Raw genomic sequence first — 55,771 nt, 5'->3', positions numbered from 1 at the left:
AGCATGCCGGCCATCAGGCCAACGAAGCTTCCCAGGGCCAGATAGGCCAGCCACCACAGGGGATCCACGGGCGTCTCCTCGATCGTCATGGGTTGTCGTGAAGAGGGCATTCTAGTGGAAAACCCGTGCCGACAGGCAATTGCCGGGTCGTGGGACGGTCGGCATGTGCTATGAAGAAGGACAGGCGGTGCCACTCCGGTACGCCTGGCGACGGGAGGCAGGACCATGATGGAGCGCAAGCAGCGACTCGAGACCCTGCGTGACGAGCTGGTCGAGCGAATCGATCGCTATCGTGACCACAAGGAGCAGCGTGCAGGCCCGCTGGACAAGGACATGGAGGAGCAGGCCATCGAGTTGCAGAACGACGAGGTGGTCGATGCCCTGGAGCGGGAGGCCGAGGATGAGCTGCGTCAGGTGATGCATGCCCTGGCGCGCATCGACGGCGGCGAAGGGGAGCTCTGCGAGGTGTGCGAGGAGCCGATCGCGGGCGAGCGTCTCGAGGCCCTGCCGTTCGCTACCCTCTGCCGAGACTGCGCCGAGCCACGTTGAGTGGTTCACGGGACGGGCAGCCCGAGCCGATGATAGCCTTGGCCTGGGAGTCATCGCTTGGGAGGTCATGCATGAAGCTGTGGTATCGAGGATGCAGCCTGGGGCTGCTGCTGCTGCTGGCGGGCTGCGGCGGCGCCGATAATGGTGACGCGGCGCCCGAGGCGCCGGCAGAGGAGCCGGAAGCGGAGGTGGTCGTCGAGGCGCCGGCGCCCGAACCGGAACCCGAGGTGGCACCCTTCGACGAGCCGGTCGCCATCGAGTTCGCGGCCAGCCTGCGCACCGACCGGCGGCTGATGGTCGAGGGGGAGAGCAATCTGCCCGAGGGGGCGCGGCTGCAGATCGTGGTGGAGCGGGAACTGAGCGGCGTGCGCTGGCAGCAACGTACCACCCTGCAGGAAGGGCGCTTCCATGCCGGTCCCTTCGGCCCGGGCAGTGGCCTGCCGGACGGCGGCTACACCATTACCGTGAACCTGCCCGAGGCCAGCGTGCAGCCGCTGGAGGTGCGGCGGAAGATCGGCCAGCAGGGCGAGCACCTGAGCGGTCCGCTGGTGAGTACCTCACGACACGGCCTGGGGCAGGTGGCCAGTGTCTCCCGGCGTTTCCTGGTGGGCAGCGAGCCGCGCCGGACCGATGATCGGGTCGAGGTCGAGGTGCTGGGCGTCGAGTAGAGCGAGGAAGCGGGCCGCCTCAGAGTGGGGCGGTCTGCCAGCGGGCCACCAGCTTGCCCAGCAGCCGGGTGTCCGGGGTATAGCCTTCGACCCGGTCGCTCTCCTCGGCGCTGAACAGCAGCTTGCCGTCATCGTCCTGGCTGACGCGACGGATGCAGTGACGCCCCTCTCGCTCGACCAGGTAGAGCCCGGTCTGATGGAAGATGTCGGTGGGGGCCACGGCGACCAGGTCACCTTCGCTCAGGAAGTCGAAATGCTCGCCAGGGGCCGGGGTCAGCAGGAAGCACTCTCCCTCCCACTGCTGGGCGGGCACCAGCTCGAAGGGCAGCTCGATGCGTCCGGCGGCGGGGTCCTGCCAGGGGGCGGGGGGCTGGCTGCGCAGGTAGAGAGGGGCGGCCCGGCCGCCGTTCTCGCCCTCCAGCAGCCGCGACAGGGGGCAGCCCAGGGCCTGGGACAGCGCCACCAGCCGCTCGTGGCCGATCTGGCGGATGGCGCCCGACTCCCAGTAGGAGATGGTCACGTCCGAAACGCCTACCCGTCGAGCCAGGGCCGCCTTGTTGAGGTTGGCCTCCAGACGGAGCTCCTTGATGCGCGGGCCTAGTGAATCCATCTCTTCATCCTGTCGTTGCATGTCTTGTGTTATCGGAACGTTAGGAAAAGCCGGCGACGATCATCCGGGATCCTGTGCGGCTGTGCAATAACGCGCATCAACGTTGATTAACCGCTTATGGCGCCATGGGTGGTGATCACCAGGCCACCGGATCCCCGGCCCAGTCGAAAAAGCTGGCGGCGCCGCCCAGCGCGCGCTCCCCCAGCACCGCGAGAAGCCGCTCGGCCACGAATGCCGGTGTGAACAGCTTGCCTTCCGGCACCCGGGCCTGGAAGGGGCGTGAGAGTCCGGTATCCGTGGTGCCAGGATGCAGGCAGACCACGGCGAGGGTTTTGTTGAGCCCTCGCAGCTCCACCGCGGCCGTCCTCATCAGCATGTTATGGGCCGCCTTGCTGGCGCGATAGGCGTACCAGCCGCCCAGACGATTGTCATCGATGGAGCCGACCCGGGCCGAGAGACTGGCCACCAGGGCCGGGTGCCCTCCCTTCAGGCTGGGCTGCAGCGCCTGGAGCAGCAGGGCCGGGGTCGTGGCATTGACGTGGAACAGGTGTGCCATGGCCTCGGCGTCGAGGTCGTCGAGCTTCTTCTCTGGGTGAATGCCGAGAGCCTCGTCATGCAGCATGCCGAGGGTGTTGAAGGTCAGGTGAAGCGGTGTGCCGTCCAGGTGGGCGGCCAGTCGCTCTCGGCCCTCGGGCGTGGTGAGGTCGGCTTCCAGCGGCTCCAGGCGGGGATCTGCATGGGGCATCGGGCGCCGGCTGGCGGCGATCACCCGGCCCGGCCTGGGGCTGGCCAGCAGGGTCTCCACCACCGCCCGGCCGATGCCGCCGCCGGCGCCGGTCACCAGCGTGGTGAAGCCCTCGGGAAGTTGCGCAAGCATGACGTGTCTCCTGGTCGGCCGGCGGGCCAGGTCGGGTAGCCTGACATTGACCGCGATCCACGCGGATGATTCCCGGTGACGGCTGCCGAGCGGGCGGCAGGTGCGTATAATGCGGCCATTCTTCCACCAGCACCGGGACACCGCAACGACATGACCGTACGCACGCGTATCGCGCCGTCACCGACCGGCGATCCCCACGTCGGCACCGCCTACATCGCCCTGTTCAACCTCTGCTTCGCCCGCCAGCACGGCGGCCAGTTCATCCTGCGCATCGAGGACACCGACCGGGTGCGCTCGACGGCCGAGTCCGAGCAGATGATCCTCGACTCCCTGCGCTGGCTGGGCCTGGAGTGGGGCGAGGGCCCCGACGTGGGTGGCCCTCATGGGCCCTATCGCCAGAGCGAGCGCGGCGACATCTACGCCGAGTACGCCCGCCAGCTGATCGAGGCGGGGCACGCCTTCAAGTGCTACCGCACCAGCGAGGAGCTCGATGAGCTGCGCGAGGCGCGCAAGGCTGCCGGCATGCACCTGGCGCTCAAGCCCGCGGACCTCGCCCTGCCCGCCGAGGAGCAGGCGCGCCGCGAGAAGGAGGGCTGGCCCTACGTGGTGCGCATGGCGGTGCCTGCCAGCGGCACCTGCGTGATCCAGGACATGCTGCGCGGCACCATCGAGGTGGACTGGGCCCAGGTGGATGCCCAGATCCTGCTCAAGTCCGACGGCATGCCCACCTATCACCTGGCCAACGTGGTCGATGACCACCTGATGGGGATTACCCATGTGCTGCGCGGTGAGGAGTGGATCAACTCGGCGCCCAAGCACCAGCTGCTCTACGAGTACTTCGGCTGGGAGATGCCCGAGCTCTGCCATATGCCGCTGCTGCGCAATCCCGACAAGTCGAAGCTCTCCAAGCGCAAGAACCCGACCTCGATCAACTACTACCGGCGCATGGGCTACCTGCCCCAGGCGGTGATCAACTACCTGGGCCGGATGGGGTGGTCGATGCCCGACGAGCGCGAGAAGTTCAGCCTCGACGAGATGATGGCCCATTTCGATATCCAGCGGGTCTCGCTGGGCGGCCCGGTCTTCGACCTCGAGAAGCTGACCTGGCTCAACGGCCTCTATATCCGCGAGGAGCTCGACGACGACGCCTTCCTCAGGGCGCTGATGGAGTGGGCCTTCAACGAGCGCTACGTGAAGGAGATCCTGCCCCAGGTGCGCCCGCGGGTGGAGACCCTCTCCGAGGTGGTGCCCCTGGCCGGCCACTTCTTCTCGGGGCTGCCGCGGATCGGCGAGGAGAGCTTCGACGGCGTCAAGCTGGGTCGCGAGGACCTGCTCAGGCTGCTGCAGTTCCTGGTGTGGCGCCTGGAGACGCTGCCCGCCTGGCACAAGGAGGCGCTGCTTAGCGAGGTGAAGGCTCTGGCCGCCCACTTCGACCTCAAGATGAAGGAGTTCCTGGCGCCGGTCTTCATCGCCATCACCGGCTCCGCCGCCAGCACCTCGGTGATGGACGCCATGGCGATCCTCGGCTCCGACATGACCCGGGCGCGCCTGCGCCACGCCATCGAGGTGCTCGGCGGCGTCTCCAAGAAGCAGGCCAAGCGCTTCGAGAAGGAATTCCGCGAACTCGCGTGATTTCCTGTTGACGAAGGCGAGTCGAATCAGTACTATACGACTCGTCTTCAGGGCACGGGGCCTTAGCTCAGCTGGGAGAGCGCAACACTGGCAGTGTTGAGGTCAGCGGTTCGATCCCGCTAGGCTCCACCAACCCCTCGAACGACACCTGCGTCCCATTCGTCTAGTGGCCTAGGACACCGCCCTTTCACGGCGGGAACAGGGGTTCGAACCCCCTATGGGACGCCACTCTTCCTGAAAAGGGCACTCTCTCTGAGTGCCCTTTTTTCATCGCCCGGTGGCGGTCGCCAGCGTTGATGCCTCTCACGTTATCTCCCTCTTGGGGCCCCTCTTGCGGGGCGATTTCTGCTTGACTTGTCCACCAGGCGGGGTTCCGTCGGTACGCCTGTGCACAGCAGGTCTGCAATCGCCCGTGTCTACAGGCTTTTTCATAAAGCCTTTCAAAATCAATGGTTTATACAAGATCAAAAATTGATCAATCTGAGCTCAGCCCCCAGTTCATGGCGATCTGACGGCCTTTTCTTGCGGTTGTGAACAGGTTTATCCACAGAATGTGTGGACAACGGCGAGTAAGCCTCTGGCGCTGTGCAGTATGGCTTTTGTCAACCTGAAAAGAGGGGGAGGCTAATACTGGCGGGGGAGGGGGGGGGGCGGGGCGGCGCCGGGGCGCCGCCCTGAAGCTCAGCGGTGGCCCACGGCGCGCAGTCGGCGCAGCAGCGAGGAGGTGTCCCAGCGGCCGCCGCCCATCACCTGGACATCGGCATAGAACTGGTCGACCAGAGCGGTGACCGGCAGTCGCGCCTGCAGCTGGCGGGCCTGCGCCAGGCAGATGCCGAGATCCTTGCGCATCCAGTCCACCGCGAAGCCGTGTTCGTACTCGTCGGCGATCATAGTGGCGTGGCGGTTCTCCATCTGCCAGGAGCCGGCCGCGCCCTTGGCGATGACGTCCACCACGCGCTGGCGATCGAGCCCCGCCTGCTCGGCGAAGTGCAGCCCCTCGGCCAGCCCCTGGACCAGGCCGGCGATACAGATCTGGTTGACCATCTTGGTGAGCTGGCCGCTGCCGGCGGCACCCATCAGGGTCACCGCACGGCCATAGTGGGCGAGCACGGCTTCGGCGCGTGCGAAGTCGTCGTCCTCGCCGCCGCACATGATGGTCAGAGCGCCGTTCTGGGCACCCTGCTGGCCGCCGGAGACCGGCGCGTCAAGAAAGCCGATGCCCTGCTCGCGGCAGGCGGCGTCGAGCTCCAGGGCGAGCTCCGCCGAGGCGGTGGTGTGGTCCACCAGCAGGCTGCCCTCTGCCATGCCGGAGAGCGCGCCCTGCTCGCCCGTGGTGACCTGGCGCACGTCATCATCGTTGCCCACGCAGACCAGCACCAGGTCGGCGCCTCTCGCCTCTCGCTCGCGGCCTCCTGGGGAGTGGGGTGGTGGCTGCCGCCATGTTCGGTGGCCCAGGCGGCGGCGCGGGCCTCGGTGCGGTTGTAGACGCGGACCTCGAGCCCGGCGCGGGCCAGGTGGCCGGCCATGGGATAGCCCATCACGCCCAGGCCGATGAAGGCGACTCTAGAGATGCTCTTGCTCATCCTGACTGCTCACTCTGGTTGGGAAGGTTGGGGGTCACGACGCAGAAAGCCGCCCGAAGGCGGCTTTCTGTAGAGTAGCGCATGCGGGCGTGGCCGCACCTGCCGTTGGCTTACTTGGCAGGATAGTCGCGCTGGGTGTGGCCGGTGTAGAGCTGACGCGGACGGCCGATCTTGTAGCTGTCGCTCAGCATCTCGTGCCAGTGGGAGATCCAGCCGATGGTGCGGGACACCGCGAAGATCACGGTGAACATGTTGGTCGGGATGCCCATGGCCTTGAGGATGATGCCGGAGTAGAAGTCGACGTTGGGGTAGAGCTGACGCTCGACGAAGTACTCGTCTTCCAGGGCGATCTGCTCCAGGCGCTTGGCGATCTTCAGCTGGGGATCGTCGATACCGAGCTCGGCCAGCACCTCGTCGCAGGTCTCCTTCATGACTTTGGCGCGCGGGTCGAAGTTGCGATAGACGCGGTGCCCGAAGCCCATCAGCTTGAAGGGGTCATCCTTGTCCTTGGCCTTGTCGATGAAGCGCTGGATGTTCTCCTCGGAGTCGTCGCCGATCTCGTCGAGCATCTTCAGCACCGCCTCGTTGGCGCCGCCGTGGGCCGGGCCCCACAGGGCGGCGATGCCGGCGCTGATGCAGGCGAAGGGGTTGGCGCCGGTGGAGCCTGCCAGGCGCACCGTGGAGGTGGAGGCATTCTGCTCGTGATCGGCGTGCAGCATGAAGATGCGGTCCATGGCCCTGGCGTAGACCGGGTTGACCTTGTACTCCTCGCACGGGGTGCTGAACATCATGTAGAGGAAGTTCTCTGCATAGCTCAGGTCGTTGCGCGGATAGTTGAAGGGCTGGCCCACGTTGTACTTGTAGGACATCGCGGCGATGGTCGGCATCTTGGCGATCAGGCGGATCGCGCTGATGATGCGGTCCTCTTCCACGGTGATGTCCATATGGTCGTGGTAGAAGGCAGCCAGGCCGCCCACGACGCCACACATGATCGACATCGGGTGGGCGTCGCGGCGGAAGCCCTTGAAGAAGTTGTTGATCTGGTCGTGGACCATGGTGTGGTTACGGACCCGCGACTCGAAGTCGGCGTACTGCTCGTCGCTCGGCAGCTCGCCGAACAGCAGCAGGTAGCACATCTCGACGAAGTCGGACTGCTTGGCGAGCTGGTCGATGGGGAAGCCGCGATGCAGCAGGGTGCCCTTGCCGCCGTCGATGTAGGTGATGGCCGACTGGCAGGAAGAGGTGGCCATGAAGCCGGGATCGTAGGTGAACAGGCCTTCGGCGCCCAGCCCGCGGACGTCGATCACGTCGGGGCCCAGGGTGCCCGAATAGACAGGCAGTTCGATCGTCTTGTCCAGACCGTCTACCGTCAGCGTCGCTTTCCTGTCAGCCATGAAAGGCCTCCTCTCGAGTTCGTGATAGGGCGATAAGTCGTTATTTCACTAGCGAGTTCGCAGCGAATGCCGGCGAAAAGGTTCGCCCACTATAGAAGCGTTCCAGCGATTGTCAATTAGCCCATGGCGACTGTTGTCTTGTGCATCCTCTTGACGCGGGTGAAGCTGTTGTACAATAAATGGTGCTGTGCACCACGCCCGCGCGGGCAGGGGTGTCTCCGGCGTGGGATGGGCCGGCGCGGGGGTGTCGACAACCTTTGCACCATGGTCTAGTAGGCCGCCGCTTCGTTTGTCATGGAGGGGCCATGTCCCTATAATCCACCCCGCGCGACTGGCAGGAATAGCGCTCTTGTCCGTCACCACGGGGCAAGTTCGCTCCTTCCCGAAACCACCGCCCGCTCGGGCCATGCCCGTCCTGTCGAGAGTGGGCCATAGAGAGTGTGTAGAGAGCCGTGAATAGCAAACGACCCGTAAATCTGGATCTGTCCACGATACAGTTTCCATTGCCCGCCCTGACGTCCATCGCCCACCGCATCACCGGCGTGATCCTCTTCGTCGGCCTGATCTTCGCCTTCTGGGCACTGAGCAAGTCGCTCTCCTCCCCGGCCGGCTTCCAGGCCGTGAGTGATGCCCTGGCCGGCAACTTCCTGGCCAAGCTGATCGCCTGGGGCCTGCTCTCGGCGCTGGCCTTTCATTTCGTGGCCGGCATCAAGCACCTGCTGATGGACGCAGATATCGGCGTGACCCTCGAGGGTGGCGTCAAGAAGGCGCAGATCACCGTGGTGGTGAGTGCGGTCCTGATCATTCTGGCGGGAGTCTGGGTATGGTAACCAACATCACGAATTTCGGCCGCAGTGGCCTCTCCGACTGGCTGATTCAGCGCGTGTCGGCGGTCATTCTGGCGCTCTACACCGTCTTCATCGTTCTCTATCTGCTGTTCAATCCCGGTCTCGACTACGTCACCTGGAGCGGCCTGTTCGCCCAGACCTGGATGCGCATCTTCTCGCTGCTGGCCTTCGTGTCGCTGGCCGCCCACGCCTGGGTCGGGCTGTGGACCGTGACCACCGACTACCTCAAGCCGACCGGCCTTCGCGTCGGCGCCCAGACCGCCATCATCCTGGCCATCTTCGTGTTCCTGGTCTGGGGCATTCAGATTCTGTGGGGAGCCTGATACATGTCCAACCTGCGTAGCCTTTCCTTCGACGCCATCATCATCGGTGGTGGCGGTGCCGGCCTGCGTGCCGCCCTCGAGCTGGCCAAGTCCGGCAAGAAGACCGCCGTGCTGTCCAAGGTCTTCCCGACCCGCTCCCATACCGTTTCCGCCCAGGGCGGCATCACCTGCGCCATCGCGTCTGCCGACCCCAACGACGACTGGCGCTGGCACATGTATGACACCGTCAAGGGCGGCGACTACATCGCCGACCAGGACGCGGCCGAGTACATGTGTTCCGAGGGCCCCAAGGCGGTCTTCGAGCTCGAGCACATGGGCCTGCCGTTCTCCCGCTTCGACAACGGCCGCATCTATCAGCGTCCGTTCGGTGGCCAGTCCAAGGAGTTCGGCGCCGGCGGCCAGGCGGCGCGTACCTGTGCCGCGGCCGACCGTACCGGCCATGCCCTGCTGCACACCCTTTATCAGAACAACCTGAAAAACAATACCACCTTCCTCAACGAGTGGTATGCGGTTGACCTGGTCAAGAACGCCAACGGCGACGTGGTAGGCTGCATCGCCATGGACATCGAGACCGGTGAAGTGGTCCACGTCAAGTCCAAGGCCACCGTGCTGGCCACCGGCGGCGCCGGTCGCATCTACGCCTCCACCACCAACGCCCTGATCAACACCGGCGACGGCATCGGCATGGCGCTGCGCGCCGGCTTCCCGATGCAGGACATGGAGATGTGGCAGTTCCACCCGACCGGCATCTACGGTGCGGGTACCCTGGTGACCGAAGGCTGCCGCGGTGAGGGTGGCTACCTGGTCAACAAGGATGGCGAGCGCTTCATGGAGCGTTACGCCCCCAACGCCAAGGACCTGGCCGGCCGCGACGTGGTCGCCCGCTCCATGGTGATGGAGATCCTCGAGGGCCGCGGCTGCGGCGAGCACGGCGACCACGTCTTCCTGAAGCTCGACCACCTGGGCGAGGAAGTGCTCGGCAAGCGTCTGCCCGGCATCGTCGAACTCTCCAAGACCTTCGCCCACGTGGACCCGGCCAAGGAGCCGATCCCGGTGGTGCCGACCTGCCACTACATGATGGGCGGCGTGCCGACCAACATCCACGGCCAGGCGATCATGCAGGACGCCGACGGCAACGACCAGATCATCAACGGTCTGTTCGCCTGCGGCGAGGCGGCCTGTGTGTCGGTGCACGGCGCCAACCGCCTGGGCGGCAACTCGCTGCTGGACCTGGTGGTCTTCGGCCGCGCGGCCGGCATGTTCATCGAGGGGGCGCTCAACGAGGGTATCGACTACCTCGACGCCTCCGAGTCCGACATCGAGTCGGCCATGAAGCGCATGAACCGCTGGAACGAGTCCACTGGCGGCGAGACCGTCCCGGAGCTCAAGCGCGAGCTGCAGAACATCATGCAGAACTCCTTCGGCGTGTTCCGCGAGGAGAAGAACATGGTCGAGGGCGTCAAGCAGCTGGCCGCACTGCGCGAGCGCATCGCCAATGCCTACCTGCCGGACAAGTCCAACGCCTTCAACACCGCGCGCGTCGAGGCCCTGGAGCTGGACAACCTGATGGAAGTCGCCGAGGCGACCGCCATCGCCGCTCTCGAGCGCAAGGAGAGCCGTGGCGCCCATTCCCGCTACGACTATCCGGATCGCGACGACGTCAACTGGCTGAAGCACTCGCTCTACTTCCCGGCAGAGAAGAAGCTCGGCAAGCGTGACGTCAACTTCACGCCGAAGACCGTCGATACGTTCGAGCCGAAAGTCCGCACCTACTGAGGGGAGTCACGATGCTTCAGGTATCCATCTACCGCTACAACCCGGAAACCGACTCCGCGCCCTACATGCAGGAGTTTCAGGTCGACACCCAGGGCCGTGACATCATGGTGCTGGACGTCCTGCACCTGGTGAAGGAGCAGGACAACGGCATGGCCTACCGTCGCAGCTGCCGCGAGGGCGTCTGCGGCTCCGACGGCATGAACATGAACGGCAAGAACGGCCTGGCCTGCATCACCCCGCTCTCCGAGGTGGTGAAGAACGGCAAGCTGGTGCTGCGCCCGCTGCCCGGCCTGCCGGTCATCCGCGACCTGGTGGTCGACATGGGGCTGTTCTACAAGCAGTACGAGCGCATCCAGCCGTACCTGCAGAACGACACCCCGGCCCCGGCCATCGAGCGCCTGCAGTCGCCGGAGGATCGCGACAAGCTGGACGGCCTCTACGAGTGCATCCTGTGTGCCTGCTGCTCGACCTCCTGCCCGTCGTTCTGGTGGAACCCGGACAAGTTCGTGGGTCCGGCCGGCCTGCTGCAGTCCTACCGCTTCCTGGCCGACTCCCGCGACACCGCCACTCGCGAACGCCTGGCCGAGCTCGAGGACCCGTTCAGCGTGTTCCGCTGCCGCGGCATCATGAACTGCGTGGCGGTCTGTCCGAAGGGGCTCAACCCCACTCGCGCGATCGGCAAGATCCGCGAGATGCTGCTGGCCAACGCCACTTAAATCGTGGCCGCGAGCTTGCTATCATGGCCCCCATGCATTGGCTGCGACCCGGTGTCGCAGCCGATGGCCGGCGGGTCAGCAGCATCAGGAGCCGGTGCCTTGGGCACCGGCTCCTGAGCATGAAAAACCAGGCTGACGGTCCAGCGCCGGCAGCGCCGGAACAACACAGGCCCTACCGGCAGGGCATCACCGATGTCGCAGCACCAGCGGTGCCGCGGCGCCGATACCACCCCATCAGTGCAGGGTGACCGAGAGATGCAACAAGGCATAATGGAGTTGATGTGGCGCTCCTCACACGTCAGTGGCAGCAACGTCCATTACGTGGAAGCGCTCTACGAGCAGTACCTCGATGATCCCTCCGCCGTTCCCGACGAGTGGCGCCAGTATTTTGACCAGCTGCCGCGCCCCGACGACGGCCCCTCCCACGATGTTCCCCTGGCCCCGGTCCGCGAACAGTTCCACCAGCTCGCCAAGCAGCGCCGAACGGCACTGGCTCCCGCCGCAGCCGATGGCGAGGAGAGCCGCAAGCAGGTCAAGGTCCTCCAGCTGATCAACGCCTACCGCTTCCGCGGTCACCAGAAGGCCAACATCGATCCGCTGGGCCTGCGCAGCCAGCTTCCCGTTCCCGACCTCGACCTCTCCTTCCACCAGCTGTCGAAGAGCGACCTGGACACCGAGTTCCAGACCGGCTCCTTCTTCCTGGGGCTGGACAAGGCGCCGCTGCGCGATATCGTCGAGGCGCTGGAGCAGACCTACTGCCGCTCCATCGGCTGCGAGATCATGCATATCGTCGATACCGAGGAGAAGCGCTGGCTGCAGCAGCGCTTCGAGTCGGTGCGCAGCGCGCCGAAGTTCAGCAACGAGGTGCGCAAGCACGTGCTGGAGCGGCTGACCGCCGCCGAGGGCCTGGAGAACTACCTGGCCTCCAAGTACCCGGGCACCAAGCGCTTCGGCCTCGAGGGCGGCGAGTCCTTCATTCCGATGATGGACGAGCTGATCCAGCGCGGCGGCGGCTACGGCATCAAGGAGATCGTGATCGGCATGGCCCACCGGGGCCGCCTCAACCTGCTGGTCAACATCCTAGGCAAGAACCCCGGCGACCTGATCGACGAGTTCGATGGCAAGAAGGTCATCGAGCGCGGCTCCGGCGACGTCAAGTACCACCAGGGCTTCAGCTCCAATGTGATGAGCCCGGGAGGCGAGGTGCACCTGGCGCTGGCCTTCAACCCCTCCCACCTGGAGATCGTCTCCCCGGTGGTCGAGGGCTCGGTGCGCGCCCGCCAGGACCGCCGCGACGACAGCGACGGCAGCAAGGTGCTGCCGATCAACGTCCACGGCGATGCGGCCTTCGCCGGTCAGGGCGTGGTCATGGAGACATTCCAGATGTCCCAGACCCGCGCCTACAAGACCGGCGGCACGGTGCACATCGTGATCAACAACCAGGTCGGCTTCACCACCTCGAACCCGCTGGACACCCGCTCCACCGAGTACTGCACCGACATCGCCAAGATGGTCCAGGCGCCGATCTTCCACGTCAACGGCGACGACCCCGACGCGGTGCTGCACGCCACCCAGGTGGCGCTCGACTTCCGTCAGCAGTTCAAGAAGGACGTGGTGATCGACCTCGTCTGCTATCGTCGCCGCGGTCACAACGAGGCCGACGAGCCGAGTGGCACCCAGCCGCTGATGTACAAGAAGATCAAGGACCATCCCTCTTCCCGTGAGATCTACGCCAAGCGCCTGGTGGCAGAAGGCGTGCTCTCCGAGGAGGACGCCAAGGCGATGATCGAGACCTACCGCGAGGACCTGCTGGCCGGCAACCACGTGGCCAACGCCCTGGTGCAGGAGCCCAACACCTCGCTGTTTGTCGACTGGAAGCCCTACCTCGGCCACGAGTGGAGCGGCTATGCCGACACCGCCGTGGAGATGAAGCGTCTGCAGCGGCTGGCCGCCCGGATGTGCGAGATCCCGGACGGGATCGAGGTGCAGCGTCAGGTGGCCAAGATCTACGACGACCGGCGCAAGATGCAGGCCGGTGGCATGGCGCTGAACTGGGGCTTCGCTGAGACCCTGGCCTACGCCACGCTGCTCGACGAGGGGCATCCGGTGCGTATCACCGGGCAGGACGTGGGCCGCGGTACCTTCTCCCACCGCCATGCGGTGGTGCACAACCAGAAGGACGGCAGCACCTACGTGCCGCTGCAGCATCTGGCCGACGGCCAGCCGCGCTTCACTATCCACGACTCCTTCCTCTCCGAGGAGGCGGTGCTGGCGTTCGAGTACGGCTATGCCACCACGGCGCCCAACGACCTGGTGATCTGGGAAGCGCAGTTCGGCGACTTCGTCAACGGTGCTCAGGTGGTGGTGGACCAGTTCATCTCCTCCGGCGAGACCAAGTGGGGACGGCTGTGCGGCCTGACCATGCTGCTGCCCCATGGCTATGAGGGTCAGGGCCCCGAGCACTCCTCGGCGCGCTTGGAGCGTTTCCTGCAGCTGTGCGCCGAGCACAACATGCAGGTCTGCGTGCCCACCACCCCGGCGCAGATCTTCCATCTGCTGCGCCGCCAGGTGATCCGCCCGCTGCGCAAGCCGCTGGTGGTGATGTCGCCCAAGAGCCTGCTGCGCCACAAGGACGCCACCTCGAGCCTGGACCAGCTGGCCGAGGGCCGCTTCGAGATGGTGCTGCCCGATCAGGGTGAGCGCGATCCCCAGCAGGTCGAGCGCATCATCCTGTGCGCCGGCAAGGTCTACTACGACCTGGCCACCTGGCGCGAGGAGAATGACCGCCAGGATGTCGCCATCGTGCGGGTCGAGCAGCTCTACCCCTTCCCCAAGGAGGAGCTCTTCGAGGCGCTCAAGGCCTACGTCAACGTCAGGGACGTGGTGTGGTGTCAGGAGGAGCCGCTCAACCAGGGCGCCTGGTACTCGAGCCAGCACCATATGCGGGCCGTGGCCGACATGCTCAAGAGCGACCTGGGCGGTGCGCTCAAGTTCGCCGGGCGCCCGGCCTCTGCCGCACCCGCCGCGGGCTACATGTCCGTCCATATCGAACAGCAGCGCCAGCTGGTGGAAGACGCCTTCAATCTGTAAGGCACGCCACCGGGACGAGAGAACAGACAAGGGAAACGACATGGCTACCGATATCAAGGCCCCAACCTTTCCGGAATCCGTTGCCGAAGGCAGCGTGGCTGCCTGGCACAAGAAGGCCGGTGACAGCGTCGAGCGCGATGAGCTGATCGTCGAGATCGAGACCGACAAGGTGGTGCTCGAGGTGCTGGCTCCCGAGGCCGGCACCCTCATCGAGGTGCTCGCCGAGGAGGGCGACACCGTCGAGTCCGAGCAGGTGCTGGGCCGCATCGGCGAGGGCAAGGCCAAGCCGGCGGCGGCCAAGGCCGAGCCGAAGAGCGACGCCAAGGCTGACACGCCTGCCGCCAGCGGTGGCAAGCAGCACGAGGTGAAGGCACCGACCTTCCCCGAGTCCATCCAGGAAGGCACCGTCGCCCGCTGGAACAAGCAGGTCGGCGAGAGCGTCAAGCGTGACGAGGTGCTGGCCGAGATCGAGACCGACAAGGTAGTACTCGAGGTGGTGGCGCCCGCCGACGGCGCACTGACCGAGATCAAGGCCGAGGAGGGCAGCCAGGTCGAGTCCGAGGCCGTGCTGGCGATCTTCACCGAGGGCGCCGGCGGTGCCGCGACCGCCGCCGACGAGACCCCGGCGGCCTCCGCCGATGACGGCGCCAGCGACGAGAAGGTGGGCGACATGATCCTCGCCCCCGCCGCGCGCAAGCTCGTCGCCGAGCATGACCTCGACGTCAGCAAGATCGAGGGCACCGGCAAGGGTGGCCGGATCCTCAAGGAGGACGTGCAGAAGGCCGTGAAGGAGGGCACCGCCAAGAAGGCCGCCAAGCCGGCCGGCGGCGCTGCCAAGGCCGCCGCCGCGGCCCCCGCCTTCGAGGGCGAGCGCCCCGAGAAGCGCGTGCCGATGAGCCGTCTGCGTCAGACCATCGCCAAGCGCCTGGTCCAGGCCCAGCAGACCGCCGCCATGCTCACCACCTACAACGAGGTGGACATGAGTGCGGTGATGGCGCTGCGTGCCCAGTACAAGGACAGCTTCGCCAAGACCCACGACGTCAAGCTCGGCTTCATGGGTTTCTTCGTCAAAGCGGCCTCCGAGGCGCTCAAGCGCTTCCCGGACGTCAACGCCTCCATCGACGGCACCGATATCGTCTACCACGGCTACCAGGACATCGGCGTGGCGGTCTCCACCGACCGCGGGCTGGTGGTGCCGGTGCTGCGCGATACCGACAGCATGAAGATCGCCGACGTCGAGAAGGGCATCGTCGACTTCGGCAAGCGCGCCCGTGACGGCAAGCTGGGCATCGACGAGATGCAGGGCGGCACCTTCACCATCACCAACGGCGGCATCTTCGGCTCGCTGATGTCCACGCCGATCCTCAACCCGCCGCAGACCGCCATCCTGGGCATGCACAAGATCCAGGAGCGGCCCATGGCGGTGAACGGCAAGGTGGAGATCCGCCCGATGATGTACCTGGCGCTCTCCTACGACCACCGCATGATCGACGGCAAGGACGCGGTGCAGTTCCTGGTCACCATCAAGGAGCTGCTGGAAGATCCGGCGCGCCTGCTGCTGGACATCTGAGCGGAATGTGGCGCCGGGTGATCCCCGGCGGCACTCCATCCCAAGACACGCAAGGGGAGCCAACATGGCTGACAAGTTTGATGTGATCGTGATCGTGATCGGTGCGGGCCCCGGCGGCTACGTGGCCGCCATCCGCGCTGCCCAGATGGGCCTGAAGACCGCCTGCGTCGAGAAGTGGATCGGCAAGGAAGGCAAGGTGGTGTTCGGTGGTACCTGTCTCAACGTGGGCTGCATCCCCTCCAAGGCGCTGCTCGAGGCCTCCCACAAGTTCGTCGAGGCCAAGCACGACTTCGCCGGCATGGGGATCCAGACCGGTGACGTCCAGATGGACGTCAAGAAGATGATCGCCCGCAAGGACACCATCGTGAAGAACCTCACCGGTGGCATCGCGGGCCTGTTCAAGGCCAACGGCGTGACCGGCATCGAGGGCACCGGCAAGGTGGTGGGCGCGAAGAAGGTCGAGGTCACCGACCTCGACGGCAAGGCGACCACCTATGAGGCGGACAACATCGTGATCGCCGCGGGCTCCGTGCCGGTGGAGATCCCGCCGACCCCGCTGACGGAGGGCCTGATCGTCGACTCCACCGGCGCGCTCTAGTTCACCGAGACGCCCAAGCGCCTGGGCGTGATCGGCGCCGGCGTCATCGGCCTGGAGCTCGGCAGCGTGTGGAACCGCCTGGGCTCCGAGGTCACCGTGCTCGAGGCCATGGACAGCTTCCTGCCGATGGTGGACGCCGCCATCGCCAAGGAGACCCAGAAGCTGCTCAAGAAGCAGGGCCTGGACATCAAGCTGGGCGCGCGGGTCACCGGCTCCGAGGTCAAGGGCCAGGAAGTCATCGTCAAGTACACCGACGGCGATGGCGACCAGGAGATGACCTTCGACAAGCTGATTGTCTGCGTTGGCCGCAAGCCCTACACCCAGGGTGTCGTGGCCGATGGTGTCGGCGTCGACCTCGACGAGCGTGGCTTCATCCACGTCGACGACCAGTGCCGCACCAGCGTGCCGGGCGTCTACGCCATCGGCGACTGCGTGCGCGGCCCGATGCTGGCCCACAAGGCCTCCGAAGAGGGCGTGATGGTCGCGGACATCATCGCCGGCCACACGGCCGAGATGAACTACGATGCCATCCCCAACGTTATCTACACCTTCCCCGAGGTGGCCTGGGTCGGCCTGACCGAGCAGGAGGCCAAGGCCAAGGGCATCGAGGTCAAGGTCGGCAGCTTCCCGTTTGCCGCCAGCGGCCGCGCCATGGCCAACAATGCCACCGAAGGGCAGGCCAAGATCGTCGCCGACGCCGAGACCGACCGCGTGCTGGGCATGCACATCGTCGGCCAGCACGCCGGCGAGATGATCGCCCAGGGCGTCATCGCCCTGGAGTTCGGCTCCAGCGCCGAGGACCTGGCACTGACCTGCTACGCGCACCCGACCATGTCGGAAGCCGTGCACGAGGCCGCCCTGGCGGTGGATGGCCATGCCATCCACATGGCCAACCGCAAGAAGCGCAAGTAAGCCGCACAACGAGCGCCGCCCATCGGGCGGCGCGCCCCTTCCGACCATGTATCGGCAGGGACGGTGGTGGTCCGAGACGTCCGCCCGAGGCGAAGCCGGACCACCGTTCGAGTCACATGCAACCAATGGCATGAATCGATGAACCTTCACGAGTATCAGGGCAAACAGCTGTTTGCCGACTACGGTCTGCCGGTGTCCAAGGGCTTCGCCGTCGACACCCCCGAAGAAGCCGCAGAAGCCTGCAAGAAGATCGGTGGCGACATGTGGGTCGTCAAGGCCCAGGTCCACGCCGGTGGCCGCGGCAAGGCCGGCGGCGTCAAGCTGATCAAGAGCCCGGAGGAGGCCAAGGCCTTCGCCGAGCAGTGGCTGGGCAAGAACCTGGTGACCTACCAGACCGACGCCAACGGTCAGCCGGTCGCCAAGATCCTGGTCGAGAACTGCACCGACATCGCCGAGGAGCTCTACCTGGGCGCCGTCGTTGACCGTGCCACCCGCCGCGTGGTCTTCATGGCCTCCACCGAGGGCGGCGTGGAGATCGAGAAGGTTGCCGAGGAGACTCCCGAGAAGATCCTCAAGGCCGAGATCGATCCGCTGGTGGGCGCGCAGCCCTACCAGGCGCGCGAGCTGGCCTTCGCCCTGGGCCTCAAGGGTGACCAGGTGAAGCAGTTCACCAAGATCTTCCTGGGCCTCTCCAAGCTGTTCCACGACAAGGATCTGGCGTTGCTGGAGATCAACCCGCTGGTGATCACCGACGAAGGCAACCTCCACTGCCTCGACGCCAAGCTCAATCTGGACAGCAACGCCCTCTACCGTCATCCGGACCTGCAGGCGATGCGCGACCCCTCCCAGGAGGATGCTCGCGAGGCCGAGGCGGCCGCATGGGAACTCAACTATGTGGCGCTGGATGGCAACATCGGCTGCATGGTGAACGGCGCCGGCCTGGCCATGGGCACCATGGACATCGTCAATCTGCACGGCGGCTCCCCGGCCAACTTCCTGGACGTGGGCGGCGGTGCCACCAAGGAGCGCGTGGCCGAAGCGTTCAAGCTGATCCTCTCCGACGATAATGTGAAGGCCGTGCTGGTCAACATCTTCGGCGGTATCGTGCGCTGCGACATGATCGCCGAGGGCATCATCGGTGCCGTCGAGCAGGTCGGCGTCAACGTGCCGGTCGTGGTGCGCCTGGAAGGCACCAACGCCGAGCTGGGCGCCGAGAAGCTGGCCTCCAGTGGTCTGAACATCATCGCTGCTACCAGCCTGACCGATGCGGCAGAGCAGGTTGTCAAGGCAGCGGAGGGCAAGTAATGAGTATCCTGATCGACAAGAACACCAAGGTCATCTGCCAGGGCTTCACCGGCGGCCAGGGCACCTTCCACTCCGAGCAGGCGATCGCCTACGGTACCCAGATGGTCGGCGGCGTGACCCCGGGCAAGGGTGGCCAGGAGCACCTGGGCCTGCCGGTGTTCAACACCGTCAAGGAAGCCGTGGAGAAGACCGGCGCCGAGGCCAGCGTGATCTACGTGCCGGCCCCGTTCTGCAAGGACTCCATCCTCGAGGCCGCCAACGCCGGCATCAAGCTGATCGTCTGCATCACCGAGGGCATCCCCACCCTCGACATGCTCGACGTCAAGGTGAAGTGCGACGAGCTGGGCGTGCGCCTGATCGGCCCGAACTGCCCGGGCGTGATCACTCCCGGCGAGTGCAAGATCGGCATCATGCCGGGTCACATCCACAAGCCGGGCAAGGTCGGTATCGTGTCGCGCTCCGGCACCCTGACCTATGAGGCGGTCAAGCAGACCACCGACCACGGCTTCGGCCAGTCCACCTGCGTGGGCATCGGCGGCGACCCGATCCCGGGCTCCAACTTCATCGACATCCTCGAGATGTTCGAGAAGGATCCGGCCACCGAGGCGATCGTGATGATCGGCGAGATCGGCGGCACCGCCGAGGAAGAGGCGGCGGCCTACATCAAGGCCAACGTCACCAAGCCGGTGGTCTCCTACATCGCCGGTGTGACCGCCCCTCCGGGCAAGCGCATGGGCCACGCCGGTGCGATCATCTCCGGCGGCAAGGGCACCGCGGACGAGAAGTTCGCCGCCCTCGAGGACGCCGGTGTCAAGACCGTGCGCTCCCTGGCGCAGATCGGCGATGCCCTGAAGGAAGTGACCGGCTGGTAAGCCGCTCCCTCCCTCTCGGGACATGCCAAAAGGGCGCCTTCGGGCGCCCTTTCTCGTGGGGCGGTGTGGGCTATCGGGGCCTGACAGCAGCACGGCGGCCAGTTGGCCGCCGTGCTGCTTGCTGCTGCCGGGCCGCGAGGGCCCGGGTCTCAGTCGGCGGGACGCGCCACCAGCGAGCGGGTCTCCTCGCGGGCCTCCAGCAGGGCCACGCGGATGTGGTCGCCCAGCTTGAAGCGCTCCTCGCTCTCCACCTGGATACGCCCCTCCTTGTCGTCGATGGCCACCTTGTCGCGATCGCTGTGGATCATCGGTGCCGGCACGAAGGCAGTGGCCCCGTTGGCGGTGAGACGCACGCGCATGCCGCCGCGGTTGATGGCGATGATCTCGGCGTCGAAGCTCTCCTGGGCCTCGGCGGCCGGGGTCAGGTAGCGTACGTAGAGCCAGTCCTTGACGTCGCGCTCCGCCATGCGGTTGAGCCGGCGGCGCTCGGTGAGCTGCTCGGTGAGCGCGAGGCTCGCCTCGGCCGGGGCCTGCTCGCCCTTGAGCACCCGCTTGATCAGGCGGTGGTTGACCATGTCGCCATACTTGCGGATCGGTGAGGTCCAGGTGGCGTAGGCGGCAAGCCCCAGGCCGAAGTGCGGGCCGGGCTTCGCCGACATGCTGGTGAAGCCCTGGAAGCGGCGCAGGCGCGCGTCGAGCCAGGCGTCGTCGCGGCCCTCCAGTTCGCGCTTGAGCTCCCGGTAGCGGGGCAGTTCGGTGAGGGCCTCGAGCGCCACCTCGATCTCCTGGCTGGCCAGGAAGTCGCGGGCCGCCTCGGCCTTGTCGTCCTCGAAGGCGCGGTGGACGTTGAAGATGCCGTGGCCCACGTGCTCGGCCAGCAGGCGCGCGCAGCAGGCGTTGGCCGCGATCATCGACTCCTCGATCATGCGGTTGGCGATGCGGCGCTCCTCGGTGCGCACGTCCAGCACGTTGCCGGCCTCGTCCAGGTCGAAGACGTAGTCGGGACGATCCTTGAACACCAGGGCATGGGCGGCGCGCCAGGCGCTGCGGGCCTCGGTGAGGTCGCGCAGGGCCTTGAGCTGCTCGGCGATCTCGTCTGCCGGGGCCCAGTCCCCCTGGCCCTCCAGCCAGTCGGAGACGCGGTCATAGACCAGCTTGGCTCGCGAGGTGGCGGTGGCGGCGAAGAAGCGATAGTCGCCCAGGCTGCCGTCGGCCTCCACGTTCAGGGTGCAGGCCAGTACCGGGCGCTCCTTGCCCTCCCACAGCGAGCAGAGGTCGTCGGCCAGCTGCTCGGGCAGCATGGTGACGTTCTGGCCCGGCAGGTAGACGGTGAAGGCACGGGTGCGCGCCTCCAGGTCCGCCGCGTGGCCTTCCTCCACGTAGGCGGTGGGGTCGGCGATGGCCACGGTCAACTCCCAGCCGCCGCCCTCCCGGGGCACCACGCGCAGGGCGTCGTCCATGTCCCGGGTCTTCTCGCCGTCGATGGTGAAGAAGGGCGCGGCGGTGAGGTCCTCGCGCTCGAGGCCCTCGTCGCGCAGCGGCCAGTCGTCACCGGCGTCGGGGCACTCCTGCTCCAGGGCGTGGCGGGCCAGGGTGACGCGCCAGGGCACTGCGGGGTCGTCGGCCTTGGCGACCAGCTCGTCGATCTGGGTGAAGAAGCCGCGATCGTCGGCCTTGAGCGGATGGCGCACCAGGCGAGCGACGACCCAGTCGGCGTCGCCGATGGTGGCCTCGTCCAGGCTGCGCTTGATGCGCGCCTTGAGGACGTTGCTGATGGAGGGGTGGTCGGGGACCACGGCCAGGCGACCTTCGCGCAGCTGCACCCGGGCGATGAAGCGGTCGAGCCCCTGTTCGATCAGGGTGTCGGGCTCGACGCGCTTCTTGTCGCCCTCCTCGTGGAGGATGGCCCCGACGCGATCGCCATGCAGCACCTGCTTCATGGCGGGGGGCGGCACGAAGTAGGAGTCGCCCTCGTCGGTCTCGAGGAAGCCGAATCCCTTCTGGGTGGCCTTGATCACCCCCTCGACCCGGGGAGTGCTTGAGCGAATCTGTTGCTTGAGCTGAGCAAGCAGGGCGTTGTTCTGCAGCATGATCACGAACGTGTGGCGGGGGTAGGGGGCCACTATACGGACTCCCGGGGCGCGCGCCAAACGCGGGACAGGCCGGACGAGGGGAATCAGTCACTTGAGCCGGCGCCCGCATCCCGACCGGAACGCAGACGGCGCCCGCAGGCGCCGTCGTTGCTGGGGTTCGCCGCGGGCTCAGCGCACGGTGATGACGGTGCAGTCGGCGGCATGGGCCACCTTGTGGGAGACGCTGCCGACCACGAAGCCTTGCAGGTTGCTCAGGCCGCGGCTGCCCATGACGATGGCGTCGACGCCGCGACGGCGCGCTTCGCTGAGGATGGTGCGGGCCGGGTCGCCCTGGCCGATCACGGTCTCGATGTTGGTGGCGCCCTGCTCGCGGGCGGCCTCGGCGGCGCGGTCCATTACCTGCTTGCCGGCCTCCTGGCGCTCCTCGCGGCTGGCCTCGATGGCGATGGCGCCGATGCCCCACACCAGGGTGGTCTCGTGGGCAAGCTCTTCCGGGATATGCACCAGGTGCAGGGTGCAGCCCTCTTCCTGGCGGGCGAGCTGGCAGGCCACGGAGAGGGCCTTCTTGGCGTGCTTGGAACCGTCGACGGGCACCAGGATGGACTTGAACATGGCGGACTTCCTTGCTCGGTTGGATGGACGATGCCTTGATCGTAGCGCTTCGGGGCCACGCTGTCATGATCCCGGTCAAGGTGGCCGAGGCTCAGCGCCGCTCGTCCGGTGACTCGCGGCTCTCCAGCCGGCGCAGCTGCTGCCACAGCTCGCGGCGCAGATCGCCCAGGCGAGGGGTCGCGTTCTCCGCGAAGGGCAGCGGTCGCGTGAGCCGCTGGGTGCGCAGCCCCAGCCGGGCGCCGAGCAGCCCCACGCCCATGCCCTGGGCGGCCCGGGTGGAGAGTCGCCCGGCCAGGTTCATCGACAGCAGTTCCATGCCGGCGTCGCTGGCCATCTCGGTGGCGCCGGCGAAGGCCATCTGGTGGAGCACCGCGCGCAGCAGCCGGATCCGCCCCGCATAGCTAAGCTCCAGGCCATAGAGACGGCACAGGCGGTCGATCATCGCCAGGCTGCGCCAGGCCACCAGCGCCATGTCCACCAGGGTCAAGGGGCTGACCGCCACCATGATCGCCGTCTCGCCGGACATCCGTGATACGAGCCGGCTCGCCTCGCGGTCGCGGGGGGCGAGCAGATGGTGGTCGAGCAGCAGCTGGATGTCCCGGCCGTCGTGGTGGGCCTGGCGGGCCGCCAGGAAGCCCTGCCAGTGGGGGTGGTCGTCCTCCAGGGCCAGGGCATGACGCAGCGCCTCGGCGGTGGCCAGGGCCTCGCGGGGCGTCGACTCGGGCAGGGCGGTGAGACGGTCGCGCAGCCGGTCATGGCGGCGCAGCCGGCGCAGCCGCCACAGCTCGCGCCCCAGCGCAGAGCCTCCCAGGGCCAGGGCCAGCAGCAGCAGCCCGCTCCAGGCGCCGGCCAGCCAGTTGCCGCCGAGGCCGGCGGCGTAGAGGGTCGTGCCGGCCTCCACGGCGCCGAGCCCAAGCGTGCCGCCGAGCAGGGCGAGCAGGCCCCAGCGTCGCCTGCGTGGCCGGGCCAGGCTCGTCTCCAGGGCGCGCTCGCCGGCGTCCGCTGGCGCCTCGGCCAGCGGGCGGCTCTCCAGGTCGGTGGCGAAGGCCGTGGCGGGGCGCGGGTCGCGGGCCGTGGGGGCCTCGGCGGGGTCGTTGGGTTCGGGGGAGAAGCGCTGGCCCGGTCGCGGGTCGCGGGGTTCGTTCATGTCGGCTCGCTCATGACAGCTTGTCTCCGATCAGCCAGTCCAGGACGGCATCCATGCGGATATGGGGCAGGGCACCGCCCTCCAGGGGCAGCGGCCGAAAGGCCGGATAGGCGAACCCCTGGCGCGCCCAGAAGGCGTCATCGGGCAGGCGTTCCGGCACCTCGCCGGGATAGAGCAGCAGCGCTTCGCCGTCGAGCCCGGTGCCGCGCAGGGCGGGGGTGCGCTGGCCGCGATGCTCCACCTCGCGCGCCTCGCTGGCGCGGATGGCGGCAAGGGACAGGGCACGGACCGGCACGCTGGCGAAACGCAGGTCCTTCAGGGGCTCGGCCAGCAGCGCCTCGAGCAGCGCCACCAGGCGGGGGTGCTGCTCCGGGGTGACGTGGTCGGCCTTGGTGGCGGCGATGGCCAGGCGGTCGATGCGCGGCGCGAAGAGCCGCGAGAGCAGGCTGCGCTTGCCGTAATCGAAGCTCTGCATCAGGTTGGCGAGTGCCCGGGAGAGGTCCTGGAAGCGCTCCGGGCCGGCATTCAGCGCACCGAGCAGGTCCACCAGCACGATCTGGCGATCGAAGCGGCGAAAGTGGTCGCGGTAGAAGGGCTTCACGATGTGCTGCTGGTAGTACGCGAAGCGCCGCGCCAGGGTGGCGTAGTTGCTCTCGGGCGGCAGGGTGGCGAGCGCGGCGGGGTCCGCCTCGGCCACGCCGGGCAGCGGGAAGAACTGCAGCACCGGGGCGCCGGCGAGATCCCCCGGCAGCAGGAAGCGCCCCGGCTGCAGGTCGGCGAACCCCGCCTCCCGGGCGGCGCGCAGCCCCTCGGCATAGTGCTCGGCGATCTCGGCCAGGCGCGCCTCGTCGGCCTCGGCGGTGGGGTCGAGCGACTCCACGGCCGCGTGCCAGGCGGCGAAGTGGGCGCGGCGCTGCTCCCCCGCGAGGGCCTGCTGGCGGCGGCACCAACTGGGGTAGTCATGGGCCAGCAGCGGCAGGTCGAGCAGCCATTCGCCGGGGTAGTCGAAGAGGTCCAGGGTGAGCTGGCGGGATTCGCCGCCGAGCCAGCCACGCTTCGCCGGGCGATAGCGCAGCACCAGGCGCAGCTCGCTGATGCCGCGGGTGGGCTCCGGCCAGCGCGGCGGCGTCTCGGCCAGTGCCGCCATGGCCTGGTCGTAGGGGAAGCGCGGGACGCCCAGGTCCTGCTGGTTGACCCGCCGGGCCCCCAGCAGCCGCCCCTGGCGGGCCGCCGGCAGCAGGTCGAGCCTGGCCTCCAGGCCGACATGGCGAAGCTGGTTGACCAGTGAGGTGAGGAAGGCGGTCTTGCCGGAGCGGGAGAGGCCGGTCACCGCCAGGCGCAGCTGGCGGTCGCGGCCGCGCTCGATCAGGTCATGGAGCTCGCGAGCCAGGGGCTGGCGCATGGGCAGGGCCTCCTCGGGGCTCAGCGGGGGCCGGCAAACATGGTGTAGAGCAGTGGGCTCGCGGCGATCACGAAGCCCGCGCCGGCCAGCAGGTAGCCGGGCACTCGATGTCGGGTGCGGTGGGCCAGGGTCAGGCCGCCGCCGAGGACCAGCATGCCCACCAGGTTGAGGGTGAAGGAGGCCATCTCCATGAAATGCTGGGGCGACATGCGTGTTCCTCGGGTTGCCGTGCAGTGTGGGGAATGGTATCAGGTGTCGGGGTATCTCCGCAGGACCGACCAGGAGGACGCGCATGGCCAGGTTACCGGATACCGAGGCGGTGATTCGCTTCTGGTTCGACGAACTCACGCCGGCCCCGTGGTTTCGCAAGGTTCTCGAGCTGGATGGCGAGATCGCGGCGCGCTTCGGCGAGCTGCTGGCGGCCCTGGCCAGCGGCATCGGTCACCGCCTGGAGGTGCCCTGGCGCGCCTTCCTCTAACGCGATACTGGGTCGCCCCTCCACGCCGGAGGAGCTGGCCTTCCTCGACCAGCCCGGCTCGTCATTCTGAGCGCCGCTCGGGCTGTCCTGGATTCAACACGACACACTGCAAGGAGAGCGATATGGGACTGATTGCCTGGTTGATCATCGGCGGGCTGGCGGGGTGGATCGCCGGTCACATCATGCGCGGAGGCGGCTTCGGCATCCTCGGCAATATCGGCGTCGGCGTGGTGGGCGCGGTGATCGGCGGCTTCCTGTTCAGCCTGCTGGGGCTGCAGGCCGGGGGCTTCGTCGGCTCGCTGGTCACCGCCATCGTCGGGGCCGTGGTGCTGCTGTGGGTGATCTCGAAGGTCAGGAAGGCCTGACCCCCGCTGCCATGATGCCTGCCTGGCGCCCGGCTCCGGCCGGGCGTCGTCGTCTCTGGCGGCGGCTCAGCGTCCTGCGGGGCGGGGCAGGATGCGCCGATAGCGGTCCAGGGTGCGGTCGAGCCAGGCGCCGTTCAGCACCACCTCCTCGCGCCGGGCCGGCACGCTCAGCGCCAGCAGGAAGACCCCGTCGGCGGCGGGCTCCCCCGAGTCCAGGCGCCGGGCCAGGGCCGGGGGCAGGGCCTCCGGTCGCCGCCAGGCGAGGCGCAGGGCACGCTGCTGGAGAAGGTACTGCAGGCGGGCGGCATCGGTGAGCACCGAGGCGGCGCCCTCGGCCAGCCCCCGGGAGAGGCTCTCCAGGGTGCGATAGGCGGGGGCGCCCGCGGCCCGACAGGCGTGGGCCCCCTCCACGAAGCAGCGCTCGCGCTCCTCGGGAGTCTCGGGCCAGCGGCCGCCGGCCAGGCGCGCCCGGGTGGCAGGGTAGGCCAGGGTGATGGTGACCCCGGGGGTGCCGTCGGCCAGGGCGGTGGACGGCTCGGTGATGGCGCCGTGGTGAAGCTCCCCGCGCAGCCAGCGGTAGTCGCAGGCCTGCTGCACGGTGGCCTGGGCCTCCTGGGCGGTGTGGCTGGCACCCTGCAGGGAGCGTAGCAGGGAGAGGGTTCGCAGTATCACGGGATGGCCTCGCGGTGGACGCCGTCATCTTCCCGGCTGCGCCCGGCGATGACAAGGCCCCCCAACGCAAGCCCCCCAACACAAGCCCCCCAAGACAAGCCGCCCGGCGCAGAGCCGGGCGGTGAGCCGCTGGACGCGAGGCGGCGGGTCAGGCGGTGGTGGGCTGGCCCACCAGCTCCTTGAGGGAGGCCTCGACGATGGCCAGGCCCTCCTCCAGCACCTCGTCCTCGATGGTGACGGGCATCAGGAAGCGGATGGTATTGCCGTAGAGGCCGCAGGAGAGCAGCACCAGCCCCTTCTCGCGGGCGCGCTTGCACAGCGCCGCGGCCAGGTCGGCGTCCGGGGTGTGGTTGGCCCTGTCGGAAACGAGGTCGATGGCCGCCATGGCGCCCAGGTGGCGGCCGTTGTCCACGCAGTCGAAGGCCTGCTGCCACTTGGCGAAGCGCTTGCCCAGCTTCTCGCCCAAGGCCTGGCTCCTGGCGAGGATGTTCTCCTCCTCGAACACCTCGAGCACCGCCAGCACGGCCGCACAGGAGACCGGGCTGCCGGTGTAGGTGCCGCCCAGGGAGTTGGGGCCGGAGGCGTCCATGTGCACGTCGGTGCCTACCACGGCGGAGATCGGCATGCCGGCCGCCATGCTCTTGGCCATGGTGATCAGATCCGGCTCGACGCCGCTGTGCTCGATGGCGAACATCTTGCCGGTGCGGCCGAAGCCTGACTGCACCTCGTCGACGATCATCAGCATGCCGTGCTCGTCGCAGATCTCGCGCACCGCCTTGAGGAAGCTGGCCGGGGCGGGGTAGAAGCCGCCTTCGCCGAGCACCGGCTCCAGCACGATGGCTGCGGTATCGCGGGGGTTGGCGTCGGTCTTCAGCGCCATCTTGAGGCCGCGCAGGGCCTCGTCCTCGCTGACGCCGTGGTAGGGCACCGGGTAGGGGGCGCGGAAGACGTTGCCCGGCATGCTGCCGAAGTCGGCGGCGTAGGGGGCGACCTTGCCGTTCATGGCCATGGTCATGAAGGTGCGGCCGTGGTAGCCGCCGTCGAAGCAGATCACGTTGTTCTTGCCGGTGGCGGCGCGGGCGATCTTGACGGCGTTCTCGAGGGCCTCGGCCCCGGAGTTGGCCAGCATCACCTTGGCGTGGCCGCGCACCGGGGTGATCTGGCTGAGTTTCTCGGCCACCTTCACGTAGCCCTCGTAGGGCATCACGGTCTGGCAGGTGTGCATCACGCGGTCGAGCTGCGCCTTGACGGCCTCGACCACCTTGGGGTGGCGGTGACCGATGTTGAGTACGCCGATGCCGCCGGCGAAGTCGATGATGCGGTTGCCATCGGCATCCCAGATCACGGCGTTCTCGGCGCGATCGGCGAACTGGGTGGCGGGGCTGGCCGCGCCGTTGGCGACATAGCGCTTCTTCAGGTCGTTGAGTTCCGCGTTGGTCATGATGCCTCCGGTGGCAGAATAAGGGGGGCGAGAGCGGTCCGCGCTCCCACAGTCTAGTTCACTCTGCCAGGTTTGCCGGGGCGCGCAAGGGCAGGGCGCTCGGGGGCAGCAGCGGAACCGGAACCGGCAGAAGGCGCGCGTCGACCCATCGGCGCCGGCGGCGCTTTCCGCTACACTATGGCGCCGCAATACGCTGGCGGCCGCTGCCGTCCTTCTGACTGATGCCGAGGTGAGCCTTGATCGATCCGCTGAATGCCTGGTGGGCCCAGCAGCTGGTGCTGTGTGACTGGGCCTTCGACCCCGACCCGCTGAGCGTGGAACCTCAGGCCGCCCTGATGCGCCTGCACGGGCTGGGCGTGGCGGACCGCGGCGAGCTCGGCTGGCGCCTGGTGGAGTCCTTCGGCGTGGGCGGCAGCATGGCCGACCCGGCTCGCCTGCTGGCGGCCCTGGAGCTGGTCGCCCTGGCCGGTGCCGCGGGCTGGCTGGACGAGCGGGCCGGGCGCGCCTGGGCCCATCGTCTGGCCGCCGAGATCAGCGCCCATCACCGGGACCTGGATGCCTGGCTTTCTGCACTGCGTCGGGCGCGCAGCGCCGAGGGATGGGTGCGCGGCGATGACGGCTTCTTCGAGGCCTGCGAGGCGCTGGCTGCCCTCGAGCACGATGGCGATGGCATCACCTGGGAGCGTCTCGGCGAGTGGCTGGCGATCCACGATACGCTGCCGCCGCTGTGGCCCGTCGAGGAGGAGGCACAGGTGTGGCGCCTGCGCGCCGGCTTCGCGCCGGTGATAAGCGTGCCCGCCATCGAGGGGGACTGGTCGGGCCTGGCCGGCTGGCTGGGCGAGGCGTGGCAGATCCACCACCGTGACGACCTGATCCGTTCCCTGCTGTGGCTGGGCGGGCAGGGCGATCGTCAGGGCTGGGACCTGGACGCCACGCGGCTGCTGGAGAGCGATCCGGCGAGCCGCTATGCCTGGCTTCACAAGCTCGAGGGGGAGGATCAGCGCTATGGCCGGGTGCTGCTCGAGTTCATCGAGCACGGCGAGCCCCTGGAGTGGGCGGCCTGGGACTGGCTGCGGCTGATCGACCTGGCCTGGGCCGGGGCCTGCATGGGCTGGCTCAGCGGCCGGGAGGCCGCCGACTTCGCGCTTCACGGCGCCGACCTGGTGATGCACCGCTACAGCGATTGGGCGGCCCTGGCCCGGGCCTATCAGCGCGGCAGGAGCCTCTTCGAGGGGCGCAACCTGCTGAGCACCTTCGAGGCCGACTGGCGGCTGCTGCTGCAGTCGCCGGTCAGTCCCTGGCGCCCGGCCCTGCAGGGGCTGGTGGGGCACGAGCCGCTGGAGCGCTCCCGGCAGGCCATTCGGGCTTGGCGAGCCGATCCCCGACACTGGGTGCTGGCCCTGGCCGCGGTGCGTGAGCCCGAGCTGGCGGCTCGCCAGGGGCCCGCCGGGCCGGTAGCGGTAGCGCGCCGCGAGGACGCCCTCCAGTACCTGGCCGAGACCCTCGACCTGCACCCCGACGAGGGCATCTCGGCGCTCTCCCGCTACTGGCTGCCGGCCCAGGCGCACCACCTCAACCAGCTGGCCGCCGATGCGGCCCATGGCGCCCTGCCGCCGGCGGAGACCTCCTTTGGCCACGCCGACCCGGCGGGGCTGGCAAGCCGCGATGCGCTGCGCCGCGGCAGCCGTCATGCGGCCACCATCCACATGGCCGAGAAGTACGCCTTCTATCTGCAGATGGCCATGGACTGCGAGGCCTTCGACGCCGAGGGGCTGGCGGCGCTGGCCGATGCCCTGCGCGCCTCGCTGTGCCGCTTCTATCCGGACCCCCGCCGCCTGCTGGAGGCCTGGGCGACCTGGGAGGGACTGCTGCCGGAGGAGGAGCAGCCTTCGTTGGTGGTCGAGATCCGCTGGCATGAGGAGGACCCCGGCAGCCTGTTTCACTGGCTCGACTGGCGTGCCGGCGAATGGCAGGAGCCGGGGCCGCGTCCCAGCCTGAACCTGTTCACCGCCATGGCACTGGTGGGGCCGCTCAACAGCCCGGCCTGGAGCCTGCCCCATCCGGAAAGCGAGCGTGAGCGCGTATCGATCCGCGAGTGGATCGATGGCCACTACGGGCTCCAGGGGGCCGAGGAGCTGGGCGAGTTCCTGGAGTTCCTGCTCGAGTCCGGCGACCGTCCGGAGTATCTGATCAACTACGCGCCCTACACCCTGAACGCCGCCCGGCTCGGCTCCGAGATCGCTACCCTGGAGTCCGGCGAGTGCAGCGACGAGGAGCGCACCCACCTGCTGCGCCTGCAGCGGGTGCGGGACAACGAGGACGGCTGCAACGAGACCGACATGGCCGCCTGGGACGTGGCTCAGGCGGTGGATCTGGCCATCGCCGCACGCCAGCTGGGCTGGCTGGAGGAGCGCGCCTTCGTGGCGGTGCTGGAGCGTGCCCATGGCCTGGCGGCAGCCCACTACTCGGGGTGGGAGGCCTATGCTCGCGGGCTCTACGCCGGCTTCTCCTTCTTCATGGGCGAGACCCCGGAGCGGGAGAGCTTCGTTGCCGGCTTTCGGCAGGCCCTGGTGGCCTGGCTGTCCGCGGCCCCGCCCCTGGCCGGGCCCTGGGCAAGCCTGGAGTTTCCCGGGGCACGCCCGCGCCACTGGGCGCCGATGCATATCGACACCCTGCCGGGTGATTCGCGCACCCTGCACTGAGAGCGCTTTCAGGGCTCGCCACCCGCTCGGGGCTGGTTTATAGTCGGCGAGTCTAAACAAGGCTCCACCTGTCGGGAGCCGTGTTCCACAGTGAGCCGCCGACAGGCCGCTCTGGCAGTGATACCGGTTGCCGGCACCACTGCCACAGCGATGACTCCCCCGAAGGCTGGCGCCCGCCGGCGCTGCCGGGGCGCGGCTCCGGTCAGAGGTCACCGCTGGAATGGACGTCACCTCGTCGTGCCGAGCCCTGTGTGTTGTCGTGTCGCTGGCCCTGCTGGCCGGCTGTGCCTCCGCTCCTCGCGATGTCGCCTCCCGCGACGCCGAGGAGCCCTACTTCGCCCGTCAGCTGCCCGGGATATCCGGCGACTGGGGGCTGGCCATGTCGCCGGTGGACAATCCGATTCTGGAGGCGCGCGCCCTCGGCAATCCCCCGCCCGCCCTGATTCAGCAGGCGCTGCTGGCCCAGCATGAACGCTGGGTCGGTACGCCTTACCGCATTGGCGGCACCTCCTCCAGCGGGATCGACTGCTCGGCGCTGGTGCAGAGCGTCTTCGAGGAGACCTTCCGCGTCTCCCTGCCGCGCACCACCGGCGAGCAGGTCCACCAGGGGGCGCCGGTCGAACGCAGCGAACTGGTACCCGGCGACCTAGTCTTCTTCCGCCCGCCGGGCCGCTATGACCACGTCGGCATCTACCTGGGCGAGGGGCGCTTTCTGCATGCCTCCACCTCCCGGGGGGTGATGATCTCCGAACTCGACAACCGCTACTGGCAGCGCTACTACTGGCAGGCCCGTCGCACCCTGGAGCCCACCACCCTGGCCCAGCGTGTGATGGTCGGCGACCAGGGCTGAATCGCGCCGCGGTCGCGGCGAGCCGGCGACCGTCGCCGCCCGTGGGCCGGCCCGCCGGCCCGCTGCTTCCATGACCGCAGGCGTTCACGCCATGATCCAGATTCGAACCCGTGCCTGGTGGCGCGCGACCCTGGCTCTCAGCCTGGGTTCCTTCCTCGTCTTCATCAATCTCTACGCCCCTCAGCCGCTGCTGCCGGAGCTGCGCGAGGCCTATGGGGTCTCCACCCTGGCCGTGGGGCTGGTGATGTCGGTCGCGACCCTTGCCCTGGCGGCCTCGCTGCTGGTCTTCGGTCCGCTGTCGGACGCCATCGGTCGCGCGGCCATCATGCGCCTGACGCTGCTGGCGGCCGGCGCGCTGTCGCTGGGTCTGTCACTGGCACCCAGCTTCGAGGTGCTGCTGGTGCTGCGCGGGCTGCAGGGCTTCGTGCTGGGCGGGCTGCCGGCGGTGGCCATCGCCTGGATGGGGGACGAGTTCGAGCCTTCGGCGATGCTGCCGGCGATTGGCCTCTATATCGGTGCCAACTCCCTGGGCGGGATCAGCGGCCGCCTGGTGGGCGGGGCCGTGGGGGAGGTGGCCGGCAGTTCCGCCAGCTTCCTGGCGGTAGGCGTGATCACACAGGTGGGGCTGGTGGTGTTCTGGAAGCTGCTGCCGACGGCCAGGGGCTTCGTGCCACGCCGATTCGAGCTGCGCGGCGCAGCGCGAGATCTCGCCGGGCACCTGCGTAACCCGTTGCTGCTGGCCGCCTACCTGCTGGGCGGGCTCAACTTCCTGATCTTCATCAACCAGTACAGCTACCTGACCTTCCGCCTGGCCCAGGCGCCCTTCGAGCTGGGGCCGAGCGTGCTGGGGCTGGTCTTCCTGACCTATCTGGGGGGCACCCTGGGCTCATCGCTCTCCGGCCGGCTGGCGCGGCGCCTGACACCGCCAGCCTGCATGATGCTGGGCATCCTGATCCTCATGGGTGGGACCCTGGTGACCCTGGCGGGGTCGCTGGCGCTGATCGTGCTCGGCCTGACCATCAACGCCTTTGGTTTCTTCCTGGCCCACGCCATGGCCTCGAGCTGGGTGGGACGCCATGCCGGACAGGCCAGGGGCAGCGCCTCGGCGCTCTATCTGGTCTTCTACTACAGCGGCGCCAGTCTGGGGGCCTTCTGGCTGGAACCCTTCTGGCAGGTCGGGGCCTGGCCCGGGGTCGCGCTGGCCTCCTGGTTGGTGCTGGGCGTCACCCTGGCGATTGCCGCCTGGCTGTGGCGACGACAGCGCCCATGAAAAACCCCTGCCGATGGCAGGGGGCGAAGAGAGGGGAGCGGCCTGATGGGTGACGCCTTGTCACTCCTCGTGGGCGGTCTCCTCGCGGTTCTCGCCGGCGCGGACTTCGGCCCAGGCCTCTTCCAGGGTGCAGCTCAGGCGGGAGTCGAGGGTGTCGACCACTTCGAGAGCGTGCTGGAGGGACTGTCGGTCGCCCTTCAGGGCAACCACCAGCCTGGCCAGGTCCTGCTTGCTGAAGCTGTCGGCGATACGCTCGGCCTGTTCGCTCAGTTCGGTGGCGTTCATGGTGTCTTCCTCGTGTCAGGTCATCACGGCGCTGGTCAATGCTGTCTGCGGGGAGTCGGGATGGCGGCACACACTCCTGATCCATGATGTCACTATGGTCCAGGCCCTTTTTTGCCGCAATGCATCATTGGGTGAACCCCCGGTTGTAGCTCGACTACATGGCCGCCCCGCCCGGGAGGCCGGGCAGGGGTCTTTCACATTCCTTGAGCGATTTCGGGCTAGAATGAGTCGCACATAGATAGCCTGCGCTGGTCAAAGCGTTACAGACTGGCATAGAATCCCGTTAGCAAACACTGTTCACTAATCTGGCCATTCCTCTCCGGACGTCCCGGAGCCTGCTCCCACATGACGGGGACCGGCAGCCTTTCTTCAGGAGGTTTTTCATGAAGCGACTTCTTCCCATCCTTGCCATCGGTGCCCTGACCCTGGCTGGCTGCGCCAATACCTCGACGATGGGCGGCAACGTCTACCGTGGCAGCCAGGCCGGCACCGCCCAGACCGTGACCTTCGGCACCATCGAGGCCGTGCGCCAGGTGCAGATCCAGGCCGACAGCCGCGCCGGGGGCATCGTCGGCACCGGCGGTGGTGCCGTGGTCGGTGGCCTGCTGGGCCGCCAGGTAGGTGGCGGCAGCGGTCGCGACCTGGCGACTGCCGCCGGTGTGATCGGTGGCGCCGTGGCTGGCTCGCGCATCGAGGAGGCCACCAACCGCGTCAACGCCCTGGAGATGGAGATCCGTCGCGATGACGGCCAGCGCGTGGTGATCGTCCAGAAGGCCGACCAACGTTTCCAGACCGGCCAGCGCGTGCGCCTGATCGGCAGCGGTGCCAACATGACCGTGGCTCCCTACTGAGCGCCGCGACGCCTGGCCCGGCTCCGGGAAAAGTTTCGGGTAGCCCAGTTCCGGGTATAGTGCAGTCCTGAAAGCAGAAGGCCCGCGGAGAGATCCGCGGGCCTTCTGCCATTCGGCGATCAAGCGCTGCCACTCCGGCAGCGCTGCTGGCTCAGTGCAGGTCGACCTTGTTCATCGCCCAGCTAGCAAGCTTCCAGCCGACGAGGCCGATGATCACGGCCAGCACCACGGTCAGCAGGATGTCCACCGGGCGCACCAGGACGGTGGCCCCCAGGATGGCAAGCGAAAGCCCCCAGAGGGTGCGATTGTCGCCGCGGCTCTTGAGCAGCGAGGGCAGCACGCGGTCCAGCGCCGGACTCACGCTGTCCCAGCGCTTGAAGGTGAGGAAGAGAATCGCTGCGAAAGCGATCAGCCAGAGCACTACTTGGATCATGGGCAGATCTCCAGACAAGGGGTGAAAGGCGGGTCATCAAAAAGGTGCGAGCTAGGTTAGCCGCGGCCGCACTCGGGCGCAACCGTCCATAGGTCAACCCTGGGGGCATGCCATTTACCGGCGGCTGACGGCTGCCGGCCGGGTGCGTGAACGCCTTTCAGGATGCCGTTTGCGATCCTGAAAATCCGCCATGCCCCTGACAGCCACCCCCGCGCCGCGTTACCATGCCGGGACATGCACTCACCGAAAGGTTCATTAATGCAGATTGCGCAGAACTCCGTTGTCGCGTTCCACTACACCCTGACCAACGACTCAGGTGAGGTGCTGGACAGTTCGGAAGGCCGCGAGCCGCTGACCTACCTCCATGGCGCCGGCAACATCATTCCGGGCCTCGAGAAGGAACTGGAAGGCCGCCAGGCGGGAGACTCCCTCAACGCCGTGGTATCACCGGCCGAAGGCTATGGCGAGAAGCAGGAGCAGCTGGTGCAGGAAGTGCCCCGCGATGCCTTCCAGGGCGTCGAGGGCATCGAGCCGGGCATGCAGTTCCAGGCCCAGACTCAGGGCGGCCCGCTGATGGTCACCGTGACCAAGGTCGAGGGTGACACCGTCACTGTCGACGGCAACCACCCGCTGGCCGGCCAGACCCTGAACTTCGCCGTCGAGATCGCCTCGGTGCGTGAGGCCAGCCAGGAAGAGATCGAGCACGGCCACGTGCACGGCGAGGGCGGTCACCAGCACTGAGCGGTGTCCGACAGCCGACGCGGCGCTCGCCGCACGTAACAGAGAGGGCAGCCTGGGGGCTGCCCCTTCTGTTTGCGCTAGCGACGGCGGCGAAAGCCTGGCGAGCAGGCACAAAAAAAGGGGAGGCAGCTGCCTCCCCCAAGTTCCAGTTTTACCGCAGTGCCATGATCAACCGATCCGGTATCAGCCGAACTGGTTCATGGTGTTGTCCTTGCCACCGGCCTTCAGTGCGGCCTCGCCGTGGAAGAACTCCTTGTGGTCGTCTCCGATGTTGGAGCCGGCCATGTCCTGGTGCTTGACGGTGGCGATACCCTGACGGATCTCGCGGCGCTGCACGCCCTCCACGTAGGCCAGCATGCCCTCGTCGCCGAAGTAGCCCTTGGCCAGGTTGTCGGTGGAGAGAGCCGCCGTGTGGTAGGTCGGCAGGGTGATCAGGTGGTGGAAGATGCCCGCCTCGCGAGAGGAGTCGCGCTGGAAGTTGCGGGTCCACTCGTCGGCCAGCTGGGCCAGCTCGGTGGCGTCGTACTCCGGGCTCATCATCTTGGCGCGGTCATAGGCGGAGACATCCTTGCCTTCCTTCTCCCAGGCGTCGAACACCTGCTGGCGGAAGTTGAGGGTCCAGTTGAAGGAGGGCGAGTTGTTGTAGACCAGCTTGGCGTCCGGCACCGCCTGGCGGATGCGGTTGACCATGCCGGCGATCTGGCCGACGTGGGGCTTCTCGGTCTCGATCCAGATCAGGTCGGCGCCGTTCTGCAGGCTGGTGATGCAGTCCAGCACCACGCGGTCCTCGCCGGTGCCCGGCTTGAACTGGAAGAGGCCGGAAGCGAGACGCTTGAGCTTCTTCAGCTTGCCTTCGGACTTGATGACCACGTCGCCGTTGTCGATCTGGTCGGCGCTGTCGATGTAGTCGCCGTCGAGGAAGCTGTTGTACTGGTCGCCCAGGTCGCCCGGCTCGTTGGTCACGGCGATCTTCTGGGTCAGGCCGGCGCCCAGGGAGTCGGTGCGGGCGACGATGACGCCATCGTCAACGCCAAGCTCCAGGAAGGCGTAGCGCACGGCGTTGATCTTGGCCAGGAAGTCCTCGTGGGGCACGGTGACCTTGCCGTCCTGGTGGCCGCACTGCTTCTCGTCGGAGACCTGGTTCTCGATCTGGATGCAGCAGGCACCCGCCTCGATCATCTGCTTGGCCAGCAGGTAGGTGGCCTCGGCGTTGCCGAAACCGGCATCGATGTCGGCGATGATCGGCACCACGTGGGTCTCGTGGTTGTCGATCTGCTTCACCAGCTCGGCGGCCTTGGCGCTGTCGCCGGCCTGGTTGGCCTCTTCCAGAGCGCGGAACAGGTGGTTCAGTTCCCAGGCGTCGGCCTGGCGCAGGAAGGTGTAGAGCTCACCGATCAGGCCGGAGACGGCGGTCTTCTCGTGCATGGACTGGTCGGGCAGCGGGCCGAACTCGGAGCGCAGGGCGGCGACCATCCAGCCGGAGAGGTAGAGGTAGCGACGCTTGGTGGTGCCGAAGTGCTTCTTGATGGAGATCAGCTTCTGCTGGCCGATGAAGCCGTGCCAGCAGCCCAGGGACTGGGTGTACTGGGCGGTGTCGGCGTCGTAGGCCGCCATGTCTTCCCGCATGATCTTGGCGGTGTACTTGGCGATGTCCAGGCCAGTCTTGAAGCGGTTCTGGGCACGCATGCGGGCGGCGCTCTCGGGGCTGATGTCCGCCCACTTGCCTTGCATGGCTTCACGCAGCTGGGACAGTGCCTTGATATCGTCCTGGTATGACATGGTGTCATCCTCTCCTGGTCTGGTCGTTGGCTTGCCGGTGTCGCTTATGCTGCACCTGCGAAGTGGAGTCAGGTTCGTTCATCGCCGGCGGCTTGTCTCTGCGGCCTTGGTCGAACCCGGGCGAATTTGAAACGAATGTATGAAGGCGCTCGCAAGGCCGGTGTCAAACAGTCGTTTCGTCGTCCGCCATGGCAAGCACTATGGCCCATGGCCATGGGCTTCAACAATGGGCTCTTTGGGGAAGAAGGCGTTGTAACTCGACTACAAACAGGGCCGAAATGGCCCTGCCCGTGTAGTCAATTTTCGTTTGAAAGGTGGTTAGCCGGCTCAGGAACAGGCCAGCGGAAGGCGCATATTGCGGTGCAAGATACCGGCGTCGAGGAATTCGTCACCGAAGGGAATGAAGCCCAGCCGTGCGTAGAAGGCGAGGGCGTGGGTCTGGGCGGCGAGCTCCACGGCGGGGTGGCCGTCGCGGCGGGCGGCCTCGATGGCCGCCGCCATCAGCGCCGCGCCGATCCCTGAGCCGCGAGCTTCGGCAAGCACTGCGACCCGGCCGATATGGGCGTCGGGCAGCAGGCGGGCGGTGCCCACCGGGAGCCCCTCCAGCAGGGCGAGGAAGTGGCGACACGCGGGATCGCGGCCGTCCCACTCCTCCTCGAGGGGGACGCGCTGCTCCTCGATGAAGACCATCCGGCGGATCTCGGTGGCCTCGGCGCCCAGCGCCTCCCAGCTCCCCTCGCGAATCTCCAGCTTGGCATTTTGCATGTTATCCCTCCCCATGCTCGGGGCTGATCCAGCGGCAGGCCCCGGAGCGCCGGACCGTCGAGGAGGCGCTGTAAATACATCCCTGTAAGCTACTTTTGCCTTCCCTGGCAAAAGACCTCCTCTTTGGCCTGCCCCTGGCGCCCCTCGAGCCTATTCCCCTCACTCGTCATCCGCCCAGGCCAGGCTGCCGGCATCCAGCAGGGCGGTCATCAGCTCGGCGGCGCCGGGCAGGGCCAGCGCCTCGGCGTCCAGCGGGAGCTCGGAGGCCACCAGCTGCGCCAGCGCCAGGGGGCACTCGACGCCGTCGCCGTCGGCGAACAGGGTGGCACGCTCGTCGTCCAGGGCCCGCCAGGCGAAGCGCGAGCCGGGGCTGCGCACGAGCATCTCGCCTTCCTGTAGTGCCGCAACAAGCGCGGCGGGGTCGGTGGGGGTGTCGCTGGCCACCAGCTGGTCGACGTACTTGGGCTGGGTCATCACCCGGCCGAACCACTGGGCCAGCTGGGCCGGGTCGTCGAGGGTCTCGAGGATCAGGGCGCGCATGCGCGCGATGGCGGCATCGTCCAGCTCGGCCGGGTCCCCGAGCGGGGCCATGCCGGCGTCGGAGTAGCGCTTTGATGCCGGCAGCTGCTCGCCCAGGAAGTCGGCGAAAGAGGTGATCGCCTCGTCGGCGGAGGGCGCGCGGAAGCCCACCGAGAGGGTCAGGCAGTCGTCGGACTGGCTGACGCCGTGGTGGGCCCAGCCGGGGGGCAGGTAGAGCATGTCGCCGGGCTCAAGCACCCAGTCGTCGTCGTGCTCCACCTCGAAGCGCTCGAGGATGCGCAGATCGATGCCAGCGATGAGCGGGGCGTCGTCGGACACCTTGCCGCCCAATTGCCAGCGGCGCCGTCCCAGCCCCTGGAGCAGGAAGACGTCGTACTGGTCGACGTGAGGGCCGACGCTGCCGCCCGGGGGAGCGTAGCTGATCATGATGTCGTCGAGCCGCCAGCGGGGCAGGAAGTCGAAGGCCTCGAGCAGCTCGGCCACCTCGGGCACATAGTGATCCACGGCCTGCACCAGCAGGGTCCAGTCTCGCTCGGGCAGCCGGGCGAAGGTGCGCTCATCGAAGGGGCCGTGGCTCACCTGCCAGGGGCCGGCCTTGCCGTGCTCCTCCACCAGGCGGGCCTCGACGCCCTCCTCGCAGGCCAGGCCCGCCAGCTCGTCGGGGTCCAGCGGGCACTCGAAGTCGGGAAAGGCGCCGCGGATCAGCAGCGGCTTCTGCTGCCAGAAGTCGCCCAGGAACTCGGCGGCGGTCAGGCCGCCGAGCATGGCCAGCGGGGTGTCGGCAGAAGCGCTCACAGCCGGCGCGCCTGGGCCTCGGCGTTGCCGATGTAGGTCGCCGGGCTCAGCGCCTTGAGCTCGACTTTGACCTCGGCGGGCAGCGCCAGGGTGTCGATGAAGGCTTTGAGCCCGTCCTGGTCGATGCGCTTGCCGCGGGTCAGCTCCTTGAGCTTCTCGTAGGGCTTCTCGATGCCGTAGCGGCGCATCACCGTCTGGATCGGCTCGGCGAGCACCTCCCAGCTGGCGTCGAGGTCCTCGGCGATGCGCGCCGGGTTGGCCTCGAGCTTGCCGATGCCCTTGAGGGAGGCCTCATAGGCGATCAGGCCGTAGGCCAGGCCGACGCCCAGGTTGCGCAGCACCGTGGAGTCGGTGAGATCGCGCTGCCAGCGGGAGATCGGCAGCTTCTGGGCCAGGTGGCCGAGGATGGCGTTGGAAAGCCCCAGGTTGCCCTCGGAGTTCTCGAAGTCGATGGGATTGACCTTGTGGGGCATGGTCGAGGAGCCGATCTCGCCCTCGACGGTCTTCTGCTTGAAGTAGCCCAGCGAGATGTAGCCCCAGACGTCGCGATCGAAGTCGATCAGGATGGTGTTGAAGCGGCAGATGGCGTCGAACAGCTCGGCGATGTAGTCGTGGGGCTCGATCTGGGTGGTGTAGGGGTTGAAGGTCAGCCCCAGCCCCTCGACGAAGGTGCGGGCGTTGCCTTCCCAGTCCACCTCCGGGTAGGTGGCCAGGTGGGCGTTGTAGTTGCCCACCGCGCCGTTGATCTTGCCGAGGATCTCGACGCCTTCGATCAGCTTGAGCTGGCGGCGCAGGCGATAGGCGACGTTGGCCATCTCCTTGCCCAGGGTGGTGGGGCTCGCCGTCTGGCCGTGGGTGCGCGACAGCATCGGCAGCGCGGCATGCTCCTGGGCCAGCTTGGCGATCTCGTCGGCCACCCGCTGCATCACCGGCAGCAGGCTCTTGAGGCCGTCGGTGAGCATCACGCCGTGGGAGAGGTTGTTGATGTCCTCGCTGGTGCAGGCGAAGTGCACGAACTCGGTGATGGCGTGCAGCTCCGGCTGGCCGGCGATCTTCTCCTTGAGGAAGTACTCCACCGCCTTGACGTCATGGTTGGTGGTGCGCTCGATCTCCTTGATGCGCTCGGCGTCCTCCAGCGAGAAGTCGCGGATCAGCGCCTCCAGGAAAGCGGTGGCCTCCGCGGAGAGGGGCGGCACCTCGGTGACGCCGGCCAGTTCGGCGAGGCGCTGGAGCCAGCGAACCTCGACGATCACGCGGGCGCGGATCAGGCCGAACTCGCTGAAGTGTTCGCGCAGGCTTGAGGCCTTGCTGCCGTAGCGGCCGTCGACGGGGGAGAGGGCGGTAAGGGCGGACAGGGGAAGCGAAGAGTGCGACAGGGCTTGCATGGTTCGAGTTCCGGGTCGATGAGCGTTGGAGTGTCGGGCTGGGTAAGGGATCAGGAGAGCTGGTCCAGGGCCCTCTTCAGGGCGCCGCGCTGGAAGACCAGCTTCCAGCGTCGGCCACCCTGCTGGTGCCAGAGCAGTGCGAAGCGGATGCCGCCGAGCAGGCAGGCTCGCACCCGCTCGGGCATCATCCGGCTCTGCAGCAGCGAGGGGTCGCCCTGCACCACGATGCGGGTCTTGAGGGTAGAGAGCGTCTCCTGGTAAGCCTCGCCGAGGCTGGCGATGACGTTCTCGTGGGTCTCGCCGAAGTGCTCGGCCTGCCCCTGGATGCGCACCAGCCGGCTGCCCAGCTCGCCCAGCATGGCGTCGTTCTTGCGCACCTGGTTCATCAGCAGCAGCAGGGTGAAGCCGTAGCGCAGCACCACCGGGTTGGCCTGCTTGCGGCCCACCACGGCCTCGAGCACCTCGAGGCCGCGGCGCAGGTTGTTGGGATGGCCGCCGTAGATCGCCTCGAAGCTCTCGGGGTTGGTGTCGAGGGTGGCGCGGATCAGGGTGTCCCAGCTACGCGGGTCGACCTGGCCGGTGCGGGCCAGTTCGTCGACCAGGCTGGCCGACTGGAAGACCCCCGCCAGGGCCAGGGCCTGGCGGGTGACGGGGTCGTCGGGGATGCGGTGGATCGGGGTCGAGGCGGTCATGGGGCAGGCTCCTCGGCGTTCCAGGTGTCACGGATCACCCCACCGCCCAGGCAGATTTCGCCATCGTACAGCACCAGCGACTGGCCGGGGGTGACGGCCCGCTGGGGATCAATGAAGCGCACCTCGACGCCGCCGTCCGGCCGGGTGCGCATGCGGCAGGGCACGTCGCTCTGGCGATAGCGGGTCTTGGCGGTGAAGCGCCCCTCGGCGGCGGGCGCCTCGCCGGCCACCCAGTCCATGGCCTCGGTGGCCAGGCTGTCGGTGTAGAGCAGCGGGTGGTGCTTGCCCTGCACGGCGATCAGCACGTTGCGCTCGAGATCCTTGGCGGCCACGTACCAGGGGGCCTCCGGGTGATTGGCGAGCCCGCCGATGCCCAGGCCCTGGCGCTGACCCAGGGTGTAGTACATCAGCCCCATGTGCTCACCGATCGCCTCGCCCTCGGGGGTCTCGATCACCCCGGGCTGGGCCGGCAGGTACTGCTTGAGGAAGTCGCGGAAGCGCCGCTCGCCGATGAAGCAGATGCCGGTCGAATCCTTCTTCCTGGCGGTCACCAGATCGTGGCGCTCGGCGATGGCGCGCACCTCGGGTTTCTCCAGTTCGCCCACCGGGAAGAGGGTGCGGGCAATGGCGGCCTCGGGCACGGCGTGCAGGAAGTAGCTCTGGTCCTTGTTGGCGTCGAGCCCCTTGAGCAGCCGCGGCCGCAGCAGGCCGTCCGTCGGGCCGCGGCGCTCGCCCTGGCGAACATAGTGGCCGGTGGCGATCTTCTCGGCGCCGAGCATCTCGGCGTACTCCAGGAACACCTTGAACTTGATCTCGCGGTTGCAGAGGATGTCCGGGTTCGGCGTTCGGCCTGCCTGGTACTCGGCCAGAAAGTGCTCGAAGACGTTGTCCCAGTACTCGGCGGCGAAGTTGGCGGTGTGCAGCCGGATGCCGAGCCTGTCGCAGACGGCCTCGGCGTCCGCCAGGTCGGCCTTGGCGGTGCAGTATTCGGTGCCGTCGTCCTCGTCCCAGTTCTTCATGAACAGGCCTTCGACCTGATAGCCCTGCTCGAGCAGCAGCAGGGCAGAGACAGAGACGGAGGAGTCGACGCCGCCGGACATGCCGACGATCACCTTGCCTGGGGTGGCGGTCATGGGCGCCCTCGGAGTCGGTGTGACATAAATGGGGCAGGATTATACATGATCTGAGCGCCGGGCGCGGCTCACTCAGCGTTCGTGGATGACGTCCATGGGGTAGAAGCGCCCGGCCTGGGCGTCGCGGATGCGGCGCAGCACCAGCGGGCTTCTCAGGCGACCCTCGCGATCCAGGGTCTCGACCTCCTCCAGGGTCAGCCAGTGCACGGCCAGGATCGCCGGGTCCAGTTCGCTGCCCAGGTGGGCCAGCGCCATGCCGAAGAAGGCGTGGCTGTGGAAGGTCTTGCCATCCGGGGCCCGGTAGACGTACATCCCCAGGTAGTCGCTGATGCCGACTCGCCAGGCGGTCTCCTCGGCCACCTCGCGCAGGGCGGCGTCGAGGATCTGCTCATCCGGTTCCAGGTGGCCGGCGGGCTGGTTGAAGAGGGTGGCGGGGCCGCCGCGGTCCTCCTCCACCATCAGGAAGGCGCCGGCGCGCTCCACCACGCAGGCCACGGTCACGTAGGGCTGCCAGCGACTCATCGCCTGCCGCCTCGCGTGGCGGGCTTGCGACGCGGAGCAGGGCCCTGGCCCGGCCGGCCACGACGCGACGGGGTCGGGGCATGCAGGGTCTCGCGGCGCCACTCCCCGGGGGCCAGGCCGTCGAGGCGCCAGGGGCCGATGGCCACGCGCACCAGGCGCAGGGTGGGGTGGCCGACGTGGGCGGTCATCCGCCGGACCTGGCGGTTGCGTCCTTCGCTGATGGTGATCTCCAGCCAGGTGGTCACCGGATGGCGCCTGGGGTCCAGCGGCGGGTCGCGCTCGGGCAGGCCGCTCGCCTCCAGGCGACGCACCTTGGCCGGCTTCGTCATGCCGTCGCCGAGCGCGACGCCCTGGCGCAGCGCCTGCAGGGCGGCGTCATCGGGCTCGCCCTCCACCTGGACGCGGTAGGTCTTGGGCTGCTTGTGGCGCGGGTGGCTGATGCGGTGGATCAGCTCGCCGTCGTCACAGAGCAGCAGCAGCCCCTCGGAGTCGTGGTCGAGGCGCCCGGCCGGGTAGATGCCGGGCACGTCGATGACGTCGGCCAGCGTCGCGCGACGCTCGCCGTCCACGCCGGCCCGGTCGGTGAACTGGGACAGCATGCGGTAGGGCTTGTGCAACAGGTAGAGGGTGCTCATGGGGCAAGCTTACCGGCAAGCGGGGCAGGATGGCAGGGGGAGGGGCGTCAGCCTTATTGCTCATGCGCCGGCTCGGGCGGACTGATATAATGCGCCCGCTCGCCGGGAGCGCCCTCGTCGTTCAGGGATCTGCCGAGACTCCGCCACCGGGTCGATGCCAAGCGCATCCCCGCACGATCACAACAGTGGGCGGAGCACGCCGGTCCCCCGTTGCAGACATCGTGAGCGCGCGCTACCGATCCAGTTTCATGCCACCGCAGTGACCAGAGAGATCAACGCCAACATGTCCAAAACGCCGAAGATTATCTATACGCTGACCGACGAAGCGCCGGCCCTGGCCACCTTTTCCCTGCTGCCGATCATCGATGCCTATACCGACTCCGCGGGCGTCATCGTGGAGACCCGCGATATCTCCCTGGCCGGCCGCATTCTCTCCCAGTTTCCCGAATACCTGACCGAGGCCCAGCAGATCGGCGACCACCTGGCCGAGCTGGGCGAACTGGCCAAGACCCCCGAAGCGAACATCATCAAGCTGCCCAATATCAGCGCCTCGGTGCCCCAGCTCAAGGCGGCCATCCGCGAGCTGCAGGCCCAGGGCTACAAGCTTCCCGACTATCCCGATGAGCCCACCACCCAGGTGGAGCGTGACATCAAGGCGCGCTACGACCGCACCAAGGGCAGCGCGGTGAACCCGGTGCTGCGCGAGGGCAACAGCGACCGCCGCGCGCCCAAGTCCGTGAAGAACTATGCCCGCAAGTACCCCCATCGCATGGGCGAGTGGAGCGCCGACTCCCAGTCCCACGTGGCCTGCATGAGCGAGGGTGACTTCTACGGCAGCGAGAAGTCCGCCACCCTGGCCGCCGAGGGTTCAGTGAAGATCGAGCTGGTCGGCCAGGACGGCACCGCCACCGTGCTCAAGGAGACGACCCCGGTGCTGGCTGGCGAAGTGATCGACGGCTCGGTGATGAGCCACAAGGCGCTCTCCGCCTTCATCAAGGAGCAGGTCGCCGACGCGAAGGAGAAGGACGTGCTCTTCTCCCTGCACCTCAAGGCCACCATGATGAAGGTCTCCGACCCGATCATGTTCGGCATCGTGGTGGAGGAGTTCTATCGTGACGTGCTGGAGAAGCACGCCGACGCCCTGGCCAAGGTCGGCTTCGACGCCACCAACGGCATTGGCGACCTCTACGCCACCATCGAGCAGCTCCCCGCCGACCAGCAGGAGGCGATCAAGTCCGACATCGAGGCGCTCTACGCCGAGCGTCCGCGTCTGGCCATGGTCAACTCCCACAAGGGCATCACCAACCTGCATGTGCCCAGCGACGTGATCATCGACGCCTCCATGCCGGCCATGATCCGCGACTCCGGCAAGATGTGGGGCGCCGATGACGCCCTCCACGACGCCAAGGCGGTGATCCCGGATCGCTGCTACGCGACCATCTACCAGGCGGTGATCGAGGACTGCAAGGCCAACGGCGCCTTCGATCCGACCACCATGGGCAGCGTGCCCAATGTCGGCCTGATGGCCCAGAAGGCCGAGGAGTACGGCTCCCACGACAAGACCTTCCAGATCCCGGCGGATGGCACCGTGCGCGTCACCAACGACGCCGGCGAGGTGCTCTTCGAGCACGCCGTGGAGAAGGGCGACATCTGGCGCATGTGCCAGACCAAGGACGCGCCGATCAAGGACTGGGTCAAGCTCGCCGTGACCCGCGCCCGCGACAGCGAGACCCCGGCGGTGTTCTGGCTCGACGCCGAGCGCGCCCACGATGCCTCGCTGATCAAGAAGGTCGAGGCCTACCTCGCCGAGCACGACACCAGCGGCCTGGACATCCGCATCATGTCTCCGGTGGAGGCCATGAAGTTCTCCCTGGAGCGCATCCGTCGCGGCGAGGACACCATCTCCGTCACCGGCAACGTGCTGCGCGACTACCTCACCGACCTCTTCCCGATCATGGAGCTGGGCACCAGCGCCAAGATGCTCTCCATCGTCCCGCTGATGAACGGTGGCGGCCTGTTCGAGACCGGCGCCGGCGGCTCTGCGCCCAAGCACGTCCAGCAGTTCCTCGAGGAGAACCACCTGCGCTGGGACTCCCTCGGCGAGTTCCTGGCCCTGGCCGCCTCCCTGGAGCACCTGGGCAAGACCTTCGACAACCGCCGCGCGCTGGTGCTGGCGAAGGCGCTTGACGAGGCCAACGGCCAGTTCCTGGACAGCAACAAGTCGCCCTCGCGCAAGGTCGGCGAGCTGGACAACCGCGGCAGCCACTTCTACCTGGCGATGTACTGGGCCGAGGCCCTGGCGGCGCAGGACGAGGACGCCGAGCTCAAGGCGCTGTTCACCAGGCTGGCCGAGGAGTTCAAGGCCAAGGAGGAGGTGATCATCGAGGAGCTCAATTCGGTGCAGGGTCAGGCCATGGACATCAAGGGCTACTATCACCCTGACCGTGAGCTGACCGACGCGGCCATGCGCCCGAGCGCGACGCTCAACGCCGCCCTGGCCCTGGTTTCCAAGAGCTGAGCTGCCAAGGACTGAGCTGCCAAGGGCTGAGCTGCCAAGGGCTGAGCGCTCTCTCGGCGCCGTTGATGCCGAGAGGTCGGTAGCGCTGTCAGCCGCGAGTGCATCGGCCCCTGCCTGGATGACGGGCGGGGGCCGTTGCGTTGAGGCCTGGCGCTGCGTTGAAGAGCAGGATGAACCCCGCCGGCCGGGCGACGTCAAAACGTCCTGATCCGCCCGCTAGCCGGCCCGTGAAACGAGTAGTCTCCCGCTATGTGGCAACGACAGATATGGTGCGGCATGACCCGCCCTCCGGGGACCGACGAGGAGGGCGACCTGGCGGTGCAGAGCGCCGAGCCTGCGCTGGCGCGCCCGCCGATGTACAAGGTGGTATTGCACAACGACGACTTCACCCCCATGGAGTTCGTGGTGGAGGTGCTGCAAACCTTCTTTCATATGGACAGCGAGACAGCGGTGCAGGTGATGCTGACGGTGCATACGCAGGGCAAGGCGACCTGCGGCATCTTCACTCGCGATATCGCGGAAACCAAAAGCCATCAGGTCAATCAATACGCTAGAGAGTGTCAACATCCGCTGCTCTCGGACATCGAGGCGGCGGACTGACTCCCCCCGGACATGGTCGCGACGGGTGGTCACCGCCTGCCGTTGGCAGCAAGGCTTGCAACGGCGGCGTTTGTGCCCGATGTTGATGATGCCGGATGACGAAAGATCCGACGCAATGCCCTGGGCGGCAAGAAGGGGACTGCCATGCTGAGCAAAGAACTTGAACTGACCCTGAACACGGCGTTCACCGTGGCGCGCTCCAAGCGGCACGAGTTCATGACCGTGGAGCACCTGCTGCTGGCGCTGCTGGACAACGCCTCGGCGGCCGATGTGCTGCGTGCCTGCGGGGCCAACCTCGACAAGCTGCGCTCCGACCTGCAGGACTTCATCAACTCCACCACGCCGCTGATTCCCGAGGATCAGTCAGACCGCGAGACCCAGCCGACCCTGGGCTTCCAGCGCGTGCTGCAGCGGGCGGTCTTCCACGTGCAGTCCTCCGGCAAGAGCGAGGTCACCGGGGCCAATGTACTGGTGGCGATCTTCTCCGAGCAGGAGAGCCAGGCGGTCTACTTCCTGAAGCAGCAGAACGTTGCGCGTGTCGATGCCGTCAACTACATCGCCCACGGCATCTCCAAGGTGGCCGGGTACGGCCAGAGCCCCTCGTCGGCCCCCTCGGATTCCGAGGAGAGCGAGGAGGGGGGGAACGAGCACGGGGGCAACCCGCTCACCGGCTATGCCACCAACCTCAACGAGCAGGCCCGCATGGGCAAGATCGACCCGCTGATCGGCCGCGAGCAGGAGCTCGAGCGGGTGGTGCAGATCCTCGCCCGGCGGCGCAAGAACAACCCGCTGCTGGTGGGCGAGGCCGGCGTGGGCAAGACCGCCATCGCCGAGGGTCTGGCCAAGCGCATCGTCGAGGAGGACGTCCCCGAGGTGATCAGCGATGCCGTGGTCTACTCGCTGGACATGGGCGCCCTGCTCGCCGGCACCAAGTACCGCGGCGACTTCGAGAAGCGCCTCAAGGGGCTCCTGGCGGAGCTGCGCAAGCAGCCCAACGCTATCCTCTTCATCGACGAGATCCACACTGTGATCGGCGCCGGTGCCGCCTCGGGCGGGGTGATGGACGCGTCCAACCTGCTCAAGCCGCTGCTCTCTTCAGGCGAGCTGCGCTGCATCGGCTCCACCACCTTCCAGGAGTACCGCGGGATCTTCGAGAAGGATCGCGCCCTGGCCCGCCGCTTCCAGAAGGTCGACGTGCCGGCCCCCTCGGTGGAGGACACCATTCGTATCCTCAAGGGGCTGCGTTCACGCTTCGAGGAGCATCACCGGCTCAAGTACACCGATGCGGCCCTCGAGAGCGCCGCGAGGCTGGCGGACCGCTACATCAGCGATCGCCACCTGCCGGACAAGGCCATCGACGTGATCGACGAGGCCGGCGCCCACCAGCGCCTGCTGCCGCCCGAGGTGCGCATCGACACCATCGATACCGCCCAGGTCGAGGCGGTGGTCGCCTCCATCGCGCGGATTCCGCCGAAGAGCGTCTCCAGCTCCGACCGCAAGCTGCTCGAGAACCTCGATCGCGACCTCAAGATGCTGGTCTTCGGCCAGGACGAGGCGATCGACAGCCTCTCTGCCGCGATCAAGCTCTCCCGGGCCGGGCTCAAGGCGCCGGACAAGCCGGTGGGCAGCTTCCTGTTCGCCGGCCCCACCGGGGTGGGCAAGACCGAGGTGGCCCGCCAGCTGTCGAAGATCATGGGGATCGAGCTGGTGCGCTTCGACATGTCCGAGTACATGGAGCGTCACACGGTGTCGCGGCTGATCGGTGCCCCGCCGGGCTACGTGGGCTACGACCAGGGCGGCCTGCTGACCGAGGCGATCACCAAGCATCCGCACTGCGTGCTGCTGCTCGACGAGATCGAGAAGGCGCATCCCGAGGTCTTCAACCTGCTGCTGCAGGTGATGGACCACGGTCGTCTGACCGACAACAACGGCCGCGAGGCGGACTTCCGCCACGTGATCCTGATCATGACCTCCAACGCCGGGGTCGAGCAGGCCACGCGGCGCTCCATCGGCTTCCAGCATCAGGACCACTCCACCGATGCCATGGAGGTGATTCGCAAGACCTTCTCACCGGAGTTCCGCAACCGCCTGGACGGCATCATCCAGTTCCACGCCCTGCCCGCCTCGGTGGTGCGCAGCGTGGTGGACAAGTTCCTGGTGGAGCTGCAAGCGCAGCTCGACGAGAAGCGGGTGCAGCTGGATGTGGACCTGGCGGCCCGGGACTGGCTGGCCGAGAAGGGCTACGACCCGGACATGGGCGCTCGCCCCATGGCGAGGCTGATCCAGGAGAAGCTCAAGAAGCCGCTGGCGGAGATGATCCTGTTCGGCGAGCTCTCGGAGCACGGCGGCGTGGTGCACGTCACCGTGGAGGAGGGCGAACTCCATCTCTCCACCGAAGCGGAGCTGGCCGACGCGCCCTGACGGCCGACACCCGCACACGACGCAGCGCCCTGTCGATCGACGGGGCGTTGTCCTGTGCGGCTGGCGTCGGGCTTGGGGAGGCTCGACCGCGGCTCAGCGGGAGCGGTAGACGATGCGACCCTTGGTCAGGTCGTAGGGAGTCAGCTCCACCTTGACCTTGTCGCCGGTCAGGATGCGGATGTAGTTCTTGCGCATCTTGCCGGAGATGTGCGCGGTGACCACGTGGCCGTTTTCCAGCTCGACGCGGAAGGTGGTGTTGGGGAGGGTGTCGACGATGACGCCTTCCATTTCGATATGGTCTTCACGTGCCATATAGGCGGTTCCTCGCTGATGGATATGACGCTCGGCAGGGCGCTGCCGCCCTGAAAGAATAGCGCGATATTGTGCCGCATGCCGGCCGACATGGCAAAGCATCGCACTCGGCGGCGGGAGGTCAGGCGGGAATCAGGCGCCGCCAGTGGCGGCCCTCGAGCATCTCCAGAGGCTGGAACGCCTGCTTGTAGGCCATCTTGCGGCACTCGCGTATCCAGTAGCCCAGATAGACATGGGGCAGGCCGCGGCGACGCGCCTGTTCCACCAGGGTGAGCACCGCGAAGGTGCCCAGGGAGCGCCGCTCCAGTGCGGGGTCGGGGTCGAAGAAGGTGTAGATGGCCGACAGGCCGTGCTCGAGCTGGTCGAAGGCCGCGACGGCCACCAGCCGGCCCGCGAGGCGGAACTCCAGCAGCCGCGCATACTCCTGATCCAGGGTCAGGAAGGTGCGGTACTGCTCGTGGCTCGGCGGGTACATGTCGCCGTCGGCGTGCCGGGTGCGGATATAGTGGGCATAGAGGCCGTAGTGTTCCGGGTCGAAGATCGCCGGGCGCAGGTGCAGGGTCAGGTCGGCATTGCGCCGGACCAGCCGGCGCTGGCTGCGGTTCGGGGCAAACTCCGCCACCGGCAGGCGCACCGAGATGCAGGCGCTGCAGCCTTCGCAGTGGGGGCGGTAGAGATGGCGGCCGCTGCGCCGGAAGCCGAGCAGTGCCAGGGAGTCGTAGACGCCCTGCCCGGGCGACTCCTGGGGGTCGAGGAACAGGGTCGTCGCCTCGCGCCCGGCCAGATAGCTGCAGGCATGGGGCACGGTCAGAAAGAAGCGTAGATCCCGGACGGGCTGGCGGGGGGCGTTGCTGCTCACGACGGCTCTCTCCGGCTCCTGGTGGCGTTCAATGGCGGGCCCCCGGGGGGCTCGCCGATGGCTTCGAAGGACCAGCAGGCCGGGGGGAAGGATAGGGCGTCGGGCTCCACATCCTGGGGCTTGCCCAGCCACTTCTCAAGATAGCCGATGAACTCGGCGCGGGCGATATCCCGGGCGCCGAGGCTTGCCAGGTGGGCGGTGTGCATCTGGCAGTCGATCAGCCGCCCGCCGCCCGACGACATGGCCCGGGCCAGGTGCACCAGGGCCACCTTGGAGGCGTCCGCCACCCGGGTGAACATCGACTCGCCGAAGAAGGCCGGTCCCAGCGCGACGCCGTAGAGGCCGCCCACCAGGCGCTCCCGTTGCCAGACCTCGACGGAGTGCGCCGCCCCCAGGGCGTGAAGCCGGGCGTAGGCCGCACGCATCTCGTCGGTGATCCAGGTGCCTGGCTGCCCGGCACGCGGCGCGGCGCAGGCGGTCATCACGGCGTCGAAGGCGCGGTTGGCGGTGATCGTGAAGCCGGCGTGGCGCAGCCGCTTGGCGAGGCTGCGACGCACCCTGAGCTCCTCCGGGAAGAGCACCATGCGCGGGTCCGGGCTCCACCAAAGGATCGGCTGATCGTCCCCGTACCAGGGAAAGATCCCGCGCCGGTAGGCGGCCAGCAGCCAGCCGGGATCGAGGGCGCCGCCGGCGGCCAGCAGACCGTCGGGGTCGCGCAGGGCCGCCGTGACGGGCGGGAAGCGGATCGGGCGCTCGAGCAGCCAGGGCACCATCGGCGGGCATCCAGCAGTAGGGGAGGCCAGTGTGCCGCCCGCGGCGCCTCGGCTCAAGGCGTTCGGGCCACTGTGATGGGCGGGCCTGGCTCGGTATGATTGGCGCCAATCAACTGGAAGACGCCAGCGGTGGCGCAAGGGGGATGACCACTTGAGTGTCAACAAGAAGTCCTCGCCGCGTCGAGTGAGCGCGGCCCAGGCCAGGGAGACGGCCAGGCGTTTCGGCGTGAAGCTGCAGGGCTCGGCGCGGGAGGGGGTGGCCATCGTGCTGCTGGCCGGCTGTGTCTTCCTGCTGCTGGCCCTGTTCAGCTTCGAACCCGGTGATCCCGGCTGGTCGCGCAGCGGGCCCGAGACCCACATCGACAACTGGATGGGGGCGGTGGGGGCCTGGCTCTCCGACGTGCTCTACTCGCTGTTCGGCGCCAGCGCCCTGTGGTGGCCTGCCATGCTGGGCTACGCCGCCTGGCGGCTGCTGCGAGCCCGCCAGGGGATCGTCCTGGAGTGGGACGCGACGGCGCTGGCGGTGCGCGGTGGTGGCCTGGTGCTGGTGCTGCTAGGCACCACCACCCTGGGCGCGCTGCACTTCTATCGGCCCCCGGCAGAAACGGTGCTTCCCTACTCCTCGGGGGGCATCCTCGGCGAGGGGCTGGTGGGCGCCCTGGTGCCCCTGGTGGGCTCCGGCGGCACCGGCCTGGCGGCGCTGGCGGCGCTGCTCTGCGGCCTGCCGCTGCTGACCGGCCTCTCCTGGCTCTCGGTGATGGACGAGCTGGGGCTGCGCGCCCTGCGCGTGTGGAGCTGGCTGGCGGAGCGCTTCGCCTTTTCCCCTGAGCCGGCCTATGAGCGCGTCGAACCGGATGCGGCAGGGTCGGCCGGGGAGGACACCGCCGAGCCGATGGCCGAGGCGGAATCGGCGGCGCCCACCGAGGAGGGGGCGAGCCGCCGCTCCCGCTGGTGGCAGCGGCTGCTGCCCGGCGGCCGCTCCCGTGAGCCCGAGATCGATCTCCAGGCCGCCGGCCGTCGCGAGCCCGGTTTCGGCAACGACGGTGACACCGAGATCCCCTGGGAAGTCCCCGAGAAGACCCCCTCGGCCAAGCAGCCGGGAGCGGCCTACAGCGATCGCTCGCCGGGCGGCGTGCCGGGGGCCGGGGCGGTGGCCGGTGCGGCCGCCGTGGCCGCCAGCGCGGCCAGTGCCGCGACCGAAGGCGCCTCGGCAGGTGGGGTGGCCCGCGCCGAGAGCCCAGCGCCGGCGGCACGGCCTGGCGCCGCCAGGCCCGACGACGAGGCGACGGCAGCAACGGCGGCGACATCCGCCGGCCAGGCCCCCGAGCCCCGAACGACGGCGGCGGCACCCGCCGGCCAGGCTTCCAAGCCCCTAACGCCGGCGGCGACTCCCGCCGGCGAGGCCAGCCCGCCTCGAAGGCCGGAAACGGTGCCCGAGCCGATGCTTCCCGACGATGATGAGCCCGCCGCCGCCTGGGAGGGCCCCTCGCTGCGGGCGAGCCGCCATGAAGCGCCGGCGGCTGCCGAGGCGTTCCGGGAGGAGGGCGCCACGGTCTCTCCCGAGCCTTCCCCCCGCGACGAACCCGCCGACCCGCTGCGCGCCGCCGAGCCGGAGATGCCGCCCGCTCGCGCCTCCTCTGCGTCCTCGCCGCACCCCCTGCGCGAGAGCGGCCGTCGCGAGCCTGGCCTGGTGGACTGGCAGGAGATCGACTGGGACGAGACGGATGACGATGAGCCGAGGCTCGCCTGGGACGAGCCCGAGCAGGTCGATAGTGCGGACCGTGCGGACAGCGCCGTCGAGTCGCCCCGGCCACCCGCGCCGGAGGCCCCGGCCCAGCGCAGCGCAGCGCTGCAGCCGCCGGAGCCGGAGGAGTTCGAGGAGGCCTTCGATGGCGACGCACAGGGCGGCGATGCTCCGCCGCGCCTGGCCACCGCCGAGCAGGCCCGGGAAGCCGCCGACGAGTCCGGCATGCGGCTGTGGACCGTGGAGCACCTGCAGAGCCAGCGTCCGGTGCTGGACGAGCTGCCGGAGCCCGAGGGCGAGCTGCCCAGCCTGCGCCTGCTGACGCCACCGGAACCCCAGCAGCAGAACTACACCGGTGACCAGCTGGCTGAGATGGCCGAGCTCCTCGAGGTGCGGCTGCGCGAGTATGGCGTCAAGGCCGAGGTGGTCGACACCTGGCCGGGGCCGGTGATCACGCGCTTCGAGATCAAGCCTGCCGCCGGGGTGAAGGTCTCCAAGATCAGCAACCTGGCCAAGGACCTGGCGCGCTCGCTGATGGTCAAGAGCGTGCGGGTGGTGGAGGTGATCCCGGGCCGCCCCACGGTGGGCATCGAGATTCCCAACCCCCATCGGGCGATGATCCGCCTGCGCGAGGTGATCGACTCCGACCGCTACCAGCAGGCCGATTCCGCCCTGACCCTGGCGCTGGGCCAGGACATCGGCGGCGGCCCGGTGGTGGCCAATCTGGGCAAGATGCCCCACCTGCTGGTGGCCGGCACTACTGGCTCGGGCAAGTCGGTGGGCGTCAACGCCATGCTGATCTCCATGCTGCTCAAGGCCACGCCCGAGCAGCTGCGGCTGATCATGGTCGACCCCCAGATGCTCGAGCTCTCCGTCTACGACGGCATCCCGCACCTGCTGGCGCCGGTGGTGACCGACATGAAGGAGGCGGCCAACGCCCTGCGCTGGTGCGTGGCCGAGATGGAGCGTCGCTACAAGCTGATGGCGACCATGGGGGTGCGCAACATCGCCGGCTTCAACGCCAAGCTCGACGAGGCGGAGCAGGCCGGCGCCCAGGTGGCCGATCCGCTGTGGGAGCCGCAGCCCTGGGAGATGCACCAGGCGCCGCCGGTGCTGGAGAAGCTGCCCTATATCGTGGTGGTGGTCGACGAGTTCGCCGACATGTTCATGATCGTCGGCAAGAAGGTCGAGGAGCTGATCGCCCGCCTGGCCCAGAAGGCGCGGGCCGCCGGCATCCACCTGATACTGGCCACCCAGCGCCCCTCGGTGGACGTGGTCACCGGCCTGATCAAGGCCAACATCCCCACGCGGATGGCCTTCCAGGTCTCCTCGCGGATCGACTCGCGCACCATCCTCGACCAGGGCGGCGCCGAGAACCTGCTGGGCCACGGCGACATGCTCTACCTGCCGGCGGGCTCCGGCCTGCCGACCCGGGTCCATGGCGCCTTCGTCGACGACGACGAGGTGCACCGGGTGGTGGAGGACTGGAAGCGCCGCGGCGAGCCCGAGTATATCGAGGAGATCCTCTCCGGCGGGGTCTCCGCCGAGGCGCTCACCGGCCTCGAGGCCGAGGGCGTCGGTGACGGCGACGATGCCGAGCAGGATGCCCTCTACGACGAGGCGGTGCAGTTCGTCATCGACTCGCGACGGGCGTCGATCTCGGCCGTGCAGCGCCGCTTCAAGATCGGCTACAACCGCGCGGCGCGCCTGGTGGAGGCCATGGAGATGGCCGGTGTCGTCTCCACCATGGGGACCAACGGCTCCCGCGAGGTGCTGTCCCCGCGGGCGGGGGGCGACTAGCAGCGCGCCCGCCACCGACGCGGGCGTCTCCCCTGGGAGACGCCCCCCTTCAACCATGCAACCAGCATGAAAGCGCCGGCAGGCCTGCAACCCGCCGGCGTCCACACAGTCCGAGTGACAGGATTCCAGTTGGAACCGTCCAGGGAGACAGAGCACCATGACAGTAAAGAAGACCCTTGCCGCTATCACCATGACCCTGGCCATGCCGCTCGCGGCCCTGGCCAGCGAAGGGGCGGATCGCCTGACCCGCATGCTCGAGCCGCTGCAGACCTTCGAGGCGCGCTTCGAGCAGCAGATCCTCGACGCCAGCGGCGAGCGTCTCCAGGAAGCCCACGGCCAGATGTGGCTCGCGCGTCCCGGCAAGTTCCGCTGGGAGGTGGAGGCTCCCTACCAGCAGGAGGTGATCTCCGACGGCCAGGAGGTGATGCTGCACGACCCCGACCTGGAGCAGGCCACCATCCAGGCCCTGGATCATCGCGTCACCCATACCCCGGCCCTGCTGCTCTCCGGCAGTGCCAGCGACCTGGTCGACAGCTATGACGTGACTCGCCAGCAGCAGGGGGGGGCCGAGACCTTCACCCTGCTGCCCAAGTCGGCGGATACCCTGTTCGAGGAGCTGAAGATGACCTTCCGCGGTGAGCTGCTGACCACCCTGCAGATGACCGACAGCACCGGGCAGCGCACCGCCATCGAGTTCCGCGATGCCACCATGAACCAGGCCATCGACGACAGTCGCTTCGTCTTCGATATCCCCGAGGGCACCGATGTGATCCGCGATACGCACTGAGGCCTTCGGCCAGCCGCTCGGTCACGGGCGGCCGGTGCCGCATGCTCGGGAGCCCCCGTCGGAAGCCATCCGACGGGGGCTCCGGCGTTTCTGGTGGGAGCCCGGCGGAGCCGGGCTCTCGCCATGTTCCCGGCGCTCGCTCTGGTGCTAGGCGCCGCCGCCTTCGTCGGCCTCGCTGTCGAGCTGCTCGCGCCAGGCCATCAGCTGGCCGTAGCGCTTCTCCTGGCCCTGCTCGGTCGGCCGGTAGAAGCGCTCCCGGGGCGTCTCCTCCGGCCAGCAGTCGTGGCTGCTGCCGGCGGGGTAGGCATGGGGCTCATGGTGGGCGTAGCGGTAGCCATGGCCGTGGCCCAGGCTCTCCATCAGCTTCGTCGGCGCGTTGCGCAGGTAGCCGGGCACCTCAAGCCGTGGCTGGCTGGCCACGAAGGCCTGGGCACGCTTCCAGGCCTGGTCGATGGCATTGCTCTTGGGCGCCACCGCCAGGTGGATGGCGGCGTGGGCGATGGCCCGCTGGCCCTCGTGGTCGCCCAGGCGCAGGTAGGCGTCCCAGGCGGCCATCACCAGTGGCAGGGCGCGCGGGTCGGCGTTGCCCACGTCCTCGGAGGCGATGGCGGCTAGGCGCCGGACCACGTCCAGCGGGTCGCCGCCGCCCTGCACGAAACGGGCGATGTAGAGCAGGGCGGCATCGGGGGGCGAGGAGCGCACCGACTTGTGGATCGCCGAGAGCAGGTCGTAGTAGTGATCGCCCTGCTTGTCGAAGGCGCTGGCCTGGTGGCCGAGCACATCGACCAGCGCCTCGCGGCGCACCACCTCGCCACCTTCGCCATCGGGCTCGGCGAAGTCGCAGGCGGTCTCCAGCAGGCCCAGCGCCCGGCGGGCGTCCCCGGCGGCGGCCCGGGCCAGCAGGGCCAGCACCTCATCATCGACCCGCAGGCGTCGCGCGCCCGCCGCCAGGCCGCGGGCCTCGTCGGCCAGCGCCCGGCGCAGCACCTCGCCCAGCTCCGCCTCGCCGAGTGAGGTCAGCACGTGCACCCGGGCCCGCGAGAGCA

Annotated in this window: 48 protein-coding genes, 2 tRNA genes and 2 pseudogenes (2 of these 52 cut by a window edge); 26 read left to right on the top strand and 26 right to left on the bottom strand. The window is 68.1% G+C overall.

The genetic code is table 11. The annotated features are described in order from the left end of the window. Positions 1 to 89 carry the beginning of a sulfite exporter TauE/SafE family protein gene (locus B6N23_RS05130; protein ID WP_169957795.1) on the bottom strand. It extends 739 nt beyond the left edge of the window, so only the first 89 of its 828 coding nucleotides appear in the window; it begins with the start codon at positions 87 to 89; its stop codon lies off the left edge, out of view. A gap of 136 nt (positions 90 to 225) precedes the next feature. On the opposite strand from B6N23_RS05130, the gene B6N23_RS05125 reads away from it, so the two are divergent. Then, positions 226 to 549, top strand: coding sequence for a TraR/DksA family transcriptional regulator (locus B6N23_RS05125; RefSeq protein ID WP_169957796.1), 324 nt, complete (start codon positions 226 to 228; stop codon positions 547 to 549). A 71-nt stretch (positions 550 to 620) separates the two neighbouring features. Next, positions 621 to 1,217: a hypothetical protein gene (locus tag B6N23_RS05120; RefSeq protein WP_305502489.1), complete on the top strand. Its 597-nt coding sequence runs from the start codon at positions 621 to 623 to the stop codon at positions 1,215 to 1,217. A 19-nt stretch (positions 1,218 to 1,236) separates the two neighbouring features. On the opposite strand, the gene B6N23_RS05115 is transcribed toward B6N23_RS05120, so the two are convergent. Together B6N23_RS05115 and B6N23_RS05110 are read right to left on the bottom strand one after the other, a co-directional pair. Further along, on the bottom strand, positions 1,237 to 1,827 hold the full coding sequence (locus B6N23_RS05115) for a helix-turn-helix domain-containing protein (protein WP_305502487.1): 591 nt from the start codon (positions 1,825 to 1,827) through the stop codon (positions 1,237 to 1,239). A gap of 136 nt (positions 1,828 to 1,963) precedes the next feature. After that, complete coding sequence (locus B6N23_RS05110; RefSeq protein ID WP_305502484.1) at positions 1,964 to 2,704, bottom strand: SDR family NAD(P)-dependent oxidoreductase; 741 nt, start codon at positions 2,702 to 2,704, stop codon at positions 1,964 to 1,966. A 150-nt stretch (positions 2,705 to 2,854) separates the two neighbouring features. On the opposite strand from B6N23_RS05110, the gene gltX reads away from it, so the two are divergent. The 3 genes from gltX (at position 2,855) to B6N23_RS05095 (ending at position 4,564) form a co-directional block, all read left to right on the top strand. Then, positions 2,855 to 4,336: a glutamate--tRNA ligase gene (gene gltX / locus B6N23_RS05105; protein WP_305502482.1), complete on the top strand. Its 1,482-nt coding sequence runs from the start codon at positions 2,855 to 2,857 to the stop codon at positions 4,334 to 4,336. Between the two features lie 56 nt (positions 4,337 to 4,392). Continuing rightward, positions 4,393 to 4,468, top strand: a tRNA-Ala gene (locus tag B6N23_RS05100). A gap of 20 nt (positions 4,469 to 4,488) precedes the next feature. After that, positions 4,489 to 4,564 (top strand) — tRNA-Glu (locus B6N23_RS05095). Between the two features lie 453 nt (positions 4,565 to 5,017). Here the strand turns inward: B6N23_RS05095 and B6N23_RS05090 are convergent. Continuing rightward, a pseudogene (locus B6N23_RS05090) lies at positions 5,018 to 5,919 on the bottom strand (NAD(P)-dependent oxidoreductase). 110 nt (positions 5,920 to 6,029) lie between these two features. Then, on the bottom strand, positions 6,030 to 7,313 hold the full coding sequence (gene gltA / locus B6N23_RS05085; protein WP_305502480.1) for a citrate synthase: 1,284 nt from the start codon (positions 7,311 to 7,313) through the stop codon (positions 6,030 to 6,032). A gap of 452 nt (positions 7,314 to 7,765) precedes the next feature. Here gltA and sdhC point away from each other — a divergent pair, with 452 nt between their 5' ends. From sdhC to sucD, 9 genes and pseudogenes are all read left to right on the top strand, one after another. Continuing rightward, a complete protein-coding gene (gene sdhC, locus B6N23_RS05080) occupies positions 7,766 to 8,143 on the top strand; it encodes a succinate dehydrogenase, cytochrome b556 subunit (protein WP_305502478.1) in 378 nt (125 codons plus the stop codon). After that, positions 8,137 to 8,484: a succinate dehydrogenase, hydrophobic membrane anchor protein gene (sdhD, locus tag B6N23_RS05075; RefSeq protein WP_169957802.1), complete on the top strand. Its 348-nt coding sequence runs from the start codon at positions 8,137 to 8,139 to the stop codon at positions 8,482 to 8,484. Before sdhC ends, sdhD begins: the two co-directional genes overlap by 7 nt. Before the next feature lie 3 nt (positions 8,485 to 8,487). Further along, entirely contained in the window at positions 8,488 to 10,260 is a 1,773-nt protein-coding gene (sdhA, locus tag B6N23_RS05070; protein WP_169957803.1) for a succinate dehydrogenase flavoprotein subunit, read from the top strand. A gap of 11 nt (positions 10,261 to 10,271) precedes the next feature. Next, the gene (locus B6N23_RS05065; RefSeq protein WP_305502475.1) at positions 10,272 to 10,976 is read left to right on the top strand and encodes a succinate dehydrogenase iron-sulfur subunit; all 705 of its coding nucleotides are present in this window, start codon (positions 10,272 to 10,274) and stop codon (positions 10,974 to 10,976) included. A 255-nt stretch (positions 10,977 to 11,231) separates the two neighbouring features. Then, positions 11,232 to 14,066 carry a 2-oxoglutarate dehydrogenase E1 component gene (locus tag B6N23_RS05060; protein ID WP_305502473.1) on the top strand — a complete coding sequence of 945 codons (2,835 nt, stop codon included), beginning with the start codon at positions 11,232 to 11,234 and terminating at the stop codon, positions 14,064 to 14,066. A 40-nt stretch (positions 14,067 to 14,106) separates the two neighbouring features. Further along, positions 14,107 to 15,636, top strand: coding sequence for a 2-oxoglutarate dehydrogenase complex dihydrolipoyllysine-residue succinyltransferase (gene odhB, locus B6N23_RS05055; protein ID WP_305502471.1), 1,530 nt, complete (start codon positions 14,107 to 14,109; stop codon positions 15,634 to 15,636). Positions 15,637 to 15,700: 64 nt separating this feature from the next. After that, positions 15,701 to 17,146, top strand: a pseudogene (gene lpdA, locus B6N23_RS05050) (dihydrolipoyl dehydrogenase). A gap of 138 nt (positions 17,147 to 17,284) precedes the next feature. Next, positions 17,285 to 18,451 (top strand): ADP-forming succinate--CoA ligase subunit beta, encoded by a 1,167-nt coding sequence (sucC, locus tag B6N23_RS05045; RefSeq protein WP_110068254.1) that lies wholly within the window; start codon positions 17,285 to 17,287, stop codon positions 18,449 to 18,451. Continuing rightward, positions 18,451 to 19,323, top strand: a complete 873-nt coding sequence (gene sucD / locus B6N23_RS05040; protein WP_119020706.1) for a succinate--CoA ligase subunit alpha — start codon at positions 18,451 to 18,453, stop codon at positions 19,321 to 19,323. Before sucC ends, sucD begins: the two co-directional genes overlap by 1 nt. 149 nt (positions 19,324 to 19,472) lie before the next feature. On the opposite strand, the gene B6N23_RS05035 is transcribed toward sucD, so the two are convergent. The 5 genes from B6N23_RS05035 to B6N23_RS05015 form a co-directional block, all read right to left on the bottom strand. Next, positions 19,473 to 21,413: an exoribonuclease II gene (locus tag B6N23_RS05035; RefSeq protein ID WP_305503698.1), complete on the bottom strand. Its 1,941-nt coding sequence runs from the start codon at positions 21,411 to 21,413 to the stop codon at positions 19,473 to 19,475. Between the two features lie 171 nt (positions 21,414 to 21,584). Further along, positions 21,585 to 22,028, bottom strand: a complete 444-nt coding sequence (locus B6N23_RS05030; protein WP_305502466.1) for a universal stress protein — start codon at positions 22,026 to 22,028, stop codon at positions 21,585 to 21,587. 91 nt (positions 22,029 to 22,119) lie between these two features. Next, entirely contained in the window at positions 22,120 to 23,175 is a 1,056-nt protein-coding gene (locus B6N23_RS05025; protein ID WP_169957808.1) for a YcjF family protein, read from the bottom strand. 10 nt (positions 23,176 to 23,185) lie between these two features. Continuing rightward, positions 23,186 to 24,577: a YcjX family GTP-binding protein gene (locus B6N23_RS05020; RefSeq protein WP_305502463.1), complete on the bottom strand. Its 1,392-nt coding sequence runs from the start codon at positions 24,575 to 24,577 to the stop codon at positions 23,186 to 23,188. A 20-nt stretch (positions 24,578 to 24,597) separates the two neighbouring features. Further along, the gene (locus B6N23_RS05015) at positions 24,598 to 24,786 is read right to left on the bottom strand and encodes a hypothetical protein (RefSeq protein ID WP_305502461.1); all 189 of its coding nucleotides are present in this window, start codon (positions 24,784 to 24,786) and stop codon (positions 24,598 to 24,600) included. A gap of 83 nt (positions 24,787 to 24,869) precedes the next feature. On the opposite strand from B6N23_RS05015, the gene B6N23_RS05010 reads away from it, so the two are divergent. Next, positions 24,870 to 25,055: a DUF924 family protein gene (locus tag B6N23_RS05010; protein ID WP_305502459.1), complete on the top strand. Its 186-nt coding sequence runs from the start codon at positions 24,870 to 24,872 to the stop codon at positions 25,053 to 25,055. Positions 25,056 to 25,177: 122 nt separating this feature from the next. Continuing rightward, positions 25,178 to 25,420, top strand: a complete 243-nt coding sequence (locus B6N23_RS05005; RefSeq protein WP_110068247.1) for a GlsB/YeaQ/YmgE family stress response membrane protein — start codon at positions 25,178 to 25,180, stop codon at positions 25,418 to 25,420. Positions 25,421 to 25,486: 66 nt separating this feature from the next. Here the strand turns inward: B6N23_RS05005 and B6N23_RS05000 are convergent, their stop codons facing one another. Next, the gene (locus B6N23_RS05000) at positions 25,487 to 26,092 is read right to left on the bottom strand and encodes a hypothetical protein (RefSeq protein WP_305502456.1); all 606 of its coding nucleotides are present in this window, start codon (positions 26,090 to 26,092) and stop codon (positions 25,487 to 25,489) included. A gap of 148 nt (positions 26,093 to 26,240) precedes the next feature. Then, positions 26,241 to 27,533, bottom strand: coding sequence for a 4-aminobutyrate--2-oxoglutarate transaminase (gabT, locus tag B6N23_RS04995; RefSeq protein WP_110068245.1), 1,293 nt, complete (start codon positions 27,531 to 27,533; stop codon positions 26,241 to 26,243). Between the two features lie 236 nt (positions 27,534 to 27,769). Here gabT and B6N23_RS04990 point away from each other — a divergent pair, with 236 nt between their 5' ends. The 3 genes from B6N23_RS04990 (at position 27,770) to B6N23_RS04980 (ending at position 32,355) form a co-directional block, all read left to right on the top strand. Then, positions 27,770 to 30,235 (top strand): DUF1266 domain-containing protein, encoded by a 2,466-nt coding sequence (locus B6N23_RS04990; protein ID WP_305502453.1) that lies wholly within the window; start codon positions 27,770 to 27,772, stop codon positions 30,233 to 30,235. Positions 30,236 to 30,455: 220 nt separating this feature from the next. Then, positions 30,456 to 31,085, top strand: a complete 630-nt coding sequence (locus B6N23_RS04985) for a C40 family peptidase (protein WP_169957812.1) — start codon at positions 30,456 to 30,458, stop codon at positions 31,083 to 31,085. Between the two features lie 91 nt (positions 31,086 to 31,176). Then, positions 31,177 to 32,355, top strand: a complete 1,179-nt coding sequence (locus tag B6N23_RS04980) for an MFS transporter (RefSeq protein ID WP_305502450.1) — start codon at positions 31,177 to 31,179, stop codon at positions 32,353 to 32,355. Positions 32,356 to 32,415: 60 nt separating this feature from the next. Here the strand turns inward: B6N23_RS04980 and B6N23_RS04975 are convergent, their stop codons facing one another. Then, on the bottom strand, positions 32,416 to 32,640 hold the full coding sequence (locus tag B6N23_RS04975; protein WP_110068241.1) for a hypothetical protein: 225 nt from the start codon (positions 32,638 to 32,640) through the stop codon (positions 32,416 to 32,418). A 383-nt stretch (positions 32,641 to 33,023) separates the two neighbouring features. Between B6N23_RS04975 and B6N23_RS04970 the strand changes: the two genes are divergently transcribed. Next, positions 33,024 to 33,491: an outer membrane lipoprotein gene (locus B6N23_RS04970; RefSeq protein ID WP_110068240.1), complete on the top strand. Its 468-nt coding sequence runs from the start codon at positions 33,024 to 33,026 to the stop codon at positions 33,489 to 33,491. Positions 33,492 to 33,642: 151 nt separating this feature from the next. Here B6N23_RS04970 and B6N23_RS04965 read toward each other — a convergent pair whose 3' ends face one another. Further along, positions 33,643 to 33,924 carry a hypothetical protein gene (locus B6N23_RS04965; RefSeq protein WP_110068239.1) on the bottom strand — a complete coding sequence of 94 codons (282 nt, stop codon included), beginning with the start codon at positions 33,922 to 33,924 and terminating at the stop codon, positions 33,643 to 33,645. Between the two features lie 258 nt (positions 33,925 to 34,182). On the opposite strand from B6N23_RS04965, the gene B6N23_RS04960 reads away from it, so the two are divergent. Next, positions 34,183 to 34,665, top strand: coding sequence for an FKBP-type peptidyl-prolyl cis-trans isomerase (locus tag B6N23_RS04960; protein ID WP_110068238.1), 483 nt, complete (start codon positions 34,183 to 34,185; stop codon positions 34,663 to 34,665). A gap of 183 nt (positions 34,666 to 34,848) precedes the next feature. Here the strand turns inward: B6N23_RS04960 and B6N23_RS04955 are convergent, their stop codons facing one another. From B6N23_RS04955 to B6N23_RS04920, 8 genes are all read right to left on the bottom strand, one after another. Continuing rightward, positions 34,849 to 36,444, bottom strand: coding sequence for an isocitrate lyase (locus tag B6N23_RS04955; protein WP_305502445.1), 1,596 nt, complete (start codon positions 36,442 to 36,444; stop codon positions 34,849 to 34,851). 327 nt (positions 36,445 to 36,771) lie between these two features. Then, a complete protein-coding gene (locus B6N23_RS04950; protein ID WP_305502443.1) occupies positions 36,772 to 37,209 on the bottom strand; it encodes a GNAT family N-acetyltransferase in 438 nt (145 codons plus the stop codon). A 159-nt stretch (positions 37,210 to 37,368) separates the two neighbouring features. Beyond that, positions 37,369 to 38,514 carry a cupin domain-containing protein gene (locus B6N23_RS04945; protein ID WP_305503696.1) on the bottom strand — a complete coding sequence of 382 codons (1,146 nt, stop codon included), beginning with the start codon at positions 38,512 to 38,514 and terminating at the stop codon, positions 37,369 to 37,371. 26 nt (positions 38,515 to 38,540) lie between these two features. Continuing rightward, positions 38,541 to 39,929 (bottom strand): adenylosuccinate lyase, encoded by a 1,389-nt coding sequence (purB, locus tag B6N23_RS04940; RefSeq protein ID WP_169957815.1) that lies wholly within the window; start codon positions 39,927 to 39,929, stop codon positions 38,541 to 38,543. Positions 39,930 to 39,979: 50 nt separating this feature from the next. Then, entirely contained in the window at positions 39,980 to 40,621 is a 642-nt protein-coding gene (gene hflD, locus B6N23_RS04935) for a high frequency lysogenization protein HflD (protein ID WP_305502439.1), read from the bottom strand. Then, entirely contained in the window at positions 40,618 to 41,754 is a 1,137-nt protein-coding gene (gene mnmA / locus B6N23_RS04930) for a tRNA 2-thiouridine(34) synthase MnmA (protein ID WP_305502437.1), read from the bottom strand. Before mnmA ends, hflD begins: the two co-directional genes overlap by 4 nt. 72 nt (positions 41,755 to 41,826) lie before the next feature. After that, on the bottom strand, positions 41,827 to 42,276 hold the full coding sequence (locus B6N23_RS04925; RefSeq protein ID WP_169957817.1) for an NUDIX domain-containing protein: 450 nt from the start codon (positions 42,274 to 42,276) through the stop codon (positions 41,827 to 41,829). Then, positions 42,273 to 42,911 (bottom strand): pseudouridine synthase, encoded by a 639-nt coding sequence (locus B6N23_RS04920; protein WP_305502434.1) that lies wholly within the window; start codon positions 42,909 to 42,911, stop codon positions 42,273 to 42,275. Before B6N23_RS04920 ends, B6N23_RS04925 begins: the two co-directional genes overlap by 4 nt. Before the next feature lie 283 nt (positions 42,912 to 43,194). On the opposite strand from B6N23_RS04920, the gene B6N23_RS04915 reads away from it, so the two are divergent. The 3 genes from B6N23_RS04915 to clpA all read left to right on the top strand — a co-directional run bounded on the left by B6N23_RS04915 (position 43,195) and on the right by clpA (position 48,450). Next, the gene (locus B6N23_RS04915; RefSeq protein ID WP_169957819.1) at positions 43,195 to 45,429 is read left to right on the top strand and encodes an NADP-dependent isocitrate dehydrogenase; all 2,235 of its coding nucleotides are present in this window, start codon (positions 43,195 to 43,197) and stop codon (positions 45,427 to 45,429) included. Between the two features lie 276 nt (positions 45,430 to 45,705). Next, a complete protein-coding gene (clpS, locus tag B6N23_RS04910) occupies positions 45,706 to 46,029 on the top strand; it encodes an ATP-dependent Clp protease adapter ClpS (protein ID WP_119020725.1) in 324 nt (107 codons plus the stop codon). A 144-nt stretch (positions 46,030 to 46,173) separates the two neighbouring features. Beyond that, a complete protein-coding gene (gene clpA / locus B6N23_RS04905; protein WP_305502431.1) occupies positions 46,174 to 48,450 on the top strand; it encodes an ATP-dependent Clp protease ATP-binding subunit ClpA in 2,277 nt (758 codons plus the stop codon). Between the two features lie 93 nt (positions 48,451 to 48,543). Here clpA and infA read toward each other — a convergent pair whose 3' ends face one another. The 3 genes from infA to aat form a co-directional block, all read right to left on the bottom strand. Then, positions 48,544 to 48,762, bottom strand: a complete 219-nt coding sequence (gene infA / locus B6N23_RS04900; RefSeq protein WP_027961652.1) for a translation initiation factor IF-1 — start codon at positions 48,760 to 48,762, stop codon at positions 48,544 to 48,546. A 121-nt stretch (positions 48,763 to 48,883) separates the two neighbouring features. Continuing rightward, positions 48,884 to 49,621, bottom strand: coding sequence for an arginyltransferase (locus tag B6N23_RS04895; protein ID WP_169957822.1), 738 nt, complete (start codon positions 49,619 to 49,621; stop codon positions 48,884 to 48,886). Then, positions 49,618 to 50,394 (bottom strand): leucyl/phenylalanyl-tRNA--protein transferase, encoded by a 777-nt coding sequence (gene aat, locus B6N23_RS04890; RefSeq protein ID WP_305502424.1) that lies wholly within the window; start codon positions 50,392 to 50,394, stop codon positions 49,618 to 49,620. The genes B6N23_RS04895 and aat overlap by 4 nt, the downstream gene beginning before the upstream one ends. A gap of 151 nt (positions 50,395 to 50,545) precedes the next feature. Between aat and B6N23_RS04885 the strand changes: the two genes are divergently transcribed. Then, positions 50,546 to 53,938, top strand: a complete 3,393-nt coding sequence (locus tag B6N23_RS04885; protein WP_305502422.1) for a DNA translocase FtsK 4TM domain-containing protein — start codon at positions 50,546 to 50,548, stop codon at positions 53,936 to 53,938. Positions 53,939 to 54,095: 157 nt separating this feature from the next. Further along, complete coding sequence (gene lolA / locus B6N23_RS04880) at positions 54,096 to 54,725, top strand: outer membrane lipoprotein periplasmic chaperone LolA (protein ID WP_305502420.1); 630 nt, start codon at positions 54,096 to 54,098, stop codon at positions 54,723 to 54,725. Positions 54,726 to 54,872: 147 nt separating this feature from the next. Here lolA and B6N23_RS04875 read toward each other — a convergent pair whose 3' ends face one another. Beyond that, on the bottom strand, positions 54,873 to 55,771 hold the 3' portion of the coding sequence (locus B6N23_RS04875; protein ID WP_305502418.1) for a replication-associated recombination protein A. Its footprint extends 451 nt past the window's final position; only the last 899 of its 1,350 coding nucleotides appear in the window; its start codon lies off the right edge, out of view; its stop codon occupies positions 54,873 to 54,875.

The organism is Halomonas alkalicola (assembly GCF_030704205.1).
Taxonomy (GTDB): domain Bacteria; phylum Pseudomonadota; class Gammaproteobacteria; order Pseudomonadales; family Halomonadaceae; genus Halomonas; species Halomonas alkalicola.
This window is presented reverse-complemented; position numbering and strand designations above follow the sequence as displayed.

Coding starts and splice junctions, on each gene's coding strand:
- B6N23_RS05125 (WP_169957796.1), top strand. CDS start 226: ATGATGGAGCGCAAGCAGCGACTCGAGACCCTGCGTGACGAGCTGGTC.
- B6N23_RS05120 (WP_305502489.1), top strand. CDS start 621: ATGAAGCTGTGGTATCGAGGATGCAGCCTGGGGCTGCTGCTGCTGCTG.
- B6N23_RS05115 (WP_305502487.1), bottom strand. CDS start 1,827: ATGGATTCACTAGGCCCGCGCATCAAGGAGCTCCGTCTGGAGGCCAAC.
- B6N23_RS05110 (WP_305502484.1), bottom strand. CDS start 2,704: ATGCTTGCGCAACTTCCCGAGGGCTTCACCACGCTGGTGACCGGCGCC.
- gltX (WP_305502482.1), top strand. CDS start 2,855: ATGACCGTACGCACGCGTATCGCGCCGTCACCGACCGGCGATCCCCAC.
- gltA (WP_305502480.1), bottom strand. CDS start 7,313: ATGGCTGACAGGAAAGCGACGCTGACGGTAGACGGTCTGGACAAGACG.
- sdhD (WP_169957802.1), top strand. CDS start 8,137: ATGGTAACCAACATCACGAATTTCGGCCGCAGTGGCCTCTCCGACTGG.
- sdhA (WP_169957803.1), top strand. CDS start 8,488: ATGTCCAACCTGCGTAGCCTTTCCTTCGACGCCATCATCATCGGTGGT.
- B6N23_RS05065 (WP_305502475.1), top strand. CDS start 10,272: ATGCTTCAGGTATCCATCTACCGCTACAACCCGGAAACCGACTCCGCG.
- B6N23_RS05060 (WP_305502473.1), top strand. CDS start 11,232: ATGCAACAAGGCATAATGGAGTTGATGTGGCGCTCCTCACACGTCAGT.
- odhB (WP_305502471.1), top strand. CDS start 14,107: ATGGCTACCGATATCAAGGCCCCAACCTTTCCGGAATCCGTTGCCGAA.
- sucC (WP_110068254.1), top strand. CDS start 17,285: ATGAACCTTCACGAGTATCAGGGCAAACAGCTGTTTGCCGACTACGGT.
- sucD (WP_119020706.1), top strand. CDS start 18,451: ATGAGTATCCTGATCGACAAGAACACCAAGGTCATCTGCCAGGGCTTC.
- B6N23_RS05035 (WP_305503698.1), bottom strand. CDS start 21,413: ATGCTGCAGAACAACGCCCTGCTTGCTCAGCTCAAGCAACAGATTCGC.
- B6N23_RS05030 (WP_305502466.1), bottom strand. CDS start 22,028: ATGTTCAAGTCCATCCTGGTGCCCGTCGACGGTTCCAAGCACGCCAAG.
- B6N23_RS05025 (WP_169957808.1), bottom strand. CDS start 23,175: ATGAACGAACCCCGCGACCCGCGACCGGGCCAGCGCTTCTCCCCCGAA.
- B6N23_RS05020 (WP_305502463.1), bottom strand. CDS start 24,577: ATGCGCCAGCCCCTGGCTCGCGAGCTCCATGACCTGATCGAGCGCGGC.
- B6N23_RS05015 (WP_305502461.1), bottom strand. CDS start 24,786: ATGTCGCCCCAGCATTTCATGGAGATGGCCTCCTTCACCCTCAACCTG.
- B6N23_RS05010 (WP_305502459.1), top strand. CDS start 24,870: ATGGCCAGGTTACCGGATACCGAGGCGGTGATTCGCTTCTGGTTCGAC.
- B6N23_RS05005 (WP_110068247.1), top strand. CDS start 25,178: ATGGGACTGATTGCCTGGTTGATCATCGGCGGGCTGGCGGGGTGGATC.
- gabT (WP_110068245.1), bottom strand. CDS start 27,533: ATGACCAACGCGGAACTCAACGACCTGAAGAAGCGCTATGTCGCCAAC.
- B6N23_RS04985 (WP_169957812.1), top strand. CDS start 30,456: ATGGACGTCACCTCGTCGTGCCGAGCCCTGTGTGTTGTCGTGTCGCTG.
- B6N23_RS04980 (WP_305502450.1), top strand. CDS start 31,177: ATGATCCAGATTCGAACCCGTGCCTGGTGGCGCGCGACCCTGGCTCTC.
- B6N23_RS04975 (WP_110068241.1), bottom strand. CDS start 32,640: ATGAACGCCACCGAACTGAGCGAACAGGCCGAGCGTATCGCCGACAGC.
- B6N23_RS04970 (WP_110068240.1), top strand. CDS start 33,024: ATGAAGCGACTTCTTCCCATCCTTGCCATCGGTGCCCTGACCCTGGCT.
- B6N23_RS04965 (WP_110068239.1), bottom strand. CDS start 33,924: ATGATCCAAGTAGTGCTCTGGCTGATCGCTTTCGCAGCGATTCTCTTC.
- B6N23_RS04960 (WP_110068238.1), top strand. CDS start 34,183: ATGCAGATTGCGCAGAACTCCGTTGTCGCGTTCCACTACACCCTGACC.
- B6N23_RS04955 (WP_305502445.1), bottom strand. CDS start 36,444: ATGTCATACCAGGACGATATCAAGGCACTGTCCCAGCTGCGTGAAGCC.
- B6N23_RS04950 (WP_305502443.1), bottom strand. CDS start 37,209: ATGCAAAATGCCAAGCTGGAGATTCGCGAGGGGAGCTGGGAGGCGCTG.
- B6N23_RS04945 (WP_305503696.1), bottom strand. CDS start 38,514: ATGCTCGGCGGCCTGACCGCCGCCGAGTTCCTGGGCGACTTCTGGCAG.
- purB (WP_169957815.1), bottom strand. CDS start 39,929: ATGCAAGCCCTGTCGCACTCTTCGCTTCCCCTGTCCGCCCTTACCGCC.
- hflD (WP_305502439.1), bottom strand. CDS start 40,621: ATGACCGCCTCGACCCCGATCCACCGCATCCCCGACGACCCCGTCACC.
- mnmA (WP_305502437.1), bottom strand. CDS start 41,754: ATGACCGCCACCCCAGGCAAGGTGATCGTCGGCATGTCCGGCGGCGTC.
- B6N23_RS04925 (WP_169957817.1), bottom strand. CDS start 42,276: ATGAGTCGCTGGCAGCCCTACGTGACCGTGGCCTGCGTGGTGGAGCGC.
- B6N23_RS04920 (WP_305502434.1), bottom strand. CDS start 42,911: ATGAGCACCCTCTACCTGTTGCACAAGCCCTACCGCATGCTGTCCCAG.
- B6N23_RS04915 (WP_169957819.1), top strand. CDS start 43,195: ATGTCCAAAACGCCGAAGATTATCTATACGCTGACCGACGAAGCGCCG.
- clpS (WP_119020725.1), top strand. CDS start 45,706: ATGACCCGCCCTCCGGGGACCGACGAGGAGGGCGACCTGGCGGTGCAG.
- clpA (WP_305502431.1), top strand. CDS start 46,174: ATGCTGAGCAAAGAACTTGAACTGACCCTGAACACGGCGTTCACCGTG.
- infA (WP_027961652.1), bottom strand. CDS start 48,762: ATGGCACGTGAAGACCATATCGAAATGGAAGGCGTCATCGTCGACACC.
- aat (WP_305502424.1), bottom strand. CDS start 50,394: ATGGTGCCCTGGCTGCTCGAGCGCCCGATCCGCTTCCCGCCCGTCACG.
- lolA (WP_305502420.1), top strand. CDS start 54,096: ATGACAGTAAAGAAGACCCTTGCCGCTATCACCATGACCCTGGCCATG.